Source organism: Halalkalibacterium halodurans (genome assembly GCF_004376175.1).
In the GTDB taxonomy this organism is placed as follows: Bacteria; Bacillota; Bacilli; order Bacillales; family Bacillaceae_D; genus Halalkalibacterium; species Halalkalibacterium halodurans.
Genome location: NZ_SNUY01000013.1, coordinates 756 through 45,371 on the forward strand (window position 1 = coordinate 756; position 44,616 = coordinate 45,371).

45 protein-coding genes and 1 pseudogene are annotated in these 44,616 nt (G+C 43.2%); 21 read left to right on the forward strand and 25 right to left on the reverse strand.

The window, feature by feature from the left end; genetic code table 11:
* From E2L07_RS06290 to E2L07_RS06310, 5 genes are all read left to right on the forward strand, one after another.
* The coding region (locus tag E2L07_RS06290) for a transposase (protein WP_134229179.1) at nucleotides 1-405 on the forward strand (405 nt) is incomplete at its 5' end.
* Nucleotides 406-930: 525 nt separating this feature from the next.
* On the forward strand, nucleotides 931-1,605 hold the full coding sequence (gene tenA / locus E2L07_RS06295; protein ID WP_053430842.1) for a thiaminase II: 675 nt from the start codon (nucleotides 931-933) through the stop codon (nucleotides 1,603-1,605).
* The gene (locus E2L07_RS06300; RefSeq protein ID WP_134229150.1) at nucleotides 1,598-2,347 is read left to right on the forward strand and encodes an ATP-binding cassette domain-containing protein; all 750 of its coding nucleotides are present in this window, start codon (nucleotides 1,598-1,600) and stop codon (nucleotides 2,345-2,347) included. Before tenA ends, E2L07_RS06300 begins: the two co-directional genes overlap by 8 nt.
* The gene (locus E2L07_RS06305; RefSeq protein WP_053430840.1) at nucleotides 2,344-3,096 is read left to right on the forward strand and encodes an ABC transporter permease; all 753 of its coding nucleotides are present in this window, start codon (nucleotides 2,344-2,346) and stop codon (nucleotides 3,094-3,096) included. The genes E2L07_RS06300 and E2L07_RS06305 overlap by 4 nt, the downstream gene beginning before the upstream one ends.
* A complete protein-coding gene (locus tag E2L07_RS06310) occupies nucleotides 3,093-4,085 on the forward strand; it encodes an ABC transporter substrate-binding protein (protein WP_053430839.1) in 993 nt (330 codons plus the stop codon). Before E2L07_RS06305 ends, E2L07_RS06310 begins: the two co-directional genes overlap by 4 nt.
* Before the next feature lie 65 nt (nucleotides 4,086-4,150).
* On the opposite strand, the gene E2L07_RS06315 is transcribed toward E2L07_RS06310, so the two are convergent.
* Together E2L07_RS06315 and E2L07_RS06320 are read right to left on the reverse strand one after the other, a co-directional pair.
* Nucleotides 4,151-5,266: a mechanosensitive ion channel family protein gene (locus E2L07_RS06315; protein WP_134229151.1), complete on the reverse strand. Its 1,116-nt coding sequence runs from the start codon at nucleotides 5,264-5,266 to the stop codon at nucleotides 4,151-4,153.
* 302 nt (nucleotides 5,267-5,568) lie between these two features.
* Nucleotides 5,569-5,901 (reverse strand): YtxH domain-containing protein, encoded by a 333-nt coding sequence (locus E2L07_RS06320; RefSeq protein ID WP_134229152.1) that lies wholly within the window; start codon nucleotides 5,899-5,901, stop codon nucleotides 5,569-5,571.
* A 145-nt stretch (nucleotides 5,902-6,046) separates the two neighbouring features.
* On the opposite strand from E2L07_RS06320, the gene E2L07_RS06325 reads away from it, so the two are divergent.
* Nucleotides 6,047-6,502, forward strand: a complete 456-nt coding sequence (locus tag E2L07_RS06325) for a hypothetical protein (RefSeq protein ID WP_010898834.1) — start codon at nucleotides 6,047-6,049, stop codon at nucleotides 6,500-6,502.
* 313 nt (nucleotides 6,503-6,815) lie between these two features.
* Here the strand turns inward: E2L07_RS06325 and E2L07_RS06330 are convergent, their stop codons facing one another.
* Nucleotides 6,816-7,694: an IS3 family transposase gene (locus E2L07_RS06330; protein ID WP_243854920.1), complete on the reverse strand. Its 879-nt coding sequence runs from the start codon at nucleotides 7,692-7,694 to the stop codon at nucleotides 6,816-6,818.
* 38 nt (nucleotides 7,695-7,732) lie between these two features.
* The gene (locus tag E2L07_RS06335) at nucleotides 7,733-8,044 is read right to left on the reverse strand and encodes a transposase (RefSeq protein WP_134229154.1); all 312 of its coding nucleotides are present in this window, start codon (nucleotides 8,042-8,044) and stop codon (nucleotides 7,733-7,735) included.
* A gap of 83 nt (nucleotides 8,045-8,127) precedes the next feature.
* On the opposite strand from E2L07_RS06335, the pseudogene E2L07_RS06340 reads away from it, so the two are divergent.
* Nucleotides 8,128-8,301 (forward strand): annotated as a pseudogene (locus tag E2L07_RS06340) (hypothetical protein); the annotation flags it as partial.
* Between the two features lie 54 nt (nucleotides 8,302-8,355).
* Here the strand turns inward: E2L07_RS06340 and E2L07_RS06345 are convergent.
* Nucleotides 8,356-8,514 carry a YozQ family protein gene (locus E2L07_RS06345; RefSeq protein ID WP_010898835.1) on the reverse strand — a complete coding sequence of 53 codons (159 nt, stop codon included), beginning with the start codon at nucleotides 8,512-8,514 and terminating at the stop codon, nucleotides 8,356-8,358.
* Nucleotides 8,515-8,890: 376 nt separating this feature from the next.
* On the opposite strand from E2L07_RS06345, the gene E2L07_RS06350 reads away from it, so the two are divergent.
* From E2L07_RS06350 to E2L07_RS06360, 3 genes are read left to right on the forward strand one after another with little or no spacing between them, the layout of a single operon-like run.
* The gene (locus E2L07_RS06350) at nucleotides 8,891-9,199 is read left to right on the forward strand and encodes a hypothetical protein (RefSeq protein WP_134229155.1); all 309 of its coding nucleotides are present in this window, start codon (nucleotides 8,891-8,893) and stop codon (nucleotides 9,197-9,199) included.
* Nucleotides 9,181-9,432 (forward strand): phosphatase PAP2 family protein, encoded by a 252-nt coding sequence (locus E2L07_RS06355; protein ID WP_166740031.1) that lies wholly within the window; start codon nucleotides 9,181-9,183, stop codon nucleotides 9,430-9,432. Before E2L07_RS06350 ends, E2L07_RS06355 begins: the two co-directional genes overlap by 19 nt.
* A 29-nt stretch (nucleotides 9,433-9,461) precedes the next feature.
* On the forward strand, nucleotides 9,462-10,607 hold the full coding sequence (locus E2L07_RS06360; protein WP_053430836.1) for a glycosyltransferase family 4 protein: 1,146 nt from the start codon (nucleotides 9,462-9,464) through the stop codon (nucleotides 10,605-10,607).
* Between the two features lie 349 nt (nucleotides 10,608-10,956).
* Here E2L07_RS06360 and E2L07_RS06365 read toward each other — a convergent pair whose 3' ends face one another.
* Both E2L07_RS06365 and E2L07_RS06370 read right to left on the reverse strand, forming a co-directional pair.
* A complete protein-coding gene (locus tag E2L07_RS06365; protein ID WP_134229157.1) occupies nucleotides 10,957-11,796 on the reverse strand; it encodes a 1,4-dihydroxy-6-naphtoate synthase in 840 nt (279 codons plus the stop codon).
* Nucleotides 11,793-12,446 (reverse strand): futalosine hydrolase, encoded by a 654-nt coding sequence (locus E2L07_RS06370; RefSeq protein ID WP_053430834.1) that lies wholly within the window; start codon nucleotides 12,444-12,446, stop codon nucleotides 11,793-11,795. Before E2L07_RS06370 ends, E2L07_RS06365 begins: the two co-directional genes overlap by 4 nt.
* 212 nt (nucleotides 12,447-12,658) lie before the next feature.
* Between E2L07_RS06370 and yjcZ the strand changes: the two genes are divergently transcribed.
* The gene (gene yjcZ / locus E2L07_RS06375) at nucleotides 12,659-12,802 is read left to right on the forward strand and encodes a sporulation protein YjcZ (protein WP_010898840.1); all 144 of its coding nucleotides are present in this window, start codon (nucleotides 12,659-12,661) and stop codon (nucleotides 12,800-12,802) included.
* Nucleotides 12,803-12,873: 71 nt separating this feature from the next.
* On the opposite strand, the gene E2L07_RS06380 is transcribed toward yjcZ, so the two are convergent.
* Nucleotides 12,874-13,674 carry an HAD family hydrolase gene (locus E2L07_RS06380; protein ID WP_010898841.1) on the reverse strand — a complete coding sequence of 267 codons (801 nt, stop codon included), beginning with the start codon at nucleotides 13,672-13,674 and terminating at the stop codon, nucleotides 12,874-12,876.
* Nucleotides 13,675-13,946: 272 nt separating this feature from the next.
* Here E2L07_RS06380 and E2L07_RS06385 point away from each other — a divergent pair, with 272 nt between their 5' ends.
* On the forward strand, nucleotides 13,947-14,330 hold the full coding sequence (locus E2L07_RS06385; protein ID WP_053430833.1) for a DoxX family membrane protein: 384 nt from the start codon (nucleotides 13,947-13,949) through the stop codon (nucleotides 14,328-14,330).
* 3 nt (nucleotides 14,331-14,333) lie between these two features.
* Here E2L07_RS06385 and E2L07_RS06390 read toward each other — a convergent pair whose 3' ends face one another.
* Nucleotides 14,334-15,590: an MFS transporter gene (locus tag E2L07_RS06390; protein ID WP_053430832.1), complete on the reverse strand. Its 1,257-nt coding sequence runs from the start codon at nucleotides 15,588-15,590 to the stop codon at nucleotides 14,334-14,336.
* Nucleotides 15,591-15,884: 294 nt separating this feature from the next.
* On the opposite strand from E2L07_RS06390, the gene pdxR reads away from it, so the two are divergent.
* Complete coding sequence (gene pdxR, locus E2L07_RS06395) at nucleotides 15,885-17,273, forward strand: MocR-like pyridoxine biosynthesis transcription factor PdxR (protein ID WP_010898844.1); 1,389 nt, start codon at nucleotides 15,885-15,887, stop codon at nucleotides 17,271-17,273.
* Between the two features lie 348 nt (nucleotides 17,274-17,621).
* Here the strand turns inward: pdxR and htpX are convergent, their stop codons facing one another.
* Nucleotides 17,622-18,536 carry a protease HtpX gene (gene htpX / locus E2L07_RS06400; RefSeq protein ID WP_053430831.1) on the reverse strand — a complete coding sequence of 305 codons (915 nt, stop codon included), beginning with the start codon at nucleotides 18,534-18,536 and terminating at the stop codon, nucleotides 17,622-17,624.
* Nucleotides 18,537-18,812: 276 nt separating this feature from the next.
* On the opposite strand from htpX, the gene E2L07_RS06405 reads away from it, so the two are divergent.
* On the forward strand, nucleotides 18,813-19,802 hold the full coding sequence (locus tag E2L07_RS06405; RefSeq protein WP_134229158.1) for a Gfo/Idh/MocA family protein: 990 nt from the start codon (nucleotides 18,813-18,815) through the stop codon (nucleotides 19,800-19,802).
* Nucleotides 19,803-19,835: 33 nt separating this feature from the next.
* Here E2L07_RS06405 and E2L07_RS06410 read toward each other — a convergent pair whose 3' ends face one another.
* The 8 genes from E2L07_RS06410 to E2L07_RS06440 form a co-directional block, all read right to left on the reverse strand.
* Nucleotides 19,836-20,138 (reverse strand): hypothetical protein, encoded by a 303-nt coding sequence (locus E2L07_RS06410; RefSeq protein ID WP_010898852.1) that lies wholly within the window; start codon nucleotides 20,136-20,138, stop codon nucleotides 19,836-19,838.
* Between the two features lie 32 nt (nucleotides 20,139-20,170).
* Nucleotides 20,171-20,695 carry a hypothetical protein gene (locus E2L07_RS06415; RefSeq protein WP_053430829.1) on the reverse strand — a complete coding sequence of 175 codons (525 nt, stop codon included), beginning with the start codon at nucleotides 20,693-20,695 and terminating at the stop codon, nucleotides 20,171-20,173.
* Between the two features lie 138 nt (nucleotides 20,696-20,833).
* The gene (locus E2L07_RS06420) at nucleotides 20,834-22,351 is read right to left on the reverse strand and encodes a sodium/proline symporter (protein WP_053431951.1); all 1,518 of its coding nucleotides are present in this window, start codon (nucleotides 22,349-22,351) and stop codon (nucleotides 20,834-20,836) included.
* A gap of 5 nt (nucleotides 22,352-22,356) precedes the next feature.
* Nucleotides 22,357-22,527, reverse strand: coding sequence for a hypothetical protein (locus E2L07_RS20760; protein WP_166740032.1), 171 nt, complete (start codon nucleotides 22,525-22,527; stop codon nucleotides 22,357-22,359).
* A 206-nt stretch (nucleotides 22,528-22,733) separates the two neighbouring features.
* Complete coding sequence (locus tag E2L07_RS06425; protein ID WP_053430828.1) at nucleotides 22,734-24,410, reverse strand: ABC1 kinase family protein; 1,677 nt, start codon at nucleotides 24,408-24,410, stop codon at nucleotides 22,734-22,736.
* Between the two features lie 157 nt (nucleotides 24,411-24,567).
* Nucleotides 24,568-24,870, reverse strand: coding sequence for a phasin family protein (locus tag E2L07_RS06430; RefSeq protein WP_053430827.1), 303 nt, complete (start codon nucleotides 24,868-24,870; stop codon nucleotides 24,568-24,570).
* 226 nt (nucleotides 24,871-25,096) lie between these two features.
* Nucleotides 25,097-25,531 (reverse strand): CBS domain-containing protein, encoded by a 435-nt coding sequence (locus E2L07_RS06435; protein WP_053430826.1) that lies wholly within the window; start codon nucleotides 25,529-25,531, stop codon nucleotides 25,097-25,099.
* Nucleotides 25,532-25,768: 237 nt separating this feature from the next.
* Nucleotides 25,769-26,485 carry a LysR family transcriptional regulator substrate-binding protein gene (locus tag E2L07_RS06440; RefSeq protein ID WP_208401987.1) on the reverse strand — a complete coding sequence of 239 codons (717 nt, stop codon included), beginning with the start codon at nucleotides 26,483-26,485 and terminating at the stop codon, nucleotides 25,769-25,771.
* Nucleotides 26,486-26,960: 475 nt separating this feature from the next.
* On the opposite strand from E2L07_RS06440, the gene E2L07_RS06445 reads away from it, so the two are divergent.
* Nucleotides 26,961-28,379 carry an alanine/glycine:cation symporter family protein gene (locus E2L07_RS06445; RefSeq protein ID WP_208401991.1) on the forward strand — a complete coding sequence of 473 codons (1,419 nt, stop codon included), beginning with the start codon at nucleotides 26,961-26,963 and terminating at the stop codon, nucleotides 28,377-28,379.
* Between the two features lie 330 nt (nucleotides 28,380-28,709).
* Here E2L07_RS06445 and E2L07_RS06450 read toward each other — a convergent pair whose 3' ends face one another.
* Nucleotides 28,710-29,648: a response regulator gene (locus tag E2L07_RS06450; protein ID WP_134229161.1), complete on the reverse strand. Its 939-nt coding sequence runs from the start codon at nucleotides 29,646-29,648 to the stop codon at nucleotides 28,710-28,712.
* Between the two features lie 5 nt (nucleotides 29,649-29,653).
* Nucleotides 29,654-30,919: a sensor histidine kinase gene (locus E2L07_RS06455; RefSeq protein ID WP_166740034.1), complete on the reverse strand. Its 1,266-nt coding sequence runs from the start codon at nucleotides 30,917-30,919 to the stop codon at nucleotides 29,654-29,656.
* A gap of 306 nt (nucleotides 30,920-31,225) precedes the next feature.
* Here E2L07_RS06455 and E2L07_RS06460 point away from each other — a divergent pair, with 306 nt between their 5' ends.
* The 6 genes from E2L07_RS06460 to E2L07_RS06485 all read left to right on the forward strand — a co-directional run bounded on the left by E2L07_RS06460 (nucleotide 31,226) and on the right by E2L07_RS06485 (nucleotide 36,753).
* Nucleotides 31,226-32,200: a glutaminase gene (locus E2L07_RS06460; protein WP_134229163.1), complete on the forward strand. Its 975-nt coding sequence runs from the start codon at nucleotides 31,226-31,228 to the stop codon at nucleotides 32,198-32,200.
* A 73-nt stretch (nucleotides 32,201-32,273) separates the two neighbouring features.
* On the forward strand, nucleotides 32,274-33,524 hold the full coding sequence (locus tag E2L07_RS06465) for a Glu/Leu/Phe/Val family dehydrogenase (protein WP_134229180.1): 1,251 nt from the start codon (nucleotides 32,274-32,276) through the stop codon (nucleotides 33,522-33,524).
* A gap of 274 nt (nucleotides 33,525-33,798) precedes the next feature.
* The gene (locus E2L07_RS06470; protein WP_134229164.1) at nucleotides 33,799-34,581 is read left to right on the forward strand and encodes an alpha/beta fold hydrolase; all 783 of its coding nucleotides are present in this window, start codon (nucleotides 33,799-33,801) and stop codon (nucleotides 34,579-34,581) included.
* Between the two features lie 160 nt (nucleotides 34,582-34,741).
* Nucleotides 34,742-35,629: a cupin domain-containing protein gene (locus tag E2L07_RS06475; RefSeq protein WP_134229165.1), complete on the forward strand. Its 888-nt coding sequence runs from the start codon at nucleotides 34,742-34,744 to the stop codon at nucleotides 35,627-35,629.
* A 106-nt stretch (nucleotides 35,630-35,735) separates the two neighbouring features.
* The gene (locus E2L07_RS06480) at nucleotides 35,736-36,125 is read left to right on the forward strand and encodes a hypothetical protein (RefSeq protein ID WP_053430819.1); all 390 of its coding nucleotides are present in this window, start codon (nucleotides 35,736-35,738) and stop codon (nucleotides 36,123-36,125) included.
* 55 nt (nucleotides 36,126-36,180) lie between these two features.
* On the forward strand, nucleotides 36,181-36,753 hold the full coding sequence (locus E2L07_RS06485) for a DUF7010 family protein (RefSeq protein ID WP_134229166.1): 573 nt from the start codon (nucleotides 36,181-36,183) through the stop codon (nucleotides 36,751-36,753).
* 294 nt (nucleotides 36,754-37,047) lie between these two features.
* Here E2L07_RS06485 and lacZ read toward each other — a convergent pair whose 3' ends face one another.
* The 5 genes from lacZ to E2L07_RS06510 all read right to left on the reverse strand — a co-directional run bounded on the left by lacZ (nucleotide 37,048) and on the right by E2L07_RS06510 (nucleotide 44,279).
* Nucleotides 37,048-40,092 carry a beta-galactosidase, LacZ type gene (gene lacZ / locus E2L07_RS06490; RefSeq protein WP_134229167.1) on the reverse strand — a complete coding sequence of 1,015 codons (3,045 nt, stop codon included), beginning with the start codon at nucleotides 40,090-40,092 and terminating at the stop codon, nucleotides 37,048-37,050.
* A 55-nt stretch (nucleotides 40,093-40,147) separates the two neighbouring features.
* Complete coding sequence (locus tag E2L07_RS06495) at nucleotides 40,148-40,966, reverse strand: carbohydrate ABC transporter permease (RefSeq protein WP_134229168.1); 819 nt, start codon at nucleotides 40,964-40,966, stop codon at nucleotides 40,148-40,150.
* Nucleotides 40,963-41,823, reverse strand: coding sequence for a carbohydrate ABC transporter permease (locus E2L07_RS06500; RefSeq protein ID WP_328034262.1), 861 nt, complete (start codon nucleotides 41,821-41,823; stop codon nucleotides 40,963-40,965). Before E2L07_RS06500 ends, E2L07_RS06495 begins: the two co-directional genes overlap by 4 nt.
* A gap of 137 nt (nucleotides 41,824-41,960) precedes the next feature.
* Nucleotides 41,961-43,238, reverse strand: a complete 1,278-nt coding sequence (locus E2L07_RS06505; RefSeq protein WP_134229170.1) for an ABC transporter substrate-binding protein — start codon at nucleotides 43,236-43,238, stop codon at nucleotides 41,961-41,963.
* A 135-nt stretch (nucleotides 43,239-43,373) separates the two neighbouring features.
* Entirely contained in the window at nucleotides 43,374-44,279 is a 906-nt protein-coding gene (locus tag E2L07_RS06510) for a sensor histidine kinase (RefSeq protein ID WP_243854922.1), read from the reverse strand.
* Between the last annotated feature and the right edge of the window lie 337 nt (nucleotides 44,280-44,616).

The window sequence follows — 44,616 nt, forward strand, 5'->3', positions numbered from 1 at the left end:
GGCTTAGGGGCGGTGACTGTTGGATTATTCTTTGCGGAAGTTGGGGACATTTCAAAGTACTCTCATCCTCAACAATTAGTGAACTTAGCAGGGCTATCATTACGTGAGCACAGTTCAGGTAAATTTAAAGGGCAAACAAGGATTACAAAGCGAGGAAGGAAACGATTACGCCGAGCCTTATATTTAGCGATTCGTCCCCTTGTCGCCCATAATTCAACATTTAAAGCCCTGCATCACTATTACACCAAACGCCCTGAACGCCCTTTGAAAAAGCAACAATCTTTGATTGCCTTGTGTTGTAAGTTACTACGTGTGTTGTTTGTCATTGGTCAAAAACAGTGTGAATTTGATGGTTCAAGATTAATAAAAGATATTCCTCAAATGGATGGATTACAGGCAGTGTAACCTTAGAAAGCAGATCACCCAAAGTGGCTTGACACGGAGCCTCTGCGGGCATGGCTCCTTGGCGAAGCGGCGAGTCATCCAATGATTCGCCCATGGCTAAGGAAGCCTACCATGCCCGCCACTCCATGTAAAGCCGTGCATCATCTGTATACTTACAAATAACAAACACCAATAGTGCAGAGTCGGAGTTTATTTTCACCATACGGGCTTATGACCCAGCAAAGGAGCTTATCCGACCTCCACCTCATGGATACGCAGGACGAAGGAAGGTATGGATACCAATCCGGAGAGACATGGGAGGGTTAGCGACCGTGAGTAGCGTGGAGATTTATAGGCACGGTCATACTACTCAATTACCAAACTATACCAGTTTGGACGTTAGGATGGATTATCCCCTGTAAGAAATTTTAATTCGTTCTACTTCTATCCAGTAGTACTGGTGAGATTACTATTTGGTGTTAGTGAAATTTGGAGAATACATGAGTATTAGCGAGAAAATTAAACTTTATTGAGGGAGGTATTCGTATGTCTTTTGCAGCCAGTTTGTATGAAAAAGCTCAGCCTATTTGGAAGGCTGGTTACAACCATCCATTTGTTCAAGGGATTGGTGACGGCACACTAGAGAAGTCGAAATTTCAATTTTTCATGAAGCAAGACTATTTGTATTTGATCGATTACGCGCGCCTTTTCGCCCTTGGGACATTGAAAGGAAACGACCTACAAACAATGTCAACGTTCTCCAAGCTTCTCCACGCAACGTTAAATGTTGAAATGGATTTGCACCGAGCGTATGCAAAACGACTCGGCATTTCGGCAGAGGAACTGGAGGCAACTGAACCAGCCGCGACAACCCTCGCTTATACGAGCTACATGCTTAATGTAGCACAGCGCGGCTCGTTGCTTGACTTAATCGCTGCGGTTCTTCCATGCACATGGAGCTATTACGAAATTGGGGTCAAACTCAAAGGCATCCCTGGTGCTTCTGATCATCCTTTTTATGGCGAATGGATCAAGCTTTATGCTTCTGATGAATTCAAAGAGCTCGCCGATTGGTTAATTCAAATGCTAGATGAGGAGGCAAAAGGGCTATCTTCAAAAGAAAAAGCCAAGCTAGAGACGATCTTCCTAACGACAAGTCGATTGGAAAACGAGTTTTGGGACATGGCGTACAACGAACGTATGTGGAACTACAATGGTTAAAGAGCTGTTAACGTTTGAGGAGGTTTCCTTTACCTACTCTTCCTCCTCACCTGTCATTGAGCGACTTTCGTTTACTGTGTTTGAAAATGAGATCGTTGCGATTTTAGCAAAAAGCGGTTCAGGGAAAAGCACACTGTTTCGCTTGATCACCGGATTAGAATCACCCGATCAAGGGACGATTGTTTGTCATGCTCAAGGAAAGATCGGTTACATGCCACAGCAAGACTTACTGTTACCTTGGCTCACGATTTTAGAAAATGTGTCCCTTCCCCTTGAAATTCAAGGAAAAGACAAAAAAGAAGCCAAAATAATTGCAGCTTCTTTTTTCAACCGGTTCGGTTTAGTAGGGACCGAATCTCTTTATCCTGATGCCCTATCTGGAGGAATGCGACAACGGGCGGCTTTTTTACGTGCGACATTAACAAGCGAAACACTCCTACTACTAGATGAACCGTTTGCCTCATTGGATAGTTTGACAAAAACGTCGATGCACCGCTGGTTAGTATCGATGTGGGAAAAGGAAAAACGAACGCTTTTGCTCGTCACCCACGATATTGAAGAGGCCCTCCTGCTATCTGACCGTCTGTTCATTTTTACGAATCAGCCTCTTCATGGCTTTACTGAAGTTCAAGTGCCGCCGGACTTAAGGCGTAAAATGGAAACCACAGAAGAGATGGAGCAACACCGGTCCTCATTAAAAAAAGACATTCGTGCCTTATTGATAGAGGAGTCGTTGCGATGAAAAGATCCTATCAAGCACTCGAACCTACTCTTTTCTTTCTAATGCTGATGGTGATATGGGAGATTAGCGCTCGTATGATCGGTCAACCGTACCTTCTCCCCTCACCGATCCAAATCGTCATGCGTACGATTGATCTTTCGGAATCGTTGTTCTTTACCCATCTACCTGCTACCTTGGCGATCATCTCAATCGGATTGGCCCTGTCAATCGTACTCGGAATCCTCCTTTCCTTGCTTATGTTTTGGAACGAACGGGTCGAACGAGCGGTCTATCCGTTGCTAGTGGCTAGTCAAACGATTCCTGTTATTGCACTAGCGCCGATTTTCGTTTTATGGTTCGGCTACAGCATTTGGAGTAAAGTCGCCGTTACGGTTTTGTTGACCTTTTTCCCGATTACAGTAAATACGTACGATGGATTGAAGAGTACGAACCGCCAGTATGAGGAACTGTTTTACACGATGGGAGCGACGAAAAGGCAGTTGTTTTTTCGACTGTTCGTCCCATCGACGCTGCCTTCCTTTTTAACAGGCCTTCGCATCGCTGTTCCTTTGGCGGTCATTGGTGCTGCTGTTGGTGAATGGTTAGGTGCTAACGAAGGACTCGGTTATTTCAGCAGAAGAATGATGACTCAATTTGACGGACCCGGTGTTTTCGCACCGATTTTCATCTTATCGTTACTCGGGATTTTAGGCTTTGCTGCAATTAAAAAGCTAGAGAACATCTTACTACCTTGGAGGAAAAAACAATGAAATCATTTAAAATCATAAGTCTGCTTTTAGCGATTCTTTTTTTAGCAAGCTGTCAAACGAATACAGCATCTGATGATGAAGCATTAGAGACGGTTGAAGTGATGCTCGACTGGTATCCAAATGCCGTCCACACGTTCTTATATGTTGCGATCGAAAATGGCTATTTTGCAGAGGAAGGATTAGACGTGGACATCGTCTTCCCTACGAATCCAACCGATCCTATTCAACTGACAGCGAGCGGGGCGATTCCCCTTGCGCTTAGCTACCAACCAGATGTGATTTTGGCCCGTTCAAAAGACTTGCCGGTTGTGTCTGTTGCATCCGTCGTTCGTTCCCCGCTCAATCATGTGATGTTTTTGGCTGAACAAGATTTCGATTCACCTGCTGACTTAGTCGGACTTACGGTTGGCTACCCAGGAATCCCAGTCAATGAACCGATTTTAAAAACGATGGTGGAAGCTGCTGGAGGTGATTATGAGCAAGTCCATTTAATGGACGTCGGCTTCGAATTAGGAGCATCGATCGTGAGCGGTCGTGCCGATGCCGTTGTCGGAACATACATCAACCACGAATACCCGGTGTTAAAGCACGAAGGGCACGACATTTCCTACTTCAATCCCGTTGATTATGGTGTGCCTGAGTATGATGAGCTCGTGCTTATTTCAAATGAAGCATACGTTGAAGAGTCTGGGGAAGTGCTTGCGGCCTTTTGGCGTGCAGCATCAAAAGGGTACGAATGGATGGTTGAGAATCCTGATGAAGCGTTGAATGTGCTCCTCACAAACCAAGATGAGGCAAACTTCCCGCTTATTCAAGAAGTAGAAGAGGAAAGCCTCTCCATATTGCTAGAGAAAATGGAAAATCCGAATGGACCGTTTGGTGGACAAGATGCTGAATCTTGGGAAGAAGTGATTAGTTGGCTAGATGCTCATGACTGGCTCGAACAACCTGTTGTTGCAGAAGACGCCTTTTCATCCATTACGGATTGATAAGTAAAAAAGCAGCGTGCCGATCAAGCACGTTGCCTTTTTTTATTGGTCTTTTTCTTTTGATTCTAACGCTCTTGCGGAGGTAAGATCTCATCCTCTGATTCTCGCTTCATATACACGCTGCGGCTCGGGAACGCAACAGATACTCCTTCTTCCTCTAAAATCTCGATGATTTTTAAGTTGATCTCTTCTTTCACCACATACCATTCAGACCAGACGATGGTGTTCGTAAAGAAATAGATAAAAATATCGAGGCTAGAGGAGTTAAATTCACTAAAATGAACCATGATCACCTCTTGATCCACTTGATCGTGCTGACGCAAATAGGCTTCAATTTTCGTTCGCACCGATTGGAGCTGCTCTTTCGTCGTTGCGTATTCAAGTCCAAGGTTAAACGTAATCCGTCGTTTTCGCATCTGGGACCAGTTCGTAATCGGTTCACTTGCAAGCGTTGAGTTCGGAACGGTTACCACCGAATCCGCAAACGTGCGAACTCTCGTGCTACGGAACGTTATATCTTCAACCACACCCTCAACAGTTGGCGTCTGGATCCAATCCCCTTTCGAGAATGGCTTTTCAGTCACGATAATGACCCCGCCGAAAAAATTGCCGATCGTATCTTGTGCGGCCAAGGCAAACGCCAATCCCCCTAAGCCTAGACCTGCGATAAAGCCACCGATCTTAAACTCCCATTCCGCAAGGATGATCAGAATGGTGAGGGCCACGACAATAAACCGTAGCATTTTGGACAAAAACGGGATAACCATACTGTTTTCATCAAGATCCATCCATTTGGCAATTGTTAAGAAGATCGTCGAATGGGCCCCTGTATAATTAAAAAATCCCCATCCTAAAAGTAAAATTAATAGCGAACGGTACAAGTGGTCTACAAAGGCGACAGCTGTCACGGGGAACGGCAAAGCCATAAGAGCTAAGTATGTTCCGAGAATAATCCAAAACGCCCGCAACGGCTTCTCAAAGGAAAGTAACAAGTTTGTAAGGACGTCGGTTTTCGACTTTTTCGCTAGCCGTAAAATAAGCTTAAAAATATACTTCGTAAATACTTTTCGAAATACAAGAAAGATGATAAAAATCGCAACGGGTATAAGATAGTCTTGCCAGTTAAACCGTTCAAACGATTGAACAAAACGTTCCCATTGTCTCGCGTAATATGAATTCATGGTAACACCTACTTTTCTCTCTCGATTGTTAACAAACCGGATGTGCAAGCCATCTAATCTTCTCTCCTCTAATTTGCTATTTTAGCACAGATAGAGCTGACGATTGTATTAGAAAAACATAATCCTTTTCTGTTTGAACGAGACAGTTTCAAAAAAGCCCGCTCAAAAAAGCAGCAGCAACCGTAGCAACAAAGTTCAACGAATCGCTTGGGCTTAGGATGATTGACGCTTGGCATCTCATTTTAGGCTTTCTTTGTTTTAAAGGACTTGCCACTTTTCACTCCTACAAAAAAAGCTCCTCCTTACTCAGTAGGAGGTAGCTCATTTTCGACAACTTCGCGAATCATTTCACCGATTTGATTGTCCTCTTGATTTTCTCTTGGCCTTCTAGAGTGTCTGCCTTTTTGTCCTTTAAGTGTTTGTGCAAGATCATCGCTCCACTCATTCCCGATTTCCATCATCGTCGCGGTTACTTTCCCTTGTCTAAGACCGTCTAACTGCTTTATCATATTTTTACGAGTGACTTCTCCTCGCTCAGGGGCAAACAACAAGGCACTAGCCGCGCCAACGACTCCTCCTAAAAGAGCACCAACAAACATGCCGTTCATGCTTGAATTTCTTCTTCTTTGAAACATAGGTTGTACTCCTTTCTCATTCAGTCACATATAGTGTTAACAAAAATGGATTGAATATGTGAGTTCCCGTTATAGTTTCATTTTTCGCTGAAAAAGGAATAAATAAAAAGATCGTCTTATTTATGAGAAAAGGATGTGATACGGCATGAGCAAACGTCCGAAAGCACTTCAGAACATTATTGATTTCCGCTACGTTCAAACCGTCGGATTTTGGGAGCGTTTTCAAAAATTTAAACAAGAAGATTTCATTAGTGAAGAGTCAAAATTTTTTATTCTCACTCATTTTGCGGTGATGACGGCAGACGTCGTAAATTCTCTTTCAGGCTTCCACTCTGATGAATGGGAGGAAGAAGACGAGGCCATCTTCCCGTTTTTATCTGAAAGGGGAAAAGAATTTATTGCCCGCCAAGAAGAAATACCAGGACATGAGGAGATCAAAGTAAAAGACTTTCACGAAGTTCTCGTTTTAAAGAATGTCTCGATCCAACCGTTCGTCTCAAAACAAACGATCAAAATGCAGCAAATGCTTTTATTTAGTGATCAAGTCGTCGGTATGACATTTGGCGAAGTCCCTGAACCAACAGACGAAGATGATGAATGAGCCTGAGATCTTCGGAAATTATTTTTACTATATAAATTGAATTAAAGGGTTACAATCACTCTCTGTCGAAGTATAAGCGTAACACTTATCAATGAATGGAGAGAAACCCAATCGGATTAACCCCCTAAATTTGGACATAATCACAACTTTTTAAGTTATTTCTCAAAAATGCTCTTTGTTTCGTCTTTTTGTAGTATAGCCTGTCCGTCCATTTCATCAAGGGTAAAGGCTTACGCCCGTGTATCCACGCCCTTGATTTCATTCCCGTCCAGGCTACTGGGTAATTAAGACGAAACAAGGCATGAGTCTCGCTTTAAACGCGTACTTCCTGAATGGGAATCAACCCCCGCCTGTTCTGTTCATAAAATGTCTCTGGTGCCAGATAGTGGATGCTCGAGTGAATACGCTGCTTGTTGTAAAACCGGATAAATTCTGTCACTGCCTTATATGCCTCTTGGTATGTATCAAAGACCATACGGTCTAGACACTCATCCTGTAAAATGCGATGAAACGCTTCGATGTGAGCGTTCATATTTGGCATTTTTGGAGGTATACGCTCATGCTCTACCTTCAAAGTTGCACAGCCTTGGTGAAAACGCTGGGATATATACTGTGGTCCATTATCAGAACGGATAATCAGGTCATGCTCTCGATTAAACAGTTGCCTTTTAAGCAGCGCACGTTGAAGGGCACGTACCGCATCTTCAGCTTGGCAACTTAAGCCAATGTGAAAATCGATGACCGTCCGATCATAAACATCGATGTAAGACAGGAGAAAGAAGAAGCGTTGTTCTCCTTCAATAAAACCATATTTAATGTCGGTTTCCCACAATTGATTGGAATCGGTTATGACTTTGTTTCGCGCTACACGTTTCGGTGGTTTGTTTTGCTTCTCGCGTTGGGGACGCAAGATGCCAAGTTCTTTACATAGGCGATAAACTTTCTTTTTGTTAATGATCAACTGACACTGTCGACGTAAAACCATCGTTAATTTGTGGTAGCCATAGGATTGACCCTCATGGGCGACAAGATCCAACAACCACGCTTTAATCTGTTCATCCGAAACTTTTATCCCTTTATGGTTATATGAATACCCCGGTGCTGGTCGTCCCTCACTCACTGTTTTTTCTTTCACACGATAATATTTGCGGTAGTAATAAGTCGAACGGGCGATGCCTATGATTTTCAGCACCGTTCTGATGGGGTATCCTTTACGAATCCATTTGTCAGCTACTTCAATTTTTTCAGCAAGTGAGGGTTTTTCTTTTTTAATAGATCACGGAGAATGGCAATCTCCAGGTCTTTTTCACCTAATAGTTTCTTCAGTTGCTCATTCTCCTGTGACAATGCTTTTGCATCGAGTGTTGGGGTTGCCGTAATATCTACATCGCCAAATTTACCGTCTTGATATTCCTTTGTCCAACGATGCACCAGATTAGGATGGATATCATACCGACGGGCCACAGCAGCCTTATTTCCGGCCTCTAAGGCCTCCTTGACAACTTGTATTTTAAATTCAACAGAATGTCTTTGGCGTTTCATATTCATCAGCCCCCTAATTTTATAGTTAATAGTTTAATAGATCACACCTTAGTTGTCCAAATTCATTAGGGGGCTTATAGGCCTACAGTCCTGAATTAAATCTAGTGGAAGGGCTGTGGAAGTGGCTCAAATCAGATGTTATTTATAACGTTTTTTATTCATCTGTCAAAGAGATTCGCAGGAATGTGCAAGCTTTTATTCGTGAGTTGAACGACACACCTGAAAAAGTCATTGACCGATTGTGTGTGCAATTGTAAAAGATAAATTCAACTTATATATCATGAAAAAAGAGCCGTGTTGGCTCTTTTTGTTTATTTACGCTCTTCCCCGCCGCGGTCAAGCTTATCTTCAATTGTCCCTTCCATATAGACGTCCTCCACTTGTTCATGTGTGAGGTCATTCCCTGACATTTTTCCATTGGTTTGCTCTTTCATTGAAACTTGCTCATGCTGTTGATCTTCTTTACCCATGATCATTCCTCCATCCATTTTGTTAAAAAATAGTGTGTCACGTATCGGTTGTTCCATTCAATATGAGCAAACGTATATTTTTCCATTTCCTTGGCATCTGTACGACCCTTGGAAGATGTGCCGCATAAGATGGTATTACCTTCATAAGTTTCAGCTTATGAGGGACGCCCATAATCATCCAGAGCATGCTGGGTGATTTACCTCCTTATGAAAAAGAGCACCTCTTAATAAGCGGGTGCTCTTTTTATTGTAGACGCACCCTGAACGGCCTTTACAAAATTCAAAATGACTTTTAACTTTTCTTGACAATTTCTCAATATTTTCTTGATAGGATGATAGTAAAGCAATGTTCTAATTCAATTCAGGGGGGATCGGAGTGGAGAGATCACGTTCATGGATGGTACAAACCGATTGTACATTGTTTCAACTGCTTAATGGGAAACAAGAGGCCATTACGTTCAACCGCTGGATGTCGATGATTACTCATCTTGGTGGCGCGATCAGTACGATTTCTACCGTCGTTATCTTAAGCTTATTTTCAGCCGGGCTTATCCAACAAACAGCCTATGCCGCCGTAGCTTCATTGATTATCAGTCATTGTATTGTCTTTTTTTTAAAGCATATCGTCAGGCGTAATCGCCCATACCTTGTATGCCGAGCGCCTTTGTGGCAAAAAAACCGTTAAAAGATCCTTCCTTTCCTTCTGGACATACGACGGCTATTTTCTCCGTTACGACACCGTTCATGATCTTATCCCCACTCTTGATTATGATCTTGTTACCCCTTTCTTTCCTTGTCGGCTGGTCACGAATCCGTTTAGGGCTCCATTACCCTTCCGATGTCCTAATCGGAGCGATCATCGGTTATATTTGCGGCTTGTTCTCATACCTTTTCTTTTCATCGACCGGAGCTGTGTGAGTAGAAATGAATGAGTGGGGGGATTTATGATGAGAATTGCTTTGTTCACCGATACGTATATACCACAAGTGAACGGTGTAGCACGAACGATAAAACGACTTGTGGATCATTTAGAAAAACGGCAAGTCGAATACGCTCTATACATGCCAGAAACGATCGAGAAGCTTGACCGCTTTGAGTCAAACATTCATACGTTCGCAAGTTTGCCGTTTTTTTTGTATCCAGAATGTCGCATTGCATTGCCGAACGTATTCAAGCTACGTCAGCAACTAACTTCATTCCAGCCTGATTTACTCCACATCGCCACCCCATTTAACGTCGGTCTGTCAGGGTTACAGCATGGAAAGAAATACGGAATTCCGATGGTCGGTTCCTATCACACCCATTTTGATCACTACCTTCATTATTACAAGCTACAGTTTATGAGCGCTTGGCTTTGGAAGTATGTGAAGTGGTTTCACCAACCTTTTGAAAGGACGTTTGTCCCATCAGTTGAAACGATGAGACACTTGCAAAAGCATGGGTTCCAACGGCTAGCCCTTTGGACACGTGGAGTGGATTGCGAACGATTCCACCCTAAGCAGCGACACCGCTCCTACGCCAGCAATTTATTGCCAAAAGACAAAGCGGTGCTCTTATATGTTGGCCGGCTTGCGCCGGAAAAGGATCTCGCTACATTGGTTGCTATCATGGCACAACTCCCACAGGAACTTAATGAAAAAATACAATGGATGATCGTTGGGGATGGGCCATCTTTGCCCGAAATGAAAAAACAATGCCCTACCAATGTGACGTTTACTGGTTATTTGAAAGGTGAGGAACTAGCGGCAGCCTATGCGAGCGCTGATCTGTTTGTCTTCCCGTCGGTAACCGAAACATTCGGCAATGTCGTACTTGAGTCTTTCGCTTCTGGTACCCCGGCTATTGTAGCAGACCGGGGCGGTGTAACCGAGATTGTCGAACATGGGAAGTCAGGAATGATCTGCAAAGCAGGAGACGTCCATTCATTCATTCAAGCAATCGAACATTTGCTCATGAACCGATCGAAGCGAGCGGAAATGGGCTATGAGGCGAGGCAGTATGCCTTGACCCAATCATGGGAGCGGATTTTTGACGATCTACTGGAGCAATATGAACAAGTGATCTTCCATCATAAAAAAAGACATTTGGCTTAAGGAAAGCGCTGACGACATGAAAATGCACGACTTCCGACCATTGGAGAAGCTATCATAACATGCAATAGTGAATAAGAGTGGCACCTACTGAACGACGGTGGGTGCCACTCTTATTTTTCAGGTGTAGATTTTATACTATAGGGGTTGATTGTTTCAAAAAACACTCGCATGCCGCGAGCAGCAAATGGCATTGTTCGATTATCTGATCCATCCATTTTAAAAGCAAATTTGGTGTAATGATAAAAAATAGAAGGAATGTGTATTATTTTAGAATCGCCTCCCATGAATCAACAGAAAAAGTTCAGATCATTAAAATAAAATGATCCGAACCTTTTTGATTACGTTTGGCTTATTTTTCTCTTAACCATTCTTTTTTAAAGGCAGGGACAAGATCTTCCTCCGCCGCTCGTACTAGTAATGATTCAACGGCTCGATAACCATCTTCCCCTAAGTCCTCGGTAAAAGTATTTACATAGAGATCGATATGTGCCTTGGCCACTTCTTCAGCCATCTCTTGTGCATGGCTCATCACATATTCTTTCGAAGCGTCTGGGTGAGCCCAAGCATATTGAACAGATTGCTTAATCCAGCTTTGAATTGCTGAAGCATCTAGTCCTCGCTTTGCAATAATCGCACCGAGCGGGATCGGAAGACCTGTATCTTCCTCCCACCAGCTTCCTAAGTCTTGAAGCATCGTCAGCCCGTATGCTTGATATGTAAACCTTGCTTCATGAATAACAAGACCGGCATCGACCGTTCTATTTCGCACAGCAGGCATAATTTCATGAAACGGCATGACGACAATTTTCCCTACTTTGCCGTCGAGCTGCTGCGCTACCCAAAGACGGAATAGCAAGTAGGCTGTCGACCGCTCACTAGGAACGGCAATCGTTTTTCCATTTAGAATGTTTGGATCGTCTCCCGTTTTCCCCTTCGTCAGTAATAAAGGCCCACAGCCTCTTCCTAAGGCTCCACCACATGGAATCAATGCGTAATCCTCTAAAACGTACGGCAAAGCGGCATAGGAGATTTTCATCACTTCCGGCCCTTTGCCTTCAGCAGCCAAATGATTTGTAATATCGATATCAGCGTAGGTGACATGTAGGGGTGGGGCCCCTTGAATATGCCCATGAACCCAAGCGTGAAAAACAAACGTATCGTTCGGGCATGGCGAAAAAGCAATGTTCACGTATAATCCCTCCATAAGACGCTTGAAACTTTTGTTAATAAACTGAGCGATTCTTTTAATTTCCAAGCCTCGCGATTTCTCGGACCTACCTCATTAGAAATCGAGCGAATCTCCAGAAACGGGACGCCGAATGCTTCCGCTGCAGTTCCCACACCAAAGCCCTCCATCGCTTCTGCCACGGCATCAGGATAACGCTTGATTAAACGACTCGCTGTCTGTTCTGTCCCCGTTACTGTTGCACGCGTTAAAATCGCTCCTTGATGTACAAATGGATAGGCAGCAAAAAGGGTACTCACCACTTGCTCCACCATCTCTTGATCGGGTCGTAAATAAATGGAGCCGAATCCGAGATCATCTAAAGGGAGAAAGCCATCGCTTGATTCGGCCCCTAAATCTGCTGCAATGAGCGCATCGGCGACAACGAGGGATTCGACGGCGGCCTTTTCTTTAAAACCACCAGCGATCCCCATACTTATGACAAGATCATAGTCCTTGCTTGCTAACGCTTTTGCTGTATATGCTGCAGCTGACATGGGACCGACCCCAATGGTCATAACATCCACTTGAGCATCACGACCAAGCCCAGCTTGGATAGCCTTTTGCTCGGCAGTCACCGAAGTGGCAATCAGCACCTTTTGTTGATTAAACATGGATATGTGCCAGCTCCTCCTTATGTATGTTGTGCCTTTTCTAGTGTAGCGAAAGTCCATGTTTTTTTCTAGCGACAAACCTTTTCCTCCACTCATACCTAATCCTCAAGACGTACACGTGCATAGACTAGAAATAGATTTAGCGTTACGTTGCCCCCTAACACATCAGAAAGAAGACGTACAGCATTGACCCAATGGAAGGAGGTGCCTTCATGGGATACTACTATGGCTATCCCCCTTTTCCACCCCCATATCGTGGTTATTGTCCTCCCTATGGAGGAGGCGGATTTGCTTTTGCGCTCATCGTTGTTCTCGTCATCCTGCTCATCATTCTTGGATGCGGCTGGTTTAAATAACAAAGAGCGCTCATTGCTGGGCGCTCTTTGTTTTGTTTTTTAGAAAACGGGAATCGTCATTGGTACGATGATTATAAAATACGGGGAACCAAGCCGAGCTTTTTTAGTCCGTTAGACACCCCATCACATTCTACACTAGTCGTCTGGTCATCAGCATAGGCAAGCAAGTCAGGATGAGCATTCCCCATCGCGATACCGACACCGACATACTTAAGCATTTCCTTATCATTCATCCCGTCACCAAAGGCCACTGCTTCTTCCTTTTCTATCCCTAAATAAGAAAGGGTTTGTTGGACAGCTATTCCCTTATTTGTCGTATCTCGAATCACGTCGTATGCATGAGCCTTCAGGTCGCCAACGTTGACTGAAGCTAGATGGATACCATTACATGCTTCATAAGCGGCAACATCCTCTCTGCTCACATTGAGTAAAGTCATCCCTAAAACTGGATCTTGCTTTTTCGGATCGTAAACCCGGTTATGCTTCAAATGAAAGATTCGGATAAATTGTTGCATGCAGCTCGTATCTATTCCTGTGAGCACATTCTCTTCGTTCGTATACATAACCACTTCATGGTTTCTTTCTCGTGAAATCGTCAATAGACGATCTAGCGTTTTCGGTTCAATTGGCTGCATCAAGATGTCCTTCCCATTATAAATCGCATATGCACCATTGTAGCCGATAAAGGAATGAACCTTTAATTGCTCTGCTAATTCAGAAATCTCGTGCAACGGTCTGCCTGTCGCAAGAAACACCTCCATTCCTTGCTCCTGAACATGGCGAATCGCGACCTTTGTTGACTCCTGCACGGTATCATCTGGTAAAAGGATCGTCCCATCGATATCTAAAAACAACACCTTGTATGGTCCCATTTGAAAATTCCACTCCTTTTAACTCAAAGCCTTCTCTCCTCTTTATTACTTTAACACACCTTTTGACAGTTGACGCTCCTTCCCCTGTTAAATCATGATGAAGACTTTGTTTCGTTCCATTTCAACAGTCCCGCACTTGCCTATCGTTCATGTCGGTGGTACGATTTCCATAGATTGCATGTTTATAAGTGTCCAAAGCCCACTAGTTTATTAGGATTTCGGATCAAGTTTTATAACGAAATATACTAAAATTAAAAGGAGGTGTATCAATCGTGTTAAAGTGGCTCCCTTTAGTTGCTAGAATGGTGTTAGGTAGTATTTTTCTCCTTGCAGGGTTCAACGGGCTTTTTGTTATCTTCGGTCTAGAACCGTTTATAGATACGAGCGAGGAAGCGATGGCCTTGTTTCAATTTGCTTATTTACTTGTGACCGTTAAAGCCTTGGAGGTCATTTGTGGTATTTTTCTGCTCATGAACCGATTCGTTCCTCTTTCACTCGCCGCCCTGTCTCCTATCACGGTAAACATTTTCTTACTTCATGTGTTTCTCGATCACTCATTGCTCCCGTTAGCTTTTCTTCTCATCCTTTGTCAAGGCTACCTTCTCTACATTTACAGACGAAATTTTTTCACATTGTTGGAAAAGAAACCGCTTTAAGCTTTAAACCGCCTCTGCCTGCTTGACATCGTTTCGTTGTTTATTCGGTTCAGGGAGAAATAAATTGCAGATAGCGGCTACAATCAAAATGACGATAGACATATACAGGGGTACCGTATAGCTGCCTGTCTGTTCATAAAGCAAGCCTGGCACATAAGCCCCTAATGCCGAACCAACTTGATGGCTAAGAAACAACCATCCGATCATTAGTCCGATGGAGTATCGTTTAAAATACTGTGTCGCAAGAAGCTGTGTCGGAGCAACCGTCGCAAAGTCAACGAGACCGAACAAGATAGCAAAACCTAACAATAGTAACGGGTCATGGCTATGCACTAAGATCACGAGCGATAAAGCACGTGCTACATAAAGGAGAAACAAAAATTTACGACTACTCCAACGATCAGCAATGACACCCGAAAGCAAGATTCCCACTATATTAAAACCAGCTAGTAAGCTAACCGCCGCACTCGTGACACTTGTTGAAAATCCGTGATCGTGTGACAACGGAATGAGATGGGTATCCATTAACCCTGTCGTCGTAAAGCCGCAAATGGCAAAAGGTAACACGAGAAACCAAAAGGGCCTCATACGAAAAACCGACCAATTGGAAAAAGTGGCACTGTTAGGGGAGGTGTTTGTTTCCTCCTCTTCTCGCACGCCTCCAATCGGTTCTACTTGTTTTTCTGATGGATGATTGCGCAACAACAGTAGAACGATCGGAAAAACGATGACCGCCAAAAAGAAGCCAAGTATAACAACGGTAGCCTTCCAATCAAGCCATTGGATCAACATGAGCGACCCAGGCACAAGAATCATTTGGCCGGCACCAAAGCCGGCTTCAATAATCCCGAAAGCAAGGCCTCGCTTTTTATTAAACCAGTTCGTAATCACAACAGTCGCGGCCACATTAGACGCCCCACCGACTCCAATAGAGACGACAACACCGTACAGAATAAATAGATGCCACGGCTGTGTTGCCATTGTCGTCAAAACGAAGCTAACACCAACGAGAAGTGTGCTACAGGACAGGATGAACCGGGCCCCTAACCGATCCACAAGCTTACCGATCAATGGCTGAGAGATCCCATAAACAATAAAGCTAAGTGTGGAAATAAGCGAAATGCTTCCACGATCCATCGAAAATTCAGTTTCCCAAGGCTGAACAAAAGCACCGAACGATAGGCGAACACCTTGGACAGCTAAAAACGTTAAAAAAGTTACCGCGACAATGATCCATCCATAATGTATTTTTCGTTTCATTGCATCTCCTTTTTCGATAACAATATATTTTGTGAAAATAACCCTTATCCTTTGATCTGATCATCAGATGATTACAAATGCACGATTTACCTTTTAAAAAATTCTCTGAACGTTTACTCGTAACCAATTAATAAATTTTCCTCCTCCTTTTACTATGAAACTGCAACCATCCTCTCTCTTTTCTACTTCTCATATGAGCTTTGGCCTCTTTCAGTTTATTCCAAATTATGTACACATTTATATTTACAGTTTATAATTATTTTATATATACAGATTTTCCTAGGGGGAACATCCATGACGTTAACCTACTTCTTAGATAAAGAAACGGATACGCCGATATATAAGCAGCTTTACGAATCGCTACGGAAGGATATATTGTCAGGAAAGCTAAAAACAGGCGCAAAGCTACCGTCGATTCGCCATTTCGCACAAACGTTAAATGTTAGTGTCATCACAGTACAAAATGCTTACCACCAGCTAGAGGCAGAAGGATACATTACGAGTCGAGATCGCAGCGGATATTACGTGGAAAATCTAGCAGGACTCACACTTTTAGAACGTCAAGATGCAAAGATCATCCACGCTCCGCATCATGATCAAGCATCGGAAGATCAGATCATCGATTTTAGCCCGTCCAACATTGATAACGCCCAGTTTCCCTTGTCCATTTGGCGTAAGTGTGTCAATGAGACCCTATTAAACCACGAAACACGCTTTAATCATCACGGAGCCAAATTAGGAGAATTGCCGTTAAGAGCTGCAGTGGCTGATTATGTGACAAAGTCTCGGATTTTGGATTGTACAGAGGAACAAGTTGTCATTTTTGAAGGCATCGAACATAGCATGAATATTCTGTCCCTTTTGTTCAAACAAATGGGAAAAACAGCCATTATGGAACAGCCGAGCTACAAAGTAATTGAAGATATTTTTTCCTTGCATCAATTACCGATTCAGCGGGTTCCATCACCTAAAGGGGTTTTATCATTAGAAGACCTGCAAGAACAAAAAAATGGTGTTCTCTATTTGACACCGTCTCACCAATACCCTTACGGAAGCTTTCTGTCGATTCAAGAGCGGATCAAAATTATTAATTGGGCGCAAAACTCAGAGAGCTATGTCATTGAGGACGATTACGATGGTGAATTCCGTTATGACATCGACCCTGTTCCGTCGTTACAAGGACTATCGAAAAACCATGTCATTTATATCGGAACATTTTCTAAGACGCTCTCTCCTGCAATACGAGTAAGCTATGCGATTTTGCCTCCAGAGTTGATGAAGCGCTATCAAGAGGTATGTTCCATGTTCCCTTCGCCTGTCAGTGTCCATCTTCAGTTGGCATTGGCGAAATTTATGGAGGATGGTCACTATGAGCGGCATATTCGCCGGATGCGTAAGTATTATAAGGAAAAACAGGACTTTCTTATCGCAACCATTCAAGAAGTGATGGGTGATCATGCAGCCCTTCATGGGACAACAGCTGGACTCCATCTCGTATTGGAACTAAAAAATAACTCTCGGCCGTACAAACAGTTGTTAGCAGCAGCAAGGGCTCACGGGGTGAACATTTACCCTGTTAAGGATGTAACGCCTAATCCTTACTTCATTTTAGGATTTAGCGGCCTGCCAAGAGAAAAAATTACGGAGGGAATCCGGCGTTTGCATAAGGCTTGGATAGAATGATTTCTACAAGTGCTGCTGATCAAAGTAAGGAACGAGCGTAATCGTCACTTACCGTTCGCCAAAGAGGGTCTGAAACTCCCAACCACAATAAAATCCCTTACCGTTTTTTGACCACTGTAAGGGATCTTTTAGAATTAGCAGATAATCAGTAAGAAAACAGATTCGCTTTCGATCGGCGAATCTGTTTTTATCATGCTTAACGAGGAGAATCTTCGGTAATGGCGCGAAAAAACTTTCGTCTGGCTAGGCTAAAAAACTCCCTCCATCGTCTTAATTCAAGTCCGAGCGGATCGTTTGTATAGAAAAACAGCTGCCCCGATGTACATAGGGACAGCTGCTCGTTTCCTATTATCGTTGTTCTAATCGAGCAATACGATCATCTAAATCAGGATGGGTGGAAAACAGCTTCATGACGCCACCTCTACCACTAATTTTCATCGTTTGCACCGCTGAGTCATCCGTGCCATCGTTCAGCTTCGTTCGGTCCAAATAAGCTTTTAATGAACGGAGCGCATGAGCCATTTTATCACGTCCAGCTAAATCAGCTCCACCTCGGTCAGCATGATACTCTCGGTAACGAGAGAATGCACTTACGACAATACTTCCGAGAATAGAGAACAAAATTTGGAACACGATGATCGCCGCAAACTGTACGATCCATTGCAACTCGGAACGAACAAAGCGCGACACAATGATGGCAGCAACTCTTGAGAGGAAGACGACAAACGTGTTGACAACTCCTTGGAGCAATGTCATGGTTACCATATCTCCATTGGAAATATGGGCAACCTCGTGGGCAATAACCCCTTCGACCGCGTCATCATCCATTGCATCCAACAATCCAGATGAAACCGCCACAAGCGAACGTTTTTTCGAAGGGCCTGTCGCAAATGCATTCACTTCGGCTGATTGATAGATCCCTACCTCTGGCATGTGCATAAGTCCAGCTGCACGAGACAAGCGATGAACCTTTTCAACGACAAAACGTTCCCGCTCGGTTAACGGGCCATTTGGATCTAGCACTTTGACGTTCATCATTTTCTTTGCCATCCAACGTGACATCGCAAGGGAGATGAAGGCCCCTGTGAAACCAACGATTAAACTAAAGACCATGAGCGACGCATAGTCAATCCCTAAGCCAGGGCCACCAGTTTCAAACGAGCCTCCAAAGTTCGTAAACCTCGAGATGATCGACCAGACAATGACGATCGTTGTCATGACTAGAACGTTCGTTAAAAGAAAAAATAAAATACGCTTCCCCATTCGTAAACCTCCATTTTCATGTTGTCCTAGTATATTTTAACACGATTCAATGAATATACCAGATATTATTTTAGATTATGGGCAGGAACGGTGACGCTAACGATTAACGATACTATATACATAAAAGGATTATTCGTCTACTGCTTCAAGCGATTTGTTATAAATTCTCCTTTTTTTTGAGCGCTATTTTTTACGATCCCGTGTCTAAAGCATAAAACTGTTATGATAAACTGAACATGTTCGTAAGTATCTTATCACAGGACGGGAGTGTAAAAGATGAAGATTGCAACCGTTGGTACTGGCCCGATTGTTGAAGCGTTCCTATCGGCATTGGATGAGATCGATGGCCCGATGTGTGTCGCCATGTATTCGCGTAAAGAAACGACAGCGAAACCATTAGCAGATCAATATAACATCCCCACCATTTATACCGATTTTGACCACATGCTTGCCGACCCTAATGTGGAGGTTGTCTATGTAGCTTCCCCTAACAGCTTACATTATCAGCATGCCCTCCAAGCATTAGAGCATCGGAAGCATGTGATTTGTGAGAAGCCGTTTACATCAACTGCACGGGAATTAGAGCATTTGATATCCGTTGCAAGGAAAAACGAGTTAATGTTGTTTAAAGCGATCACAACGATTCATTTACCAAACTACCAATTAATCAAAGAAAACATTCATAAGCTTGGCTCAATTAAAATGATTCAATGCAACTATAGCCAATACTCAAGCAGGTACGACCGTTTTCTAAGCGGAGAAACACCGAATGTGTTCAACCCAGCCTTTTCCGGTGGCGCTCTCATGGACATTAACGTATACAATATTCATTTCGTTATGAACTTGTTCGGCCCTCCTGAGGCGGCTCACTATATTGCAAATCAGCATGCCAATGGCATCGATACGTCAGGCGTGCTCGTTTTAAAGTATCCACATTTTATTAGTGAGTGCGTCGGGTGTAAGGACACGCAGAGTATGAATTTTGTCCTCATCCAAGGAGAAAAAGGATATATCCATGTCGAAAACGGGGCGAACGGTTGCCGCAACGTCAAAATCTACCTTGACGATCAAACCTCCGAATTAAACGCTCAAACAAACGACAATCTTTTATACTATGAAACGCGTACATTTTACGAGATGTATCAAGCAAAAAATTTCGAAAAGTGCTATGAACTACTGACATACAGCCATTCTGTCATGCGTGTGATGGAACACGCTAGGAGAGAAGCAGGGATTGAATTTCCAGCAGATTCTCGAAAACGATAACCGTTTAAGCTTGGAAGGGTCCCCCTTCTAAGCTTATTCGGAATAAAACCACGTAATCTCTGGGGGGATATCCCCTTCTGGCAACAAGTAAACAACTATAAAAAAGACACAAATCAACAATCCAAAACAAATCAGCCAGAGCGAAAGAATTGGTTTTTCTGTTTTAATCAATCCATACACTCCGCACGATAGGCTACCAATGCCAAGAAATAGCTCAAAAAAAGCGATGGGATAAACGGAATAGTGATCGATGATAAAAATTCGTGCAAAGTTACCAACTGTAAGTAACAGTACAAATAGAAGCTGAAAAACAATCCCTAGTCGTAAAACCTTCAACGCCAATCCTCCTTTGAGTATGTATCCTTAATCTACCATTCTCCGTAAAACATTCGTCTTTCCAATAGGGCAACAATTAAGGTGGTGATCACATTGACGACCACGATGGTAACAAGAAGAGCGCGTGGCCACTTCGCGTGTTTTTTTGAAAAATGATAAACGATCGGCACTTCAACCAACAATGTCAACATTAAGTATCCTAGCAAAACGATGTAATACGGGCCTGATTCAAAGGCACCGTTCCACGCTTCGCCCCACCCGTCGTAAAAGATTTGTAGCTGTAGCGCTCGCGATATGTATGGCAGCAAAAAAGAGGCTAGATTCGCACCTATGATCAATAAGACCATTTTTAGCTTAAGCCCAAGTCCCTTGTTGAGAGTGGCAAACAAGAGAATGCCTGCGATTTCAATACTAAGCGTTAAACTAACCGCAACAGGTAGCCATTCTTTCGGGCTGGACGTCAGCCATTGCCAAGACGAATTGGCAAAAACCGTTGTTGGCAAACACATCATAAACAATACAGAGAAGAATGTAACCTTTAAAAAAATCTTGTTCACACGATTTCCTCCACCTTGGTTTTCTATATTATTCCACACCTACTAACTTTATCATGAACTAATCTTATCACAAACCTGTTTTTAGGGCTTGTCATAAAAAAAGCTCCTACCATACGAGGCAGGAGTCTTCTACTGTTTCTATGCACTTTCATTTAAACGCTCAATGATTTGTTTCGCGTGTTTGGGTCGTTTCGTAAAAAGACTAATCACAACTGTAATTGTTGTTGCCACGATAAATCCAGGAACGGCTTCGTACGTAATCCCGAAAAAATAAGTGTTTAAAAGCTCTTTTACATCTGGTAAAAAAGCATACGTCCATTGCGGCTGCTGCTTCACTAGGATAACCGTTAAAAGCCCTGCAATCATCCCCCATAAAACCCCTTGTCTCGTGACACCTTTCCAGTAAAACGACAGAAGAAGAGCCGGACCAAAGCAGGCACCTAATCCACCGAAAGCAAACAAGACCATCCAGAAGACAAATTCTTGAGCAGTAAATGCGAGAATAAGAGATAGCCCCATGAATACAACCGTTGTTAACCGGCTGAGACGAACGAGTTTTTTCTGGGAAAGTTTTCGATTTCGGCGAAACATTTTTTGATAAATATCACGGACAAAGGCACTAGAGCCTACAAGTAACTGACTATCCGCACTTGACATAATGGCCGCTAATACAGCAACGAGTAAAAACCCAAAGAATAGCGGGTGCAAAATTTCCGATCCTAACGTGAGAAACACTTGCTCCTGATCTCCATTTGGAAGCAGACTAACGTCAGGAAAGTAGGCACGTCCTGCAAGTCCAATCATGACAGCTCCCCACCCCATGAGCACATTCCAAACCGAACTAATCAAAGCCGCTTGTCTCATTTCCTTCACATTTTTAAGTGACATATATCGAACAAGAATATGAGGGTTCCCTGGGCTACCAAACCCAATCCCGAGTAGACCAATCACCGCACCAAAGCCAAAGGCAAACGGACTAGTGAATCCACCACCTTCCGTATGCATCACTTGCAAAAGCGGATCAAACCCACCTAAACCGATGATAGCAACTACAGGAAGTATGACGAGAGAGACAAACATAAAGCCCGCTTGAACGACGTCTGTTTTACTCACCGCATGAAAGCCACCAAGCATCGTATAGGCGAGTAAAATAACGGCTGTCACCCACATTCCGGTAGATGATGATACGCCCATGCTTGTCGCGAACGCTCCGCCACCTGCCACGAGCTGGCTTGCCACATAGGCAATCATAAAAAACATAATAATGAACGCACTGACCCCTCGAAGAATATGAGTTTTATCATTGAATCGGGTTTCTAAAATATCAGGTATCGTAATACTCCCTGTCTGTTCACTATAGGCTCTAAACCTTCTAGCTACATAAAAAAACAAAAATACTTCCACAGCAATGTAACCAGCCACTGCCCAAACGGCATCAAGCCCCGTAGCATAAGCTGTTCCCGTCACCCCAAGAACGAGCCAAGCGCTACGACCGGAACTGACAGCAGATAATGCGACCGTCCATTTATTCAAGTTACGTCCAGCGAGAAAAAAGTCAGTCATTCCTACGGAGCTTTTCTTTGAACTCAGAAGCCCAATCAGTAAAAGAGCGACTAAATATGCGATTAAAATCGCAACAGCGAGCGGTTCTACCATGTTCACTAAGAAACATCCCCTTTTCTGTTGCCATCGTTAGAAAGCGAACGGGCTCGGATCTCCTGTTTCAATGAAGCGATCTCCTCCTTAATTCCTGTGTGCACATAACAAAGAAGTGCGACAGCTAGTATTGACAGTGGCAAACCAATAAGGGCGAAAAAGATATCAACGTTCATCAGCAACCTCCTTTTGCTTTTACTATTTTCGTCTATTCATTACTTTTCAACATCAAAGGAAACATTCCTTGTGACCATTTCTCCGGAGCAGCGATCGAAACATAAAAAAAGCGCAAAGCAGCTGCCCTGCGCTAGACATCTAAATATATACTTTCTTTTTATTTAAAAGCGTATCTCCATTCAAATGCTGAAAAAACGCCTACCGGTTAAAATCTTCCTGAACGCAAGATGGAATATAAGAGCCAAATAAACATAAGGAGCGCCACAACGAACCCAATCTCAACTGCTGGAATGTTCCAAAGGAGAGATGACTGTCCTCCTAGAGCTGAGCCGATGATTAATCCGACCATAATGATACTGAACGACAGGAGGACGATACTAAAGGACAAACGATTACTAATTCGATCTAATTTATTTAGAAATCGTTCGATTTTTGGTAGTGACAGTTCTAGAGGTAGCTTCCCTTTTCTTGTGATCGCTGTTAATTCTTTTAACGTTCGAGGCAACTCTGTAAGAACGTCCCCATATTCATTCCACTGATTATATACGTGTTCGGCAACAGATTTTGGGCTCAAACGCTCCTTAAGCAATTGACGGCCAAAAGGCTCAGCCACCTTTACGATACTAAGCTCCGGATCTAATTTTTCCACCATTTGTTCCATTGTAAGAAGCGTTTTACCTAACAATGTTAAATCGGCTGGAATTTGAATGCGGTGGTGATTGGCGATGGCAAACAAGTCATTAACTGCTTCCCCAAGGCTCACCTGACTTAAAGGGACATCAGCAAATTTTTCCCTTAACTCATCGATATCCCATTGCAGCAGCTGCATGTCCACATCATCGGGTACAATCCCCATTTTCGTAATGGCGTTCAAGACCCCTTCCGAACGTCGGCGCATGATCGCAATCACTAGTGAAGCGAAATGTTGTTTCATCTGTGGGGAAAGGCGCCCGACCATACCGAAATCCATAAACGCTATGGCTTCACCTGGTAACACCGAAATATTTCCTGGGTGGGGATCCCCATGAAAGAAGCCCTCCAGTAAGATTTGTTTTAGTATCGCATGGGTTATCCTCTGGGCCAACATTTTTTCATCATAGCCTCTTTGTTTGAGTTCTTCTCGTTCATTTAACTTCGTCCCTTCCACATACTCCATCGTCAATACCTTTTTCGTGGAATAGTCCCAATATACTCGCGGTATCTGGACGGTGGGATCGTCTTCAAATAGCTTGGCGAGCCGATCAGCATTTCGTCCCTCCACCGTATAGTCCAATTCAGCTAACAGAGCCTTTGAAAATTCCTCAATGATTTCAACTAATTGATAGTTTGCTGCCCACTCCAAGCGGTGTTCAGCTATTTCTGCTAAATGCTGCAAAATTTCTAAGTCCGTTTTGATGATCTCCTCGATGTTCGGTCGCTGAACTTTGACCGCTACCGGTTCACCTGATTGTAAGACCGCAAAGTGAACTTGCCCGATAGAGGCTGCACCAACGGGTATTTCATGAAACTCGCGAAACAATTCGTCTACAGCCATTCCTAGCTCATGCTCCACAATGGCTCTTACTTCTTCATACGAAAATGGGGAGACGCGATCTTGTAGCTTTTCCAGCTCCTCCAATAGTTCAGAAGGGATCAAATCAGGACGTGTGCTTGCCATCTGTCCCATCTTCACAAAGGTTGGGCCTAACTCCTCTAAAAATAGTCGCAAGCGCTCCCCTATTGTTTTCGTCTGTACGTTTTGCTCTTTCACCAACAGTCGTTTCGGTAAGGAAATGATTTTATGCAAACCTAGTTCCTTTACAATGAAACCAAACCCATTATGAGAAAAGGCTGTGACGATTTCACGATAGCGCTTGAGGTGACGAATTCTACGTTCAAAAATGGGAACCCCTCCTCATTTGAAAAACGTGGCGATTGGTGCGGTGATGACTGAGACCTCTCACAAGGCAAGTCGCGCCCAATGTGTGGACGGCGCCCGGCGCTAGACACCCTTTTGCTAATTGGAAGTGCCATTTTCTTAAATGGCTAAATTAAATGGATTACTCTGATTGTTTTCGTTCTTTTTCCAACTGTGCCAGTCGTTTTTCCAACGCTTGAACCTCTTCTTTCGTCGCTACATTTAGCCCACTAAGCATCTCTTTTAGCTTGCTTTGAATTTTGTCATCAAGCTCTTTCTTCGACTCTTCTCCCCTTCGCAACAGCTCACGTAAAAAGTCTTTAGACTCCTGTTGGCTAAGCTCCCCTTTTTTCACGAGCTCATCGATGATTTTTTCTGCTTGTTCTTTGCTAGCAGCTGCTAAACCTAATCCTAATGCCATCCCTTTTCTTACTGCCTCTCGCATAAAGATCCCTCCTTTATTCATAATAGCTCTTCTCATTACTCATACCAATTTCTCGCCCGAATGAAACCTCTAAATGGATTCCCCTCCTACTACGAGTATTCCCTTATCGAGTAGAATATCCAATGATCAGATTTGATTACCACCCAACCTTCATGCGTAATGTCTTAGGAGGAAATACGAACCCCCCCTCATCTCACAGATTTTATGGAGATGAGGGGGGTCTTTTCTAGGATAATCTTTCTTTTTTATGGAGATTTGTTTTTTCTAACAGCTCTTTGCAATAATTGATAATATCCCTTCTACGAATGATGCCAATAAAAATCCCTTGATCATCAACAACCGGAACAAAGTTTTGTGCGATCGCAAGCGATAGTAGGTCATCAATCTCGGCATCGATGTGTACAGGTAAATTGACCATCTTTTGCTCAATTTCCTTAAGGGATACACTTTCCGTGTTCTCAAACGTAAGGTTCGGCGTATGTTTCATTTTCCACAGTAAGTCACCTTCCGTGATCGTGCCTACATACTTTCCGTCCTTATCTAAAATCGGGATTGCCGTGTAATTATGATATTCCATCCGTTCGATCACTTGCCGCATCGTAGCATCTTCATTCATATAGACAACTTCGGCTTTTGGCAACAGGAAAAACGCAATTTTCATGTCCCGCCCTCCTTATCTCCTCTTTTCATGAACTTGGCGCTGACGTCTTTTCGTTCTTCGTGTAAATGACTAAGTTGACGTATCCCTTTAAAGCGTATCGTGGATCTTATGCTAATCTGTACCTATAGCTCACGACTCACCCCTTTGTACGCCCTTTCTATTATATCATTTTACGATCATTGGTTTAGAAAAACGCTTTTTTTCTCCCTTTCTTGATGCAATCCTTCTATAAACGCTTCAGCAGCTAACGATAACGGCTGCCCCTTTAACAATCCCAATCGTTCTCTGCTCAATTGGTTCCTTCATTTCTAGTGGTATCAGTTCTCCTTTTTTCAGCTCACGTAACACGAAGTCTTTCGTCACAAACGCAACGCCCATGCCCAATTTCACACACTCAATCAACAGTTCTACACTCCCTACTTCTATGTCAGGCTGTACATGAAGACCTTGCCGTTCAAATAGACGCTGGAGAAATTGTGTAGAGCTACTCGATTCTGAAAAAGTAATGAGTGGATAATCAAGCACCTCCTCTAGCAGCAGCGGACGCCCAGCCAACTCGCGGTTCTGCTCTCCTACGACAAATAGGCTCGAAATCGTTAAAAACGGTTGAATCTCGACATGACGCGCTTGTACTGGTAAATGAACAAAGCCAAAATCGATGGAGCTGTTGTCCAGCTTCTCGGTGATTTGCGGTGTGGAACCGTGCTGAAGGCGAATGTGAATGTTCGGATAGCGGGCCTGAAACCGCTGAATGGATGGCAAGACAAAATACTTGAACGTTGAGTCACTGCCGCCGATTGTGACACGGCCCCCTTCAAGCTGTTTTAATTCTTGTAACAGTTGCTCCGCTTTATCAATACAGCCAAGCGCTTGCTGAATGTATGGAAAGATCGTTTCTCCCTCCCTTGTCAGTTCAACTCCTTTCGCATGTCGCGCAAATAATTGCACTTCCATTGTTTCTTCTAATTGCTTGATCGCGTGACTCACACTTGGCTGTGTAAATGTAAAGTTTAGCTGCCGCTTTTGAAAAGCTTTTTTCCGTTGCTGTCACATAAAACACACGGTATAAATCCAAAGGACTCAGGTTAAATGATCCTGGCTGTGTGGCAAAAACATGCCCAAATTATTTTCAGCTGCTAGAGCAACTCGGAGTCCAAGTACAATATCAATAAGTGTTTCTTCACCATACGTCTTTAGGAAGGAGCGTATGGTGAAGCCATCCATTCCCCCTACATTTACTAGCAACTAAAAATATTCCGAATTATTTTTTAGTCTCCTTGTAGCCTTTTGTATCTTTCTGTAGCTTTATTCTTATATTCTATATGTATCCTTTTTGGGTACATATATATTGAAAGCGCTTTCTAAAAGGGGGACCGTTCTGCTGAGATTGATCCTTAGACGACAAATCATCAGAAACTTTGAGAGGTGAATATTTTTGCTCGAAAAAATTATTGAACACGGTAATAATTTCCTATGGTCTTATCTTTTAATTGCATTGCTCGTTGGTTTAGGTGTTTTCTTTACGATTCGAACGAAATTTGCTCAAATCACAAACATAAAAGAAATGTTCCACTTAATGAAGGAGAGCCCTTCAACAAGTGACGGAAAAAAGCGCGTGTCCTCGTTTGGAGCCTTTTGTATTAGCGCGGCCTCACGGATTGGAACAGGTAACTTAGCAGGGGTTGCGATTGCGATTACCCTCGGTGGACCTGGAGCGATTTTCTGGATGTGGGTTGTTGCCATTTTCGGATCGGTTTTAAGCTTTATCGAGAGTACATTAGCTCAAGTGTATAAAGTGAAAGATAAAAATGGCTTTAAAGGTGGACCTGCCTACTATATGGAAAAAGCCCTCGGTCAAAGATGGTTAGGAATCACATTTGCCATCCTTATCACGTTTTGTTTTGGCCTTACGTTTAACTCTGTTCAAGCGAATACAATTTCAGCAGCCTTTGAAGAAGCATTTGGTTTCAATTCGGCTGTTATCGGAGTCGTGCTAGCCGTTGTTGTCGGTTTTGTTATCTTTGGCGGTGTTAAACGTATTGCGAAAGTCTCGCAAGTAGTCGTCCCTGTCATGGCGGGTTTTTATTTACTTCTTGCAGCCTATGTCGTGATTTTTAACATTGGCGAAGTCCCAGCAGTTTTTCAGTTAATCGTCTCAAGCGCGTTTGGACTTGAACAAGCGATCGGAGGCGGAATTGGTGCCGCCATTATGAATGGTGTCAAACGTGGATTGTTTTCCAACGAGGCTGGGATGGGTAGTGCACCTGTCGCAGCCGCTACAGCGGATGTGAGCCACCCAGCGAAACAAGGATTTATTCAAACGCTCGGAGTATTTGTCGATACGCTCCTCATTTGTAGTGCAACCGCATTTATTATTTTGTTAGCTGGAACCCCTGATGAAGGATTAAGCGGAATTCAAATTACTCAAGCGGCGCTAAGCAGTCATGTTGGTTCGTGGGCGACTTATTTTGTTGCATTCGCGATTCTCTTATTCTGCTTCAGCTCGATTATCGGTAACTACTATTACGGTGAATCAAACCTTGAATACATTAAAGAAAATAAGTCCGTCATCTTCCTTTTCCGCTTGGCTGTCTTAGGAATGATCATCTACGGATCCGTTGAAAGCCTAGCGACGGTCTGGGATTTAGCCGACTTGTTTATGGCATTAATGGCACTTGTGAACTTAGTAGCCCTTGCCCTCATCGGGAAAGTCTCCCTTGCCGTTCTGCAAGATTATCTGAAACAGAAAAAAGAAGGGAAAGATCCAGTCTTCTACTCTAGTAACATCGAAGGCTTAAAGCATACAGAATGCTGGGAAAAAGAAGAGGTTAAACGTAAAAACGCATAATGTCAAAAAGAGGCTGGAATAAAACTAGCCAAACGTAATCAAAAGGTTCGGCTCATCAAAATATAATGATCCGAACCTTTTTTCTGTTCATTCATGGGATCGTCTATTGACCATACAATATACACATAACTAGACGGATTTTGCCAAGTTGATTGTTAAAATCACGAGACGCCTACGGCAAGCGAGTGGTTTTTGAAACAACGAATCCCCTATAAAATAACTACCTTAATAACAAGACTAGGACTCACCGACCGTGAGTGCCAATCCTATTAACTGCGTTTTATCCTAGCCCCTTTTTCTTAATTAGGATCCTATATAAAAGTGCGTACATTACCCTTTCTTCTCTTGCATCAATCGTTTCGCTTCGTAATATAACGCTTGGGTAAACTTCTTGACATTGATACGTGCCGACGTATAAGAAGAGCTTGTCTCGTTTTTCAACTCGGTCATTTTGCTGCGCACGACGGAAAAATCAAAGAAGTGGGACGCGTATTCTTCAAATTTCGGATTCGAAAAGTCGATTAACCCTAACGAAGCCACGTGCTCCAATGATTGATATACGGCTCTTCTCACTCGTTGTTTCGCCGCTTTCACTTCCCTACGAACATCTCGTTCATCGGCAGCATCCCCTAGCTTCTCGCTCGCCAACTGTTCAAAAATTTCCTTCAACGCAGGGAGCCCTTTTTCAAATGAATATTCCTTCTCATATGTGTATAAAAACATGAGAATGTTCATTAAATCTTTACTTCCACTCTCCCCGGCAATCCCTAACTCCGATAACAAATACTGTCCATAGCTTTTAATCGAATCATCATGAAACACTTGCTCGTTCACTTGTGTCGGTATGCTCCCTTGAAGGACATTGCTCAATGACTTTTGAATATCATAAAGGGATTGTTCAAGCCTCGTATGGTTGATGACCTTACGAATAACCGACAGCACCTCAATTTTGTTAATTGGTTTCATAATGTAATGCTCAATCCCAAGCAGATAGGCCTCGCTGATTAATTCCTTTGATTCAATTTGTGAGATCATAATGATTTTCCCTTTGAATTCAGGCTTAATCTTTTGAATCGCCTCTAATCCATCACAATTTGGCATGAGCAAATCAATTAATAAAATATCTACTTGCTTTATATTTAATCGTTTTCCATCTAGCTCGCTTCCGTCCTCTGCCTCCCCTACGACTTGGCCTAATTGTTCATCCTCAATGATTTGAGCAAGAATTGAACGAACAGTCACATCATCATCTGTTATAAAAAAGTTCATTCCCTCTACTCCCTTTCAACGACATTTTTCATCGGCAATTGAATCGTAAACACTGATCCTTTTCCTCCTTGGCCTCGTTCATAGACAACCGTTCCACCAAGCTTGTCAACCATATCATGTACATAGGTTAAGCCAATACCCGTTGAAGGCTTCCCTGTATGATCAAATTTAGACGTAAAGCCGGGTTTAAAGATAAGCGCTCGGTGCTTATCTGGGATTCCTGGGCCGTCATCTTCAATTCGAAATTCTACTGTCTGCCCTAACGCTTTGACACGGATCGTTAACATCCCTTTTCCGTCTATCGCTTCTACCGCATTGGCAACCAAATTGTTGATAATCGAGAGATGTGTGTAAATGTGGTAGGGTGGGTGCTCACCTTGAATGGAATAATGAAAATCAATCTCTTTTCCTAATAGCTGAGCGTATTTTTCATTTGTCCGCACAATCATTTTAATAATTTGCCCAATCTCAATATAGTCTACATAGCTTTCATTTGAGATAAGCTTTGACAAGCCCGCAAAAATTCGTTGATTGTCCTTTTTGATTTCGTGCACTTCCCCTGAGATTTCCAATAGCCTTTTGCTTATTTTCTCTAAATGGGGATTCACTTGATCCATGTGCTCGCTTTGAAGTCGTTTCATTTCACGGTACAACCCAAACACCTTACTCGTTATGTCTTCCGAGTTTTGTAGCGTCTTTTTTAAATGAACCGACTCCTCGTACAAATTAGAAATAAGCAACAGCATATGTTCATTCCGCTTGCGTATTTCCAATTCACGCGACCTTGTTTCATATAGCTTCATCATGCTGAAAACACCTAGCACGATAAAGCTGTGGGAAAAAGCGATTAATAAAATTTGGAAGATGGAATCCTTTGTCACCATGACACCAAATGCGAAATATTGCGCGATGAATTCAGCTGTATCGGCTAAAATCTCAATGATAATTCCAAACAAAAAGATGATCAAAGGCTGCTCATGGAAACGCTGAACCTTTGCTAAAGAAAACAATAATGAGTACGTAAAATAAAAGAAAAAGGTCGGATAATGGATCTCAAACGAATCCACCCAATAAAAATCAGCATGTAGTGTATCTAAAAAAACTCGAAACACAACGACAGCAACCGCTGTAAAAAAACCCGGAACGATTGCAGCCGTATTTCGCAAGAACAATAAAAATAAGAAGAAGATCGGTGGCCCTAAACTGACACGGAACGTTTCATTAACTGGATAAAAATTAATTTCTCCTGCAATTGGTACAAACAACAACATCGAGAGGATAATCATATAATCTTTCGAAAGAAACGGACGAATGTTCAAACGATGTCACTTCCTATTATGTGAAAAATTCAGCATAACGCAATCCTTATGGCGGATACGTTTAGTTTTTATATTCCTGTAGTAACAGTGTAAAATCTCGTGAGTCCCTTGCTCTTTTCCTTTCTATATTGCCATTACTTCTGTATAAAGTATATGAAAATTTTTGGTTCGAGCTGTAGTCTTCTGTTTCTTTCTGTAGCCTCCATCATAGACTAGACTTACCAATATGTAAACGCTTTCATTAATAGGGGGTCAGCTATGCTTCAACAAAAACAATCGCTTCTTGAGCACAAGCCAGTCTTAAGTAAGGAGCTTGAAAAATTAGTCAACCATTATCGCACTTTAAGCCTTAACGGTCAATGTGCCCAATACATTCCTGCTCTACGAGAAGCAAATCAAACAGACCTCGGCCTTTACGTCGTTCATTCGAACGGAATCGAAATCAAATCCGGTGATTGGCAAGTCCCTTTCACATTGCAAAGTATCTCAAAAATAATCAATTTTATCGCAGCTTGTCTCGATCGCGGGATCACTTATGTGTTAGATCGAGTTGATGTGGAGCCTACTGGGGATCCGTTCAATTCCATGGTTCGTCTTGAAATGCGCAAAACAGGAAAACCATTCAACCCGATGATCAATGCCGGTGCCATTACTGTCGCCTCTCTCCTTTCAGGGAAATCGCCAACGGAAAAGCTCGAATCAGTTTATTCGCTAGTTGAAAAAATGCTCGGAAGGCGAGCATCAGCCAATGAAGCCGTGTTCCACTCCGAATGGCAGACAGCTCATCGAAACCGCTCACTAGCGTATTATTTAAAGGATACAGGCTACTTAGAATCTGAAGTGGGCGACGCCTTGCACGTGTATTTCACCCTATGTGCAATCGAAGTGGCGACAAAGGACATTGCCAAAATCGGACTCATTCTTGCAAACAATGGGTATGATCCTCTCAGTCATCAACAGATCTTTCCGAAGGAAGTCGCGAAATTAACGAAAGCGTTAATGCTCACATGCGGGATGTACAATGCATCTGGAACGTTTGCTGCCCATATTGGCGTCCCCGCAAAAAGCGGCGTCTCTGGTGGAATCATGGCAGCTGTCCCAGCAAGAGGACGAAGGGACGAGGCGATGGACATCGGCATCTATGGGCCAGCTATCGATGACTTTGGCAACAGCGTCGCCGGAGTCGCCTTACTAAAACATCTTTCTCACATGTGGGATTTAAGCATTTTTTAGTTTACTAAACGAAAAAAAGGTGGAATGACGTATGACCATTTTGACAGAGCCACAGCGGACGCAAGTAGATGAAATGAAAGAGATCACCGAATTAAGCTTATTACAGTCAACCCAATCCGTCATCAAAGAAGCGCTTGATCTCCTCGGTTATTCTGAGGCAACATATGAGCTTTTAAAAGAGCCGATTCGAATGCTAACGGTCCGCATTCCTGTACGGATGGATGATGGAAACGTCAATATATTCACCGGCTACCGAGCCCAACACAATGATGCAGTAGGTCCGACAAAAGGCGGTGTTCGCTTCCATCCCGACGTGAATGAAAATGAAGTAAAAGCCCTCTCCCTATGGATGAGTTTAAAATGCGGGATTGCTGACCTTCCATATGGCGGCGGGAAAGGCGGGATTATTTGTGATCCGCGTACGATGTCGTTCGGTGAATTGGAACGATTAAGCCGTGGCTATGTACGGGCGATTAGTCAAATCGTCGGGCCTACGAAAGACATTCCGGCACCTGACGTTTTCACGAACTCACAGGTGATGGCGTGGATGATGGACGAATATAGCCGCATTCGGGAATTTGATTCCCCTGGCTTTATTACGGGAAAACCGATTGTCCTCGGTGGCTCCCTCGGACGGGAAAGCGCAACAGCAAAAGGGGTCATCATTTGCATTGAAGAAGCGGCGAAGAGAAACCAGCTTGACCTCAAAGGGGCCCGTGTCATCATTCAAAGGTTTGGGAATGCTGGCAGCTTCCTAGCCAAACTTCTTCACGACGCTGGTGCTCTCATTGTCGGGATTTCCGATGCGTACGGCGCACTTTATGATCAGGCTGGCCTTGATATCGAATACTTGTTAGATAAACGTGATAGTTTTGGAACGGTCACCAACTTATTTAAGAAGACGATTAGCAATCAAGAGCTTTTGATTTCCGATTGTGACATTCTTGTCCCCGCTGCGATTTCAAATCAAATTACAAAGGAAAACGCTCATGACATTAAAGCAAAAGTAGTCGTTGAGGCTGCGAACGGAACAACGACGCTAGAAGCGACTCGGATTTTAACCGAGCGGGGCATTTTTTTAGTCCCCGATGTGTTGGCTAGTTCAGGAGGGGTTACGGTCTCTTACTTTGAATGGGTACAAAACAACCAAGGTTACTACTGGAGTGAAGAAGAAATCGACCAAAAGTTCCGCAACATGATCGTAGATTCATTTGAGAAGATATGCACCTTCTCAAAACAGCACCAAGTCGACATGCGTCTCGCCGCCTATACGGTCGGCGTTAAGCGAATGGCTGAGGCTTCTCACTTTAGAGGCTGGGTATAAGAAAGGGTGTGTGAGGCTCCTACCGTTTTGGGGAGGGGCCTCATTTCATTAGTAAGCATAGGCAAAATTCAGCCCTTTAAATCAACAATCCACTTACTCTGGAGGTCCATGTTCCTTCCTTTTTCCAGTTCATCGTTTAATCTATCGTTTGTCGTTCACTAACCTGTGGCGAAACATTCATCAGTTGGCTGCGCCCTGTTTTTTCACTCTTTTTTTGGGGATAGTATAAAAAGGAATCTGTTTTTACTTTCTGTTAAGGAGATGAGGCAAAACTATGCCGTTTGCGAAAGAAAAAGGGCAACCAGCGATTTACTATGAAACGATCGGAAAAGGGACACCGATTATTTTTATTCCTCCTCCAGGTGTAGGGCATCTTACCTTCCGTTATCAAATCCCATTAATGGATCAATGTAAGCTGATTACGTTTGACGTGAGAGGCGATTGCCAAAGTGAACGGAGCACTGAGCCGATGACAATGACACAGCTTGCCTACGATGTGAAACGGGTACTCGATGCAAATTGCGTAAGAAAAGCGATTGTTTGTGGGTACTCGAACGGAGCTGCGATCGCGCAGGAATTTGCCCTCACCTATCCGGAACGAACAGCCGGTGTTATTTTGATTGGCGGCTATTTTGCCGTGAAGAACTTTTTGCTCGAGAAAGAATACAAACTAGGCATATGGGCGGCACGCAACGAACTGATGCCCCTTCTAGCCTCAGGCCTCGCAAAAAATCATTTTATCGACAAACAAGCGGCAAATGAACTTTATGCCGAGATCATGAAGACAGATCCACAAATGCTCGCCGATCAATATACTACTGGATTGCATTATAGTAGTGAAGACCGCCTTCATCAATTACGCGTTCCATTGTTGTTAATTTACGGGGCAAACGATCACTATCTCCAGCCTTACCAAACGCGTTTCCGTGAGCTCGTCCACGACGTAGAGATCGTCTACATTCAAGGCGTAAAACATCAAGTTCCTTCAAAGGCTCCTCATGAATGCAATGCCGTCCTCCGTGAGTGGATGCGACGGAAGCAATTTATTCCCTCTTAACGAGAGAAGGTGTTATAAGATCGTTGTAAATACTAACGTCTTCCCCTTTTTCTACAGGATATTTATTGTTACTTTTCGTAGATATCTTACAGGATAAGCCACATTCTCTAGGCATACGCATATGCTAAATCGGACCAATCTCTTGAAGGGAATGAGCAGCATGAATAATCTGTATCCTTATGGCGCGCCCGATTCTAATCTGTACGCTAGAAAGCAAGAAGAATACGATCAACAGATTGCAGAAGCCATCTTAGCTGGAATTAAACGAGAAGCTACTGCCATCGAGCTTTATCGGAGATTAGCGGATGAAGCACCAAGTGAACAGCATCAGCATGACATCCGCCAAGCGCTAGAAAACAAACAAGCTTCTTTGACTCAATTTACGAATGCTTATAGGATCCTCACAGGTCAACAGCCTCAAATGGAGGTCGATGACGTTTCTTTTTATCGTTTCCACGAAGGGTTGCAAAAAGCGTATGAAATAGAAGTGGAGGGGTATGAGGAATATGAAAGAAGCAGTGCCCTTACCGAGAACCCACACGTACAGCATGCCTTTTGGATCGCTTTAAATACGGAACACGAAAACACCACTCGGCTTTATCGCTCGCTACATGAAGAAGCTGATCACCGTGTAACGGACCATGGACCGAGACCGTTTGTCGTGAACATTGAGGATGAGACGAAGCGAAACCGAGCCTTCCGCCGTGCGTTATGGACTGGGGACCATTTGCAAGTCACCTTGATGAATATTCAAGTGGGTGAAGATATCGGCCTTGAAATCCACCCGCATCTTGATCAATTTTTACGTGTAGAAGAAGGTCGTGGTCTCGTCCAAATGGGCCACCGCCAAGACAATTTACATTTTCAAGAGGAAGTCTTTGACGACTATGCGATCCTCATCCCTGCCGGAACGTGGCACAACGTAAGGAACACTGGCAATCGGCCACTTAAACTTTACTCCATCTATGCTCCGCCCCAGCACCCACACGGTACCGTGCATGAAACGAAGGCGATCGCGATGGCTGCTGAAGAGCACCATCATTTGTAAAAGACTTTCCAACAACCTAGGCACACTTTTCACAATGCAAAGTGTGCCTTTTTTGATTCTTCCTAAACAAACCTATTGATGATGATTGGAAAGGCCATTTTAAGAGGTGGGGGACCGTGTAGAGCAAGAAGCAGCAAATAGCCAAGATATGTGGCAGCAGTTAGTTAATGGGTGCCGTGCATTTCTTACAGCGGCAGTAGAGTCTCAAAATCATCGTATTTTATTAATTGATGGTCCTGCTGTCCTAGGTTGGGATACGTTTCGAATGATGGATCAGAAATATTCAATGAACTCCTTGAGAGAACAGTTACAACTTATGCAAGAGCATGGACAATTACTCCCTGTCTCAATCGATGCGTTGACCCATTGTCTTTCAGGGGCTATGAATGAAGCAGCCCTCTGGCTGGCAGAAAATCCACAAAAGCCCGTAACTGAACTCATGACAACCTTGGAAATTTTGCTTGAAGGATTTAGACAGCATCCGACGAATATGTAAAGCTGCTTCACATTAAAAATTATAAGTGTGCACACTTTAGAGAGGGGCTTAAACGTTGACTATTCATGAGTTAAGAGATAATGCATCGATTAAAGCAAAAAATGGCCTCGGCTTTATCCTTTCAGGTACAGTCGTTTGGTTCTTGATCACGTTCATTTTTCTTCTACCATTCACACTTCAAACGAAGAACATTTTCATGCTGGCGATGACAGGGTTGCTGTTCCCGTTAGCTGTTGGCATCTCATCCATCATGAAAGCCGATTGGAAATTAGAAAAGAACCCTTTAAACAAGCTAGGCTTGACCTTGAATTTTGCCCAATTTATCTATTTTCCTATCGTGTTCTGGGCTTTTATCGAAAGCCCAAAAGAAATGATCATTTTCTTCGCTGTAATAACAGGAGCCCATTTTTTCCCTTATGGTTGGTTTTATCGAGCGAGAGCCTACTCTGCTATGACCCCTGTTATCTCCATCGTGATCGTAATTATTGGCTGGACCGTTGACCTGACGAAACTATGGCTCATCCCACTGATAATGACGTTGCTTTTACTCCTTTTAAGTGTTTGGTTATTCGCAGATTACAAGAAAAAATCGTCAACCACTACCTTTGGGGCAAGTCAAGGAATGTAAATAAGCCAAAAAGCGACAGCCTTAACTTCGGCTGTCGCTTTCCGCTAAGAAATTAAGTTGGTTCCCCGATGACGTATGCTCAGACTTTGCTGTCCCTAGATTCAACATCTTCCCTTTTAATACTATACTCGTACAGCCAAATAATACGAGTAGCACCGGAAGTAAAAAAGACATTCGTTGTTTTCATCGTGACATCATTACCAACTTTTCTTGGCACATCATTTAGTAAATGATGACTACCGCATAGTTGCACAACAAGTTCAGCTTTGACAACCCCCCCTACCATTTGCACGGTTACACTCGATTGATATCAAACACGAATTCTTGATCTTGATCCGCTTTCAGCACATATTCATCGTGAACGGGTGCACCCCAGCTATCATCTCCTCCAACACCCATTTGTTTACCTGCCACATTCACAACCGTATAATGAACGTTTGGCAGCTCATATGGATGGCTTGCCTGTTCAAGCTCAAATGCGGTGTAAGGGGAGATTTGGCATTCAATTGGCTCCTCCACCGAACGGACCTCGATCCCTTGCCCGTTTGCATCGAGGATTTTCACGGAGCGGACCCCTGTTCGGTTTCCAGATTCTTGCGGGGTTACGTATTGTGAGAGATTGTTTTCCACTTTGTTTTTGAATGTGCAAAGCCTTGCCCCTGTTGCGCGATCTGCGTAATTTTCTTCCGGACCTAACGAGTACCATTGCAATTGCTCATAATCGGCTGGTAGTTTAAAGGATAAAGCAAAGATCGGTAGCTGTGGTAAGGGTTCGTCTCCTTTGCTGGCTTCATACGCGGAGCGAATCCGAAGGCTGCCGTCTGGAAACACCGTATAACCGACCTTTACTTCGATTCGATCACTTATGGAAAAATGATAGGTGAAAAGAACCGATACATATTCATCTTTCTCTTCGACCTCCACGTTCACGCATTTTCTCGCTAAACTTGCCGCATACCAAATGCCTGAATGATAAAGCTGGGAACATCCTTTATCGTTGTCCGTCGTTGCTCGCCAGAAAAGTGGCATCGGTGGCTGCTCAATCATTTCTTTGCCCGCATAGTGAAGCGACACGAGACTCCCAACCGCTTTGGAAAAGAGGACGGAAAAGTCTTCCCCATGGATGCCGATGTTTACATCACCATGCACAACCTTAAGTGCTCCTCTTGCGTTCCTTTCTTTTTCGATCGCTCCCATCCGGTATACATGCTGACCAAACGCAACCTCATGTCCTTTCTCAGCCCACAGTTGGTCCTGCTTTAAAGTAAGCATTGTGTGGATGCAATACTCTCCAGGTTCATTCATCCCCTGTTCAGGCCAAGCAAACGAAAAGTACATTTCTTCCTGCGGAGCTACAGATACATCTTGCTTTTTCCGATAGAGCTCTGTCCCTTCCCAATATAATGCATACTCTAATTGATAAGCTGATGTATCGGTGAACAGATTTTCATTTTTCACGAGCACTCCCTCGCGATCTGGCACTAGCTTGATGTTTTGATATAAAAACTTCACTTCTTGCATTTTTGGTGACGGCTTCCGGTCAGCATATACAATGCCGTTTGCACAAAAGTGATAGTCTGTTGGCCTATCGCCAAAATCTCCGCCGTATGCAAAGTATTCCTTCCCGAAGCGATCTTTCTTCAAAAGCGCTTGGTCAATATAATCCCAAATGAAGCCTCCTTGATACATCGGGTATTTCTGTTCCAACTCTGTATACTTGTGCATGCCACCTAAAGAGTTCCCCATCGCATGCATATATTCACAGCTAATGTACGGCTTTTTCGGATCGTTCGTTAAATAGTCCTCAATGTCTTTTGGTTTTGCATACATTCGACTTTCCATATCGCTCGTGTCGTCATAAGCTCTCGCATGAAACACACCTTCATAATGTACGAGACGACTTGGATCGACCGATTTAAAATAGCGACTCACATTCAGAATAACCTCGCCTGCATACGATTCATTTCCGCACGACCAGATAAGGATCGATGGGTGATTTTTATCTCTTTCAAACATGGAGACGGCTCGGTCCATCACGATCGGTTCCCACTCCAGATGATTCCCAGGAATGTTCCAGGATGGCTCTACCTTCCCTAACTTTTGCCACGAGCCGTGGGTTTCTAAATTCATCTCATCAATGACGTAGAGACCGTACTCGTCACACAATTGATACCACTCACTATTGTTCGGATAATGAGAAGTACGAACGGCGTTAATGTTATGCTTTTTCATCGTCTTTATATCTTCAAGCATGTCTTCTTTTGTCACGACACGCCCTGTTCGCCCATTAAACTCATGGCGGTTCACGCCTTTAAAGACAATCCGCTTGCCATTCAAAGTCATGATGTTATTTACGAGTTCAAATCTTCTAAATCCAACCTTTTGTGGGACGACCTCTATTAATGTCCCCTTTTCATTAAATAGTTTCAAAAACAGCTTGTATAAATAAGGATCCTCCGCACTCCATAATGCTGGCGAATCTACGCTCATGGACACAGTCGCTTGATCATGATTCGTTTTTATATCCGTCGTTGCGATGACCGCTCCTTCAGCATCGTACAATTCAGCAACGATCATCACCTCTTTCTCTTGGGATCGTTTTAGTTCAAGTGTTGTTTCAAGGATACCTGTTTGCAACGAACGGTCTAGCTCGGCGCGAACGTGCATGTCATATACGTGGATGTTCGGAATCGTGTATAAGTAGACGTCGCGAAAAATACCAGAAAATCTCCAGAAATCTTGATCCTCTAACCAGCTACCAGTCGAACGTTGATACACTTCAACACATAGTTTGTTTTCCCCCTCCACAGCATACGGGGTCAGGTCAAATTCTGCCGGCGTAAAACTATCCTCACTATAGCCAACAAACTCCCCATTGAGCCAAACGTAAAACGCTGTTTCCACCCCTTGAAAGGAGATAAAGAGAGGGTGGTTCGACATGTTATTCGGAATATCAAAATACTTGACATAGCTGCCAACTGGATTATCATCTTCCGGAATTTCCGGCGGGCGAAGGTGGTGGTGACCGTCCCATGGATACATCGTGTTCACATATTGGGGCTTCCCGTACCCTTGTAGTTGAATATGCCCTGGTACGAGAATATCGTCCCAACATTTACAATCAAAACCGAGCTGGTAAAACTCCTTTGGCCGAGTATTCGAATTGATCGCATAATGGAACTTCCAATGGCCATTTAACGAATGGCGCATGGACATTGGCGGTTCTTTTTTCGCTTCTTCCACCGTTTCATAATATACATGATCAGAATGGGCCGGAAGCCGATTGACGGCAAATACATTCACATCGCGAAGCCAGCTTACGTTTGAGTGCGTTTTCAAAAGAGATCACTTCCTTCATCATTTACTAGTTCTATATATTTTCTATTACTATCGATTATCCTTTCACCGAGCCCATCATTCCGGCAACAAAATGTTTCTGCATGAGGAAAAAGACGAGCGCTGTCGGTAAAGTGGCGATGACAATGGCCGTCATGATCACCCCATAATCTGGCGCGTAACCCGCTCCTAAGTTCGATATCAACAAAGGGATCGTCTTTTTATCGGGTGACTGCAAAATGACTAGTGGCCATAAAAAATTATTCCAGCTCGTCATAAACGCAATGATCGCAGCAGCTGCATATGTCGTTTTCATGGACGGAACATAAATTCGCAAGAAAATGCCAAGTTCACTTAGGCCATCGATTCGTCCCGCCTCAATGAGCTCCTTCTGAAACATTTTCGTGTTTTGCCGAAAAAAGAAAATGAAAAAGGCTGTCGTAATAGTTGGTAAGATAACGGCTGCGAGCGTATCGATCCCGATCATAGGAAGCGTATTCGTCACACTGCCAAAGAGACGGTACAGCGGAATCATAATCGATGCAAACGGGATCATCATTGATAACAATAAAATGGTAAACACCCGATCTTTTCCCGGACTACGATAGATTTCAAATCCATACCCAGCAATGGAGGAAATCAGCAAGGTTAAAAATGTTGTAACCAAAGCGATGATGGTTGAATTAAGTAACGCTGATACGATATCAACGGTTTCAAACAACGTGCGGATATTTTCAAACAAGTGGCTACCAGGTAAAAGTCGTCCTCTTGTAACATCAATCGATTCGTTGGTCATGCTAACGACCATCCATAGGAATGGGAAAATACATATGAACGAAGATACACTTAAAAATAAATAGATAAACGCTCGCTTCATTTTTTCTCACCTGCCACTTTAAATTGAACGATCGACAAGACGATAACTAGCATGACAATCACATAGGAGACTGTAGAGGCATAGCCGAAATCTGGGGTATATTCAAACGATAGGTTATAAATATACTGTGAAATTGATAGAGTAGCATTTCCCGGACCCCCATTCGTAATGTTCACGACCTCATCAAAAATTTGCAACGTTCCAATCGTCGATGTGATAGATGTAAACAAAATGATCGGCTTCAACATAGGAATCGTAATTTTCGTGAATTGCTGAAAGGGTGTAGCTCCATCGATTTTCGCTGCTTCATAAATAGATTGGTCTACATTTTGCAGAGAGGATAAATAGAAAATCATATTGTACCCTGTCCATCTCCATGTTATCGCAACAATGATCGTCACTTTCGCCCAAAAAGGGTCAGATAACCATTGAATCGGCGCTGAGATAAGCGAAACATTAAGCAAAAATTGATTGACAAGTCCGTCCATGCCAAATAAATATTTGAATATGACGGAGTATGCGACGAGAGACGTCACACACGGCAGGAAAATGGCGATTCTAAAAAAACTCCGAAACTTTAGTGTCGCATCATTCAGTAGAACCGAAAAGATCAGCGCCAAAACGATCATTAGCGGAACTTGAATGAGTAAATAGAGCAACGTATTTTTTAAAGCCGTCAAAAACGTAGGGTCATTGAATAAACGTATATAATTAGCCAATCCTACATATTCGAGATTGGCCCCCATTCCTGATTGAAACGATAATAGCAGCGCCTGAAGCATTGGGTAAAAATAAAAGATCGTAATCGCAGCTACTGCTAGACTGATAAAGAGCCAGCCCGTGTTTTGTCTGTTCATGCCTCTCCTCATTGTTTCACTCCTCCCAATTTGAATCGTGACGTTCCACTTCTTTAAGTGCAAAAATAAGCCAGAGTCGCGCCAGCAAAGGAATGACAAAACGTAATGGCGACGACTCATGGCTTCTATAGGCGTTCCTATTTCAGTTGGGCTTCCGCTTGCGATTGGGCTTGATTTAATACGTCTTCAAGCTCTTTACCGTTTAAATAATCTTGCATGGCAGCAACTAAAATGTCTTCTATTGAGTATGTGTGCATTCCATAATTGACGCCCTTAATGTCGTCCGTCCATTTTGAAAACGCTTGGATGATGTTTTGACCACCGAAGTATTCATCCTCACTTGAAAAATCGTCTTCTACTAGTGCCGGGAGATACGTACCGATTGCACCGATCTCTTTTACGAGTTGCTTATAAAAATCGGTATTCGCACCAAACGTATCGGCAAGAAATGCAGCTGCCTGTTCCTTGCCGTCCACATTTAAGACATACCACGAGCTTCCACCTAGGTTTGAGGCGTTGACAGCCCCCTCCATGTCTAATCGCGGAATCGGGACAACCGCCCAGTCCCCAGCCTGAGACTCTTCCGCTTTAACGCTCGCCGTGATCCAGTTCCCGGTCGGAACGGTCGCGACCTCTCCGTTATTAAAGGCGGCCACAAACTGACTCCAATCGGAATTGATTTTCACAATGTTTTCTTCCATCATCTGTTTATAGAGTTCAAATGCTTTGGTTAGCCCTTCATTGTTGGCGATATCAGGCGTAGTACCATCCTCTTCCACATACCAAGATCCAACCGTTTGAATCATGACACGAACGATCCCTAGATCATTTGGATCAAGAGTAATCATGTCAACTCCTGTTTTTTCTTTCACTGCTTTTCCGATTTCCACATACTCTTCCCATGTAATGTTCGTCACATCGTCTACTGTGTAGCCGGCTTCTTCTAAATATTCGGTTCGAACGTAAAGGCCTGTGACACCCGAATCAAACGGCACGCCGTATTGTTTCCCGTCAAGACTCGTGGTTGCCACTTTGTAGCTTGCAAACTCATCAGGATTGATATAATCATCTAACGGATAAAAAGCGTCCGGATAGGCTTGTAAAAAGCTTTGAGCCCTATAATCTTCAATTAAAACAATGTTCGGCATCCCTTTCATTGTTCCGGAACTAAGGCCCGTGTTTAATTTTTGAATGATGTCATCTTGGGCATTTTCAATCGTTTCCAGCTCAGTCTCTCCGGCAAAATAGTCCTCCGCCATATCCAATGCGGCAATGTTGAACCTAGGGTCCCACGCCCACGCGGTGATTTTATCTACCTCTGTTATCTCCCCTTCGCCCCTTGACTCAGTACCTGAACAGGCAGACATCGTGAGAAGGGTACCTAGCAACAAGATGAGCCACTTCCATGTTTTCATTTAAATCCCCCTTTTCTTGAAAGCGCTTACTAACTTGATTAAATAATACCTCACGACCAAAACAAACGGATAGAAACATCTTTAGATCGTGGTTTCATTATTTTTAGATCATGATCAGCAGCACTTGTACAATCTTTAGAAATTTGTACTTTTCTTAGATGATTCATTTGGTAAAAGGGGTAAAATGACATGGACGACGGTGCCAGTCCCAACTTTACTCGTCATCTCAACACCGTAATCTTTTCCGTAAAGCAATTGAATCCGCTCATGGACGTTACGCACTCCGATCCCGTGAAACAACTGGCGCTTTCCGTGATAACGGCTTGACAAGCTCACTTTCTCCAAATCCATCCCATCCCCGTTATCAACAATTTCAAACACAAGCTTTTCGTCCTTCACAGCCGCCATCACCTGAATAAAGCCTTCTTTCTTTTTATTAAACGCATGGAAAAATGCATTTTCGATAAATGGTTGGAGGACAAGCTTTGGCATCTGATAAGGCAAGCATTCTGGCGATACGAAATAATGGACTTTAATACGCTCCCCGTATCTTGCTTGATTGATCAAAACGTATTTTCTAATGATCGTTAGCTCCTGTTCAACGGTGATCGTTTCATTAATATGGCCTAGCGCATTTTGCAGTAGCGTAATTAACGCAAAGATTGTGTCTGCTGCTTTTTCTTTATCCCCCTGCTGAACCATAAACTTTACAGACGTTAACGTATTGTATAAAAAGTGAGGATTGATCTGATGCTGTAATGCTTTGAGCTCCGCTTTTCTTTGCTTTTGTTCCGTTTCAACGACAAGGTCCACATATTCTTGTAGTTCACGAAGCATGTCGTTAAAGGCGTTTGCGATTTGTTCTGTTTCATAACCACCGGAAGCTACTAACGGGCGTTTAAAATGATACTTGGCCATATTTGAAATTTGCTCAACGACGTTCGTTAACGATTTGGTCATTCTTCTTAAAAGGATAAAAATGATAAAGACCGACAAGACGATGATTCCGATAATAATGAAATAGATTCCTAGATTATTCACCAAAAAATCCAAAATTCTCCCAAACAAATATGTACCAAGTGTTCTCTCTACTGGTACCTTTCACCTAAAAAGTGAAAAAAGAGTACAAAAAAAGGGAAGCCTCTGTTATGTTTAAAGTGTCTAAACCAAACAAATGGAGGTTCCCTTATGCCTACTTTAAGAGCTTGTTCAAAAAGCACCTTTTTAATCAAATCATAACTAGAAAATCAGTTGACTACACTTCCATTAATGGTAATGAAAGTAAAATAATTTCAGACAAAAAAATGTACCTTCGCCCCACTCAAAATCGCACCTAAAAAAGGGTAGACTTCTCCCTTGGACCATAGACAATTTTTTG

Bases quoted from the DNA above. Each gene is read 5' to 3' on its own strand.
- E2L07_RS06440 (WP_208401987.1), bottom strand. From the start codon at position 26,485: ATGGAAGTGCAATTATTTGCGCGACATGCGAAAGGAGTTGAACTGACA.
- htpX (WP_053430831.1), bottom strand. From the start codon at position 18,536: ATGGGGAAGCGTATTTTATTTTTTCTTTTAACGAACGTTCTAGTCATG.
- E2L07_RS06300 (WP_134229150.1), top strand. From the start codon at position 1,598: ATGGTTAAAGAGCTGTTAACGTTTGAGGAGGTTTCCTTTACCTACTCT.
- yjcZ (WP_010898840.1), top strand. From the start codon at position 12,659: ATGGGATACTACTATGGCTATCCCCCTTTTCCACCCCCATATCGTGGT.
- E2L07_RS20760 (WP_166740032.1), bottom strand. From the start codon at position 22,527: ATGAACGTTGATATCTTTTTCGCCCTTATTGGTTTGCCACTGTCAATA.
- E2L07_RS06335 (WP_134229154.1), bottom strand. From the start codon at position 8,044: ATGAAACGCCAAAGACATTCTGTTGAATTTAAAATACAAGTTGTCAAG.
- pdxR (WP_010898844.1), top strand. From the start codon at position 15,885: ATGACGTTAACCTACTTCTTAGATAAAGAAACGGATACGCCGATATAT.
- E2L07_RS06380 (WP_010898841.1), bottom strand. From the start codon at position 13,674: ATGGGACCATACAAGGTGTTGTTTTTAGATATCGATGGGACGATCCTT.
- E2L07_RS06450 (WP_134229161.1), bottom strand. From the start codon at position 29,648: ATGAACTTTTTTATAACAGATGATGATGTGACTGTTCGTTCAATTCTT.
- E2L07_RS06475 (WP_134229165.1), top strand. From the start codon at position 34,742: ATGAATAATCTGTATCCTTATGGCGCGCCCGATTCTAATCTGTACGCT.
- E2L07_RS06435 (WP_053430826.1), bottom strand. From the start codon at position 25,531: ATGAAAATTGCGTTTTTCCTGTTGCCAAAAGCCGAAGTTGTCTATATG.
- E2L07_RS06455 (WP_166740034.1), bottom strand. From the start codon at position 30,919: ATGTTGTTGTTTGTACCAATTGCAGGAGAAATTAATTTTTATCCAGTT.
- E2L07_RS06325 (WP_010898834.1), top strand. From the start codon at position 6,047: ATGAGCAAACGTCCGAAAGCACTTCAGAACATTATTGATTTCCGCTAC.
- tenA (WP_053430842.1), top strand. From the start codon at position 931: ATGTCTTTTGCAGCCAGTTTGTATGAAAAAGCTCAGCCTATTTGGAAG.
- E2L07_RS06390 (WP_053430832.1), bottom strand. From the start codon at position 15,590: ATGAAACGAAAAATACATTATGGATGGATCATTGTCGCGGTAACTTTT.
- E2L07_RS06500 (WP_328034262.1), bottom strand. From the start codon at position 41,823: ATGAACAGACAAAACACGGGCTGGCTCTTTATCAGTCTAGCAGTAGCT.
- E2L07_RS06420 (WP_053431951.1), bottom strand. From the start codon at position 22,351: ATGGTAGAACCGCTCGCTGTTGCGATTTTAATCGCATATTTAGTCGCT.
- E2L07_RS06495 (WP_134229168.1), bottom strand. From the start codon at position 40,966: ATGAAGCGAGCGTTTATCTATTTATTTTTAAGTGTATCTTCGTTCATA.
- E2L07_RS06315 (WP_134229151.1), bottom strand. From the start codon at position 5,266: ATGAATTCATATTACGCGAGACAATGGGAACGTTTTGTTCAATCGTTT.
- E2L07_RS06370 (WP_053430834.1), bottom strand. From the start codon at position 12,446: ATGTTTAATCAACAAAAGGTGCTGATTGCCACTTCGGTGACTGCCGAG.
- E2L07_RS06470 (WP_134229164.1), top strand. From the start codon at position 33,799: ATGCCGTTTGCGAAAGAAAAAGGGCAACCAGCGATTTACTATGAAACG.
- E2L07_RS06430 (WP_053430827.1), bottom strand. From the start codon at position 24,870: ATGCGAGAGGCAGTAAGAAAAGGGATGGCATTAGGATTAGGTTTAGCA.
- E2L07_RS06465 (WP_134229180.1), top strand. From the start codon at position 32,274: ATGAAAGAGATCACCGAATTAAGCTTATTACAGTCAACCCAATCCGTC.
- E2L07_RS06345 (WP_010898835.1), bottom strand. From the start codon at position 8,514: ATGGGTAAAGAAGATCAACAGCATGAGCAAGTTTCAATGAAAGAGCAA.
- E2L07_RS06310 (WP_053430839.1), top strand. From the start codon at position 3,093: ATGAAATCATTTAAAATCATAAGTCTGCTTTTAGCGATTCTTTTTTTA.
- E2L07_RS06460 (WP_134229163.1), top strand. From the start codon at position 31,226: ATGCTTCAACAAAAACAATCGCTTCTTGAGCACAAGCCAGTCTTAAGT.
- E2L07_RS06360 (WP_053430836.1), top strand. From the start codon at position 9,462: ATGAGAATTGCTTTGTTCACCGATACGTATATACCACAAGTGAACGGT.
- E2L07_RS06405 (WP_134229158.1), top strand. From the start codon at position 18,813: ATGAAGATTGCAACCGTTGGTACTGGCCCGATTGTTGAAGCGTTCCTA.
- E2L07_RS06320 (WP_134229152.1), bottom strand. From the start codon at position 5,901: ATGTTTCAAAGAAGAAGAAATTCAAGCATGAACGGCATGTTTGTTGGT.
- E2L07_RS06305 (WP_053430840.1), top strand. From the start codon at position 2,344: ATGAAAAGATCCTATCAAGCACTCGAACCTACTCTTTTCTTTCTAATG.
- E2L07_RS06505 (WP_134229170.1), bottom strand. From the start codon at position 43,238: ATGAAAACATGGAAGTGGCTCATCTTGTTGCTAGGTACCCTTCTCACG.